The organism is Kitasatospora sp. NPDC048407, assembly GCF_043200475.1.
Classification (GTDB): Bacteria; Actinomycetota; Actinomycetes; order Streptomycetales; family Streptomycetaceae; genus Kitasatospora.
In genome coordinates this window covers 1-57,350 of the sequence record NZ_JBICXW010000008.1, presented here as the reverse complement: position 1 = coordinate 57,350, position 57,350 = coordinate 1, and the positions used below count along the sequence as shown (strand labels likewise).

Here is a 57,350-nt window from a genome sequence, read left to right as displayed (position 1 = left end):
CTCGAACAGCCCTCGGCGTCGGCGGCCCTGACGTTCCTGACGGCCGTGAAGACGCAGCTGCCCTCGTCCCGCCGGCCCAGCACCCCGGGCAGGACCAGCGCCTCGTCCCCTCCGCTCAGGATCGGCAGCATGTTGGAGTAGCAGCAGTCGGCTATCAGGACCTTCAGCCGCGCCTTGGCCTTGCGCATGGCGCGGTAGAGGTACCAACTGGAGAGCCAGGTCCACGGCTTGTCCTTGTACGAGGACCCCACCGAGAAGTGGACCTGACCGCCCGGCACGTCGCTCCAGTACTGGCCGTGGCCGACGTAGACCACCAGCAGGACGTCCTCGGGCCCGGTCGCGTCCGCGGCCCCCTGCAACGCCCGCATGACGTCGTCCGCGGTCCGCGCCTGCTCGCCGACCAGGACGCGGTAGCTCTCCGGGCCCCACATCGCGTCGCCGGCCAGGGCGTGCCCGTACATCAGGGCGCTCGCGCGGATCGTGGGATGGCCCGGCAGGCCCGAGTCCTCGGCGTACTCGCCCGGTCCGATCACCAACGCCCGGGAGGCCATCTCAGCCGTCCCGCTCCTGCGCACCCGTCGCCTCGGTGCCGGGCAGGGCCTGCGCGTCGACCGCTGCCTCCGGCCTGTCGAGCCGCTCCTCGCGCCAGCGCTCGACGACCTGTTTCACCCGCTCCAGCACCGCCTCGAAGGCCAGCTCGGTCGTCTTGCTCACCACGGCGACCAGCAGGATCTCCACCAGGCCACCGCTGAGGACCTTGCCCTCGTCGACCGGCTCCTCGCGCCAGCCGAGGCCCGTCTGCGCGGCCAGCTCCTCCAGCAGCCGGGACGCGTCGTCCAGCCCCAACGGCCCCTTGAGCGACACCGAAATCCTGGTCCCCACGCCCGCCCCCAGCCAGCCGCCAACCCTTGCGCCCAGCGTACCCGGCCCAACGGTCGGACACCCGCGAGTCACTGATGAACAGTCAGTCGAACTCGGCGACCCACCCGACACCGGCGCCCGGCCGGGCCGGGCCGCCAACAGGGTGAGCAGCCAGGTCCGGATGTGACCGCTTCCCCTGCGCGGTCGTTGGACGGGGCATGGCCACCGCCGGAGGACCAAGTGCAGACGTCGACCTGTTCACGACGGTCAGGATCGGGGACGTCATCGGCCCCCGCGTCGACTGATCCGCAACCGAGTCCCCGAGCGGGCCTTCACCGCTGACACCCCTGGAGGACAGCTCATGACCGTACGACGCGTGACCGCCACTCTCCTCACCGCGGTCTTCGCGGTGGGTGTGCTCACCGCCCCCGCCCAGGCCGAACCCCGTTCCGCCGCGCACCGGGCGGGTGTCCAGCGCGCCGAGGGCAACGAGGAGGAGGAAGGGGGACGCTGGCTGGAGTGCCACCCGCACAGTTCCAGGGACTGGTGTCCGCTGCTGGGCCCGGACTGGCACATGAAGTTCTGGCAGTACTGCGACAGCATCTTCGGCAAGCAGGAGTACTGCGTGCAGACCCCGGCCCCCACTCCCACGGATGTCGCCGCCCTGCCCCCCGGCGGCTGACCACCCTTGCCCCGCTTGGCTGTTCGTGCCCCGCCGCACCCGCGGCGGGGCGGTTCCACGGGACTTCCGACCGGGAGGTCAGAGAACGCCGACGGTCTTCCAGGCGTTGTTGACGGCGTCCAGTTCGGTCCCGGTGCCGTAGAGCTCCTCGGCGACGGTCGCGGTCAGCTTGGCGAAGTCGGCGAACTTGGCGTCGCTGGAGAGCTTGCCGCCGGTGGCGGCGTCGTACCAGATCCGGCCGGCCTTCTCCCAGGCGTTGCCGCCGATGGCGGTCGCGGTGAGGTGGAAGGCGCGGTTGGGGATGCCCGAGTTGACGTGCACTCCGCCGTTGTCCCGGTAGGCCGGCATCTCCCGGTAGTCGTCCGTGTGGGCCGGCTGGGGGTCCTTGCCGATCCGATCGGGGTCGTCGTAGGCGGTGCCGGGTGCGGCCAGTGAGCGCAGGGCCTTGCCCTTGACGCCCGGGGCGAGCATCCCGAGGCCGAGGAGCCAGTCTGCCTGGTCGGCGCTCTGGCCGAGCGAGTACTGCTTGACGAGGGAGGCGAAGACGTCGGCGACGGACTCGGAGAGCGCCCCGGAATCGAAGGCGTACACGAGCTCCGGGTTCATGATCTGCCGGACCATGCCGGCCGCCACGACGTCGAGGATCTCCTGCGGGCGCAGCTGGTACACCGTGCCGTCGCCGTCGCCGAGGACGAACTGCTTCCCGTCCCAGAAGGCGTTGGGGAACTTCTCGCGATAGTGGACGGTCACCCGCAGCGGGCCGCCCTCGCCGTCCAGGGAGTTCCTGCCGTACACGTCCCGGAAGAAGTCGAAGGTGGTGCCGAGCGCGTCGTAGACGCTGTTGACCAGTTCGTCCGTGCTCGGGTCGTCGCCCTCGGAGCGCACCAGGGTGCCGGGCAGGGTGTCCTTGGTGCCGGCGTCGTAGACCTCGCGGCGGGGCGTGGGAGCGTCTTCGGTGTCCATACGATCCAGTGTGGGTGCCGTCGGGTGCGGCGACGTGCTTTCGGAGGTTCCCGGTCGCGTGTCCGGGCTCCCGTGGTAGGGCGGGAAAGTGACGTGCAGTCGGTGCGCGACCGGCCCGCCGGGACGTTCGCGCTCCGCCTGCACCGTGTTCCCGGCCTGGTGGCGGGTGTCGCCGCCGTGGAGAGCGCCGAACTCGGCAACCTGGCCGGCCGCACCGACGGCCTCCTGTCCGACCCCGCTGCCCTGCGTGAGCAGCTGGCCGGACTGGAGGAGACCCTCTCAGGCCTCCACGCCGTAGTACTGGGCGAGGAAACCGATCACGTCGTCGGCGTGCGGGAGCAGCTCCGGCAGTTCCCGGGCGAGCGTTGTGCGGGTGGCCGCGGACAGTTCGGGCAGGCCGGTGGCGGCGCCCTTCACGTAGGGGTCGAGGCGGCGGACGAGTTCGTAGTTGCTCTCCACGTCCAGCTGCCGCATGGCCTTCTCCAGCGGGGGCGCGTCGGCCGGCGGGATGTCGGGCAGGACCCGGCTGACGAAGGTGACCCGGTGCAGGACCCGCCAGCACGGCGGCTTGCGGTCCGACTGACGGGCCTGGCGCAGCGCCGCCGCGTTGGGGTCGTTGCCGTTGTTCAGCCAGGTGGGGTCGACGACCTTGTGGAAGAAGCTGTCGAAGTGCTCGCTGTCCTCACCGAGGTAGAAGCTGAGGAAGCGGTAGGCGTCGACCTTCCCGGGTACCTTGACGGGGTTCCCGTCCTGGTCGAAGACCGGGTTGCGATCGGTGTCGTAGCTCTGGAGGTTGCTGCTGGGGGCGACTTCGACCTCCAGTCCGAAGGAACGGGTGGCCTCCTTGCCGCGGGCCCGGGTGGCGGTCATGCCGCCGCCGACGGAGGCGTCGAGCTGGGCGCCGATGCCGATGCCGGCGATCTGGAAGGAGGTGCCGATCGAGGTGCCGACCGAGCCGGAGAGTGAGTACGAGCCGGACGTGGTCTCGCTGACCACGTCGGTGGTCTCGGTGGTCTCGGCGAAGAAGCCGCCGGCGGCGGTCCACACGTAGGTGTTGACCAGGTCGCGGCGGGAGAAGCCCTGTCCGGTGGCGCTGTCGGTGGCGTCCCGGCCGCGGGCCGGGGCGGCGTCCGCGCCGATGGCGCCGCCGAGCACCCGGCCGGCTTTCTGGGCGAGCGGGTCGGGGGCGTGGGTCTCGGTGGAGACGCTGTCGTAGTAGCTGTGCAGGCGCTGCTGGTCGCGCTGGATGCGGCGCTTGAGCGCGTACGCCTCGCGGGGCTTGAAGTAGCTGTACTCGCCGCGGTCGCGGCCGCCGCGGTAGTCGGGGTCGGCGACCTTGCCGCGCTCGTCGAAGCCGACGGTGCCGTCCAGGGTGCCCTGCTTGGTGTAGCGGGGGTTGATCGGGAACGGGACGACGTTCCAGTCCTTGGGGATGTCCGGGTTGGGCTGGATCCGGTAGGCGACCAGGGCGCCGCTGTGTGCCAGGCGCAGCGCGAAGACGTCGGCGGTCTGCGACTGGACGACGGCGAAGCCGGTGTTGGCGGGGACGTAGCGGCGTCCGGCGGTGGGGTTGAGCAGTCGGCCCGGGTCCTCCCAGTGGCCGGTGAGCGAGACCTTGGTGGTCCGGGCGGTGTTCTCGCCCTGGGAGACGGAGGTGTCCTCGGCCCAGCTGTTGGAGAACTCCAGGTTGCCGCGCACGCTCGCCGAGACCCCGCCCTTGGCGATGGACTTGGCGATGCCGAAGCCGAGCGGGGCGGTGATCATCCAGACGTCGACATCGACCTCGTTGGAGAGCGCGAAGCCGAAGGCGGCGTCGACGCTGCGTTCCTTGGCGGAGGACAGCGAGCGGACGACCTGTTCGGCCTCGGTGAGCCTGACCGTGGAGGCGCCCTCGAAGGTGTCGCTGCCGGGGTCGGTCAGTCCTGCGGTGAGGTTCTCCGAGGGGATCGGCGGGGCGCCCTCGACGTAGCCGATGAGCTGGGGGTCGAACTGGATCTGGCTGACCCACTCGCTGACCAGTTCGCCGACCTTGTAGCCGGTGATCAGGTACCAGCGGCCGTCCTGGAGGTAGCTGTAGGCGCGCTTGAGGACGCCGAAGGCCTCGCCGCGCGAGCCATACTGCATGTCGGCGTACTCGGCGACCGCCGGGGCGGCGGAGATGCTCTGGTGGAAGGGGGTGCGCAGCCCGGCCAGGGCGGAGCGGACCTGGGCGGCGTCGTTGGAGACGGGTGCGCCGGAGAGCACGGTGCGCGGGCGGGTGGCCGCCGGGCCGAAGTCCAGGTGGTTGCCGCGCAGGCCCTCGTCGCGGACCTGGGCGCTGTCCGCCTCGGTGGAGTCCCGGTCGAAGGGCCAGTAGGCGACCAGGTCCTCCTTCTCGCCCTTGAGCCGGGTGAACAGGTTGTCCAGCAGCTGCTCGTGGGTGCGGGCGGTGCGCCAGATCCGCACTTCCTCCAGCACGCCGTCGAAGGCCTCGGCGGGCTTGCCACCCTTGAGCACGGCGCCCAGGGTCAGTTGCGGGTCGCCGCTGTCGGCGAAGGCGGCGGTGTCGGGCACGCCGGGGGCGCCGGCCGGGTCGCAGGCCACGGCGACGCCGTTGCGGTAGAGCCGGAAGACGCTGCCGCGCGGGTCGGGGTTGCGCACCCAGCGGGCGCCGCGCAGCCGGGCCGGGTGCGAGCCGGTGGCGTCGGCCGCCGTGCTGCCCGTGTTCTCCTCGAAGCGCCAGTGCGCGACCAGGCCGCGGTCGCGGGCGGTGACGGCGGTGCCGAGCCGGGCGGCATCCCGGGCGGTACCCCAGATCCGGACCTCGGCGAGCACCCCGGTCAGCTGCTGTGCGGTGGCACCTTCACGGGCCCGGCCGAGCTCCAGCGACGCGTCGTTGCCACGCGGCCCGGGGCCCTCGTAGCGGGCGGCGCCGGCCTCCCGGCCGTCCAGGTGGAAGCGGATGTCCTGCCACTCGCGGACGGCGAGCGACTCCACCAGCTCGACGCTCCGGGTGGTCGGCCTGCCGTCGGCACCGGCCACGGTGATCTGCTGGGTGCCTTTCTGCTCCTGCATCGAGCGGCCGCCCTTGCGGACCACGGCGATGCGGTGGAACTGCCCGGCCTTCACGCCCTCGGTGGAGGTGAAGCGCACGGCCCGGCCGTCGGGCTCCTCGAAGGCGAACTCCAGCCGCCCGTCCGGCAGGACGACCAGCCGGTACGGCACGCTGCCACCGACGCCGTCTGCGGTGCGGCCCTTGGAGAGCAGGCCCTGGGTCTCGCCGAGGCGGTCGACGCGGGCGAACACCTCCAGGGTCAGGTCGTCGGCGATGTCCAGCGCGTCGTCGTCCGGCACCTCCAGGTGGGCTTCGCCGGCCAACTCGACCGCCCAGGACTGCTGGTAGGCCAGCGCGATGTGGCCCCACTCGCGCAGCGGGAAGGTCTCCCGGCTGACCACCCGCCGGTCGCCGACGGCCGCGACGACCCGGTAGCCGCCGTCCGCGACCGGCGAGCGTGCCGGGACGGGGGTGGGCATGCCCCGCAGTTCGGCGTGCCGGTTGTTGCCGGAGCGGTCGGCGAGCACGGCCTGCGCACCGGGTGCCGGTGCCGAGTACGTCCAGTAGCCGAGCAGCCCCGGCTCGGTGCCGTTCAACCGCCGCCCCTGGTCGGCCCGCAGCTCGTCGCCCCCGCGGGACTTCGACCAGAGCCGGACCTCGTCCAGCCGGACGGAGGCGAACTCGCGGGGATTGAACAGCACCGTGCCCAGTGAGAACCGGCCCTGCCCGCGGTAGGAAGCGTTGGCGGTGCGCCGGGCGATCTCCTGGCCGTCCCGGTAGATCACCTGCTGGCGGGTCTCGCGCTGGAAGACGCAGGCCCAGTGGTGCCACTTGGTGTCGCCGAACAACTGGGTGGTGTCCAGGTCGTCGCCGTAGAAGGCGAAGGTGAAGCGGCCGTTCGAACGGAAGCCGATGTGCAGGCTCTCGCCGGCCCGCCCCTGGTCTCCGCTGTGGCCGAGCACGTAGTGCGACCGGCTGTCGACCGCGGTGCGCTGGGCCCAGAACTCCACCGTGAAGTCGCCGTCCCCGAAGCCGAAGGCACCGGGCACCACGGCGGCGTCGTCCGCGCCGTCGAAGACCAGCCCGGAGACCGCCTGGGTGCCGAGCAGGCCGAGGCCGTACGGGGTGTCCCCGGCGTTGGCGTGCAGCAGCCGCACCGGGCCCTCGGCCCGCTCCGGGTTGATCCAGGTCTCCAGGGTGAGGTCGCCCGGGGTTCCGGCCCGGGTCAACTGCCCGGCGGGCAGGGCGAGGTAGCGGCCCTTGCCGTCGAAGGCGTAGGCGCGGCCCGGCATGTCGGCGCGCCAGCGCCCGCCGTGGCCGCGCACCAGGCCGTCCGCGCGGCCGAGGGGCAGTTCCGCCAGGCCGCCCGGGTCGACGGTGATCAGCCGGGAGCCCTCGGCGAGGACGGCACCGGGCTGGGAGGACGTGGACCAGCGGTGGTCGTAGCGCACCCGCTGCACGCTCATCCCGGGCTTCAGCAGGGTCAACTCGGCGCCCTTGCCCAGGCGCAGCGACTTCGACCCGGCGGGGTGGCTGCCCTCGAAGCGGAAGCCGTGGCCGCCGACGGTCACGAAACCGGGGCCGGCCAGCGGGGCGAGAGTGCCCTCGCTGAACTGCACCACGTCGCCGTCGATCCGCAGCACCGTGCCGATGGTCACGGGCTGCTCGGCCGCGCCGTTCACCACGGCGGCGAAGTCCTCGGCCCGGCGCGGCAGATGGGACCACTTCTCGGTCTGCCCGTCGTGCCGGATCGTCAGGGTGACCTGCGTCGGTCCGTCCCCGGCCTCGACGGTGATCTCGGTCGGGCCGAGGTCGGTGGCCGCGTCCCGGGCCGTGAACGAGACCGTCCGTCCGCCGGAGGGCAGCTGCCGGGAGGAGCGCAGCACCTGGGTGTCGTAGTAGGCGGCGAAGAACTGGCCGTTGGAGCCCCGGAAGTAGAGCACGACGTTGCCGGTGGCGCTGTCCAGCAGGAACGGGCGGTCGGCGGCGCGGGCGAAGCCCAGCAGGGCGCCGGAACCGCTCAGCCCGGTGCGGTCGACGGCGAGCTGCGGCACCGGCAGGGCGATGTCGTCGGAGCCGCGCACGCCGCCGGTGAGCCGGCCCAGTTCGTCCTGTGTGGCGGCGAGGCCGGCCTGCTGGGCGGCCAGGTCGCGGCGCAATTGGCCGAGCCGGTCCTGCTTGGTGGCGAGGAGCTGGAGGCGATCGGTGAGTTCGGCGATCTGCTGGTTCAGCCGGTCGGTGGCGGGGCTGGACTTCAGCGAGTTGTCGATCCGCTCCAGGATCAGGATGCTCTCGCCGGAGGAGTTGACCGCCCCGTAGTCGTACTGGACGATGCGGTCGCCCTGACTGTCCCGGGCCGCGATCGGTTTGCCGCTGTGGCGGGCCACCAGGCTGTTGCCGTTCCAGGTGTCGAGGGCGAAGTGGGTGGCGCCGTTGTCGGCCTCCCGGGGGTACTGGATCAGGGGGATGTCGTTGCCGGTCCTGCGGTCGTCGACGTTCATGTCGAGTCCGGAGTTGGCGTTCCGGACGAAATAGCAGGTGAAGCCGTTGAACGTGGTACCGGTCGGCTCGAAGGTCCAGACCGTCGACGCGGCCTGCTTGTCGGCGGTGCGCACCAGCGGGGCGACGCGCTCCTTGCTGTCGCCGTTCACCGCGAGGTACTGGTCCTTGCCGTCCTTCTGCAGCTTGAACCGCAGCCGGTAGCGCCAGTAGGCGGGATCGTTCTCCAACGTGGCGCGCGCCTCGGCCCGTTGGCGCTCGACCTCCGGGGTCTCGGCGGTCTCCAGCTGGAGCCGGGTGATCTCGGCCTCGGTGGCGGCGATGTCCCGTCCCAGCCGGGCCACCTGGGCGTCCAGCTCGCCGGCCGCCTCCACGTTCCCGCTGGACTCCGGCGCGGCCAGCACCGGCAGGGTCAACTCCTCGGGGACCTGGGCCAGTCGGCCGTCCCGGCCCACCCCCAGGTCCAGGGTGGCGACGTACGCCTCGTCGGTGGCCGCGCCGGTCGCCGGGTCGGGCCCGCCGGTGGTGCAGGCCAGCAGCACCCTGGCCTGGCGCTTGACCGGCCTGGCCGACTGGTCGTAGCCGGCCGGCGCGGCCTCCTGCTGGTGGTGCAGCAGCGCGGACAGGCCGGAGACCACCCGGCGCCCGGTGAAGCCGAAACTGCTCCGGCTCACCGCGGAGTCCTCGCCGACCGGGGCCTCGGAGGTGACCCAGGCGGGGCCGCCCCTCAGCGCGGCGTGCCGGGCGTGGTCGGTCTGGTCGCGCAGCGTGGTGCCGGAGCCCTCGTCGAAGCGGTAGTAGACGGCCAGGCCCGGCTCGTTGCCGACCAGGCGGCGGCCGCGGTCGGCGGCGATCTCGGCGCCGCCGCGGGAGCGGTGCCAGATCCGGACCTCGTCCAGCTCGGCGCGCCCGTACGAGCGGATGCCACGTCCGAGGGTGAGGCCGCCGAGGCCGGCGTAGGGCATCTCGGTGGTGCGGCGGCCGAGTTCGACGCCGTCGCGGTAGACGATCTGCTCGCGGGTGTCGCGGACGAAGACGCAGGCCCAGTGGTGCCAGTCGGTGTCCGTGGTGCGCTGCGGGATGTTCAGGTCGTCGCCGTAGAAGGCGAAGGTGAAGGTGTCGTCGCCGCGGAAGCCGATGTGCAGCGTGCGCAGCCGGACGCCGCTGGTCGCGCCGTGGCCGATCAGGAAGTCCTGACGGCCGCCGGTGGCGGTGCGCCGGGCCCAGAACTCCACCGTGAAGTCGCGGTCGGCCAGGTCGAGGGCGCTACTCGGCAGCTCGGCCACGTCGTCCACGCCGTCGAAGCGCAGCGCCGTCCCGGCCCGCCCGCCCTCGTCCGTCGCCGGAACCAGCGGCCGGCCCGTGAACGGGCAGGCGCCGGGCGCGCCCTCGTGGACGGCGTCCCGGTAGCGCGGGTCGGGGCTGGTCCAGGCCTGGGTGCCCTGGGTGTTGAACAGGCCGTCCCGGCCGCGTTCGACGCTGAAGCCGTCGATCCGGCCGCCGGCGTCGTTGTGCGCGAAGATCTGCCAGCGCTCCCGGCCGTGCACCGCGGTGGGCACCAGCAGGGCGGTGAAGCGGCCGCCGGAGAGGTTGCGGACGAAGGACAGCTCCTGGGTCGGCTCGACGAACGGCCGCCCTTCCATGTCCTGGGTGCCGAGGCTGTCCTTGGCGGAGTCCGGGCGGCCCTTGTGCCGGCTGCGCCGGTAGCGGACCTCCAGCACCGGCTTCAACTCGCCGCCGGCCAGCACGAAGCGGTCGCACAGCAGCGTCGCGTCGACCACCGCGAGCCTGGCCTCGCCGTCCCTGGCCAGGTAGTCGGTACGGGCCGGGTCGCCCGAGGAACCGGTGCCGTCGGCGAGCCGGAACACCGCGTCGGGATGGTCGGCGCGCACCGACTGGCGCAGCACGTACAGGTGGGTACCGTCGGAGATCGCATGGAAGGGGGCGGCGGCGCCGAGCCGGGCCGTGCTCGACAGGAACCGGTCCAGCTCCTGCTCCTCCAGCCGCTCCGCCGCGTCCGCCTCGACCCGCCCGCCGCGCTTGACGACGGGCATCCGCACCGTGCCCGCCACCGCGTAGCCGACCCGCGCCACCTCCGCCGGGAAGCGCAGCGGCAGCGGGTCCTCCGACCAGTACGCGGCGTCCGCCTCGCCCTTCGCCTCGTCGTGCTGCGACAGGTCCAGGACGCTGTAGACGATCCGCCGCTGATCGTCCATCGCGAACGCGACCGTACTTCCCTGGTGCCGAACTGTCGTGGTGTGCACGTAGGCGCGGTCGCTGTAGACCTTGAGCAGATGCTGGTCTTCGGTCACGAAGGGTGCTCCCGGGAAGCTGTTTCGCGGTGATGGACTCATGCGCACCCGAGGTCACTGCCAACCCCCGATGTGCACACAGTGCAATCAACCTGTCGCAGAGGATCACCATCGTCAAGGGCGCATTCCCTCCGCCGCGCGCCGGGTGGCCGGCCTCATCCGGAACCGGCACGGCCGCCCCTGGCCCGGCTGGCGGTGCGGCGGCTCTCAGCGGTCCACGCCACCCATCGCCGGGTCGATGCTCGCCACCGCGACGACGACGTCCGCGAGCATGCCGCCCTCGCGCGTGCTGGCGCGTCCTGCACCGCGTCACCTTTGTCAGCCGCAAACTCCCCGAAGTGATGCCCGCCGACGCGCCCCGCTTCGGCCTGGAGAAGGCCATGCGCGCCGTGGACGTCTCCAGCAGCTTCGAACTCGTCCGCCGCCTGGAGCCCTACGTCGACCCGGCCGCCCAGGACACTGGCGAACTCGTCCGCCAAGTCCGCGAAGCCATCACCCTCCTACCTGCCCGAACTCACCGACCACACCGACCAGATCACCCGCTTCATGGCCGCCTACTGCGGCCTCGCATGCCCCTCCCCGCACTGCCGCCGGCCACCCCGGCCGGCGGCAACCGGAAGGACAGTCAGGCACGCGGCCCGCCGCACCGCCACCGGGTCTGCCCGCGCAGGTGCCGCGTCGGAAGCGACTGCCGGTCCGGCCCGGCACCGCGCTGCACCGGCGCCGGAACCCGGCGGCCGACCGCGCACCCCGCCGTGCCCCGGCCCTGCACCCCGCCCCGGAGAATCCGGGCTTGAAGCGGACGTACTCCTCGCCCACGACTTCTTCGAAAGGGTCGCCCTGCCCGGAGCGAATCCCACGCCTCCGGCCTGCCGCGTCACCGGCGGCCCGGCCACTCGGGGCGTCCGGACCTGGCTACCTGGCCCGCCAGGCATCACGCGCGGTCTCGACGGCGTCGACGGCGCGCAGCCATCGTCCTTCGATCCCCTCCAGTACGGTCAGCCGGATCCAGGTCCATCGGAACCACCAGGACAGTTGCCGGAACGGGATGAAGGTCAGAGCGTCCCTGATCGCCGTGTCCGCCACCCCTCCGAGTCCTTCCGCTCGCAGCGCCGCGTAGATGCCGGGAGTCAGGCGGCCCGAAGTTCGGGCGAGGTCGCCTGCGGCCACGCAGGCCAGCTGCCGAACCTCGAACCGGTCGGCTCCCAGAGCACGCTCGACCCTCGCCGCGACAGCCTCGAACCCGTCGCTCGCGAAGACCAGCTTGATCACCTCGGTACCGGCGTCGGGGTCGCCCCGATCGAGCGCGGCATCGAGCGCGGCGTCGACCGCGGCAAACCTGGGATCGATCCCGTCCTGCATGGCCGGCGTGCCCTCCCTGCTTCGCTCATCAAGCCCTGCCCACTCCTCGCCGGGCGTCTTCGCCGGGTCCGGACCCGCTCCTTCCTGCATGGTGTCGCCTCGGACGGGCCGGTCAGGAGTGGGCGCCCCCGCCCGGCTCGCCTTCGGCTTCGGTCGCGAGGGATCCGCCGTTCCGGATCCGGTGCGCCATCAGGCTGCGGAGGGCGCGGAGGTGGGGCGTCTCGCCGGGCAACGCGGAGATCGTTTCCCCGGTGCGGAGGACGACGCCGACCTCGTGGTCGGCCGTGGTGACGTGGTGGATGTCCCGCCACGGGTGCGCCGTGCCGTCGACGGTCAACGCGGCGGCGCTCAGGGTGAATCGGCCGTAGGTGACCGACTCTCCCCGGTCGAGTCGCTCCTGGGCCCGCGGGACTTCGTAGGCCGCGAGCAGCTCGGCGAACCGGTCCGCCTCCCGCTGCCCGAGGAATCCGAGCAGTTTGGTGCCGGCGGGGGAACGCAGCTCCAGGCAGCGGTGGTAGGAGGTTCGTGAACTGCTCCCTTGGCCACTGCTGCTCCTCAGGGCCCGCATGAACTCGAAAGGGACGACGTCCTGCCAGGAATGGGGTTCGCATCCCCGCTCGGAGGCGATGACCATGCCGGATTCGTACCCGTACACGATGGGCGCCCTGGCGGTGTCGCGTCTGTCGCGTCGGACCGTGAGCACCACGACGGCCACCGCCGCGACAAGGAGGACGACTCCCATCAGGCTCGGGGCCGACCCGAAGCCCGTGGCCGCCACCAGGGCGACCCCGAAAACGATGAGCAGGACCGCGCCCATGCACCCGCCGACGAAGGCGGCACTGCCCGGCATCTTCTTCCTGGCGACGAACGAACCGAACCCCTCCGCTTCGGCCACGCTCCGCGCCTCCGGCGTATCCTGCTCCGGCTCAGGTGCGTAACCGTCGCGACCAAGCCGAGCGAGGTCCCGTTCACCGTCCACCAGCCCCCACGCCGCCCCAGCGGCCGTCAGCGCGGAGAGCACGATACCGACCCACAGGAGCCTGTAGTCCTGGTCCGCCCTCCCCAGGTCTCCCGGGTGGGCCGGGTCTACCCGCAGCGTCACGGGAAGAGACCCCCCGAAGTTGCCGTCGCCGAGGTACTCCCGCCCGTTCACGACGTAGGAGTAGTGGCACTTCTGCCCGTGCTCACCGGAGTCCTCGCACTCCACCGTCAGGGCCTGGACCCGAAGCGTCGCGGTGTCGTCGAGGTCACGGCCATGGAACCAGACGCTGACGGTCAGCGCGAAGGCCACCGCCGCGACGCACAGCACCAGGACCCAGGCGAAGGCGAGGACGGCGGTCGCCCGCCTCTTCACCTCGTCGGCCGGCACCTCGCGGATGCGCCGGGGCCACGCCACGGCCACCGCGACGAGGCCGAGGCCCGTGATCAGCCAACCCGCTTTCCACTGCGGCGAGAACCACGTCCCCGACGCGGTGGCGAGAGCCCCGGCCACCACCACGCACACCGCGGCCACCGCCGCACCGCGCACCGGACCCGGCTCGGCCGACTTCCCCGTACTTTCCTGATCGGTCACAGGATCTCCAAGGTGAGAGCACATCGCCAGGCATTCGCGGGTGCCGCGAGTCGGGGTACCGATCTCGGGCGTTCAGCGCGACCAGGCGCAACAGGTCGGATTCCCGGCGGCTCTCGACTTCTCCTCGGCCGCTTCGCCGCTCACCCCAATGCCCCTCCGTCGTAAGGCAGTTGTGGCAGCCTGGCGCTCGGACAACAACGCGACTCGCCGTCACGGACACTACTGGAAGCCATGCCAGTGGTGGAAGTGGTTCCAGTACCGGGCGAGTGTGAAGTCGCCCCCGTGGCAGCGAAAGAGTCCTCCCGAACGACGCGACGGGCGGCCGCGACGCGGCAGGCGATCGTCGAAGCTGCCGAAGCCCTCCTCGGCGCGGGCGGACCGGCGCCCGTGGCCGGGCCCTGGTCGCCCGAGAGCTCTACCTGCCCAAGTCCCGGGCCGCGGACCGGGACCGCTGCCGCGCGGCGAAGATCCCCCGATGAACGGGACTTCCACACCAAGGGCGACCTGGCCAAGGCCATGGTGCTGCGTGCGCTTGCCTCCGAGCTGCCCATCGCCTGGGTCACCGCGGACTCGGCCTACGAGCAGGAGGGCCGCTTCCGGCGTCGGCCATGTCCTGGCAGTGCCCAAGTCCCAGTTCAGCGCAGGCTGTCCACGGATCGACCGGCTGTTCGCCCAGGCCCCGCCGAGGCTTGGGAACGGATCTCGTGCGGCAACGGCGCCAAGGGCCCGCGCGTCTACCACTGGGCGGCCGTCCGGCTGCCCGCCGTGGCCGAGTACGACTACCAGGGCGAGACCCAGGTCCGCCGGCGGTGGGCACTGCCTGACCAAGCCCGACGAGATCGCTTACTACCTTGCTTACTCACAACTCGATACGACCGTCGAGCAGTTGGTGCGAATCGCCGGGACGCGCCGGTCGGCCTTCGGTTGACCTCCGTGGCGGCGCGCACCTCCAGCGCGGGCACCCGGGCGGCACAGAGCAGACCCTGCCATCGTTCGGCGGCGTCAGCGGACGAAGATCCGGTGCGGGGTGTTCGTGGTGGTGGGCTGGTCGCGGTCCACGCGGACGCCCGAATAGGTCTTTGCCCCGCTGCGTACGCCGAAGCTGGTGGCCACGGCGAACAAGCCGGTCACGCCTGCCAAGCCGGCACCCGCGCCGCTGCCGCCGATGAGACAAGCGATGACAACAAGGCCGATCCCCGCCACGAGCAGGAGCCAGCCGAGCGTGCTGCGGGTCCGCTGCTTCTGCGCGGCGGTCGGCTCGGATTCCAGCACGACCTTGATCGGGACGCGGCAGTCTCCGCACACTACGTCGAGAACCACGGACCCCGTTTCCGGGCGTCGGCTCGCGCCGAGCGGGAACAGGTGCCACTGCGACCGATAGGTCGTGCTGCGCAGCCCCTCGGTGCGGGTCATGCTCGTTCGGTGGCCCAGGCGAAACTGTGAGATCTCAGTGGGTACGCTCATGGATCTCGCTCCGTTCTCCCCGTGCACGGTCCCCCACAAGTCCGCGCGAGTCGCGATGCTAACAGGCGCGCATGTACACGACGAGGCCATCAGGCAACGCCCAGGCGGCGACCTCAGCCGCCGGCTGACGGACCAGCAGATAACGCACTTCGGCTGGTGATCCGGCGCCACACCGGGTCGACATGCTGGACTCGCTCGGGATGCTGTGGTCGATGCCGTACGCGCGGTTCGAGGCCGGCCTGGACTGGGCCCGGGTCCGGGCAAAGGGGCCCGGCAGGAGCCTGGCGCCCGTTGCGCCGCCGCCGGTCGCCCGACCCCTGACGGCACATCCGGCTGCTCCATGCCGAGAACTGTCCCACCCGTTGACGCCCTCCAGGAGTTGGGACACCGCGGTGCGCTGTCGGCAGGGATCAACGAGATTGAGGGATGACACGGGAGCGGTTCACGCTCCCGCCGGGATGGCCGCCAGGGTCGCCCTCGCGACGTCCCGGGCCGACGCCTCGCAGTCGGGGTAGGTGCCGCGCTTCAGGTACACCCGGATCACCAGGTTGCCGGCGCGTACGTTGAGTTGGCATTTGGGGCCGGTGGTGGTGGCGTCGAGCCAGTCGGCCTGGTCGCCGAAGCCCAGGCCGGTCTCGGGCCGGTTGCCCGTCCCGGCGAAGTCCTGTTCGGCAGCCCGGGTGCCGTTCTGGGCGCGGGTCGAACGGTACATCTCCCAGGAGACGATGCCGCTCTCGTCCGGGATCGGATCGCCCTGGCGGAGGGGGGCCGTGGGGAACCAGTGACACTCGGTCTTGGAGTGGTTCCCGATGTTCGTGTCCGATCCCTTGTCCGCCCGCAGCTGATCCTTCATCGGAATAACGGACGCCATCTGCGCGCAGGTCGGCATCGTGTAGTAGGCGTCGGGCAGTTCACTGCCGCCGCCCGGCTGACCCAGCAACAGGTAGCCGCCGACGCCGAGTCCGGCCGCGATCAGCCCGCCCACGACCCACCACCTGATATGGCGTGGGGCGCGAGGACGGGGCGGTGGGACGGGGAGGTCGGGCACCGTGCGCAGCGCGGTCGGCGGGGCGTCCGCAGTGGGCGGCACCGGGTGCTCGGCCCCGCCGCTCAGCAGCTGCTCGGCGCGGGCCCGCTGCGCCGCCGCCATGAGCTGTAGTGGGGGGCGGGGAAGGGGCGGTGGGACGGGGAGGTCAGGCACAGTGCGCAGCGCGGTCGGCGGGGCGGCCGCGGTGGGCGGCACCGGGTGCTCGGCCCCGCCGCTCAGCAGCTGCTCGGCGCGGGCCCGCTGCGCCGCCACCATGAGCTGCACGCCGGGTGGCCACGGCTCGGTCGCCGGGGGCACCGGCCCGAGCAGGGCCAGTAGTTCGGCCGGCGTGGGGCGGTCGGCCGGCTGCTTGGCCAGGCAGCGCGCGACGATCCCGTGCAGGGCCGGCGGCAGGGCGGTCAGGTCGGGTTCGGTGTGCACGACGTTGTAGAGCGTCTGCAGGACGGACGGGCCGGCGAACGGGCTGTGGCCGGTCGCCGCCAGCACCAGCACCGAGCCGAGCGAGAAGACGTCGCTCGCCGCGGTCAGCTCCCGGCCGTCCGCCTGCTCCGGCGACATGAACTGCGGAGAACCGATCACCCAGCCGGTGCCGGTGAGCTCGGTGGTCTCCCGCCCCTCCGCCGCGCGCGCGATGCCGAAGTCGATGACCCGGGCCCCGTCCTCGGCGAGCAGCACGTTCTCGGGCTTGAGGTCGCGGTGGACCAGGCCCGCCCGGTGGATCTCCGTCAGGGCCGTTGCCAGGCCGACCGCCAGCCGGTGCAGTGCCGGTCCCGGCAGTGCGCCGGCCTTCCCGACGGCTGCGGCGAGCGACGGGCCGGCCACGAACACGGAGGCCAGCCAAGGCTGTTCGGCGTCCGGGTCGGCGTCCAGCACGGCCGCCGTGTACGCCCCGGAGACCCGGCGGGATGCGGCCACCTCGCGCCGGAAGCGGGCCCGGAAGTCGGGCTCGGCCGCGTGCCGGGCGTGCACCAGCTTCACCGCTGCCGGGCGCCCGTCCGGTGTGACTCCGAGCAGCACCCGGCCCATGCCGCCCCGGCCCAGTTCGGCGAGCAGCACGTACGGTCCGGCCTGCCGGGGCAGTTGGTTCTCTCCGCTCACAGGGCCGCCACCGCCGCCAGGCCCTGGCGGGCCATGTCCTTGGCGAGGTTCTGGCAGGCCGCCCCCCTCGGGTAGTGGACGCCCTTGACCATGATGAACATCTCCACGTTGACGTCCCGGGCGTACAGCTCGCAGTTGGCGTCATCGGGGGTGGCGTACCACATGCCCTCCTCGCCGACACCGAGGTTCGGGTCGCGCGGGGTCTTGGCGCCGAGGTACATGCCCTCGTAATGCTGCTTCGCGAGTTGGGCACCGGTGAGGCCCCCCGGTCGGGAGAGGAAGAGGTCCCAGTAGACCCCGACCTCGTCGCCCGAGCGGCTGTTCCAGACGCAGGAGTTCGCCGGATGCTGCTGCCCGTCCGGGCCGGGCTCCTGGCCCACGCCGTCACTGTTGCCGCTGGGCACGCCGAAGTCGGCCGGAGCCTTGATGCTGCGGTCGGCCTGCGCGCAGGTGGGGAGGGTCTTGGTGTATTTGTCGGCGACCTCGGCGAGCGGGGTGCTGCCGGGTGTCGGCACGGGGTCGGGGGCCACCGCCTGGTACACCTTGTCCGGGCCGGCTGTCAGCACCAGGGCCGCCACGGCGGCGAGCACCACACAGGACGCGATGACGGGGACGAGCCAGCGGGGGCGGCGGCGTGGGGCTGGGGGCTTCGCGACGGGGGCCGTCATGGTGGGGGCGGTGGCCACGGAGGCGGTCACCGTCGGAGCAGGGGCGACCGGGGGCGCGGTGGCCACGGATGCGGTCACCGCCGGAGCAGGGGCGACCGGGGGCGCGGCCTGCGCCAGCCGGGCCGCGGTGCTTCTCTTCTCTTCGATCTGCGCGTACACGCTCGCCGGCCACGGGCGTGCGGTCGGGGCCAGCGGGCCGACCAGCTCCAGGAGCTGACCGGACGTCGGCCGGTCGGCCGGCTCGTTCGCCAGGCACGGGTCGACGATCCGGCGCAGCCCGGCCGGGACCGCGGCGAGGTCGGGCACGCCGTGCGCGACGGCGTGCATGACGGCGAGCGGCGAGTCACCGGCGTACGGGCTACGGCCGGTGGCGGCCGTGACGAGTGTGACGCCGAGCGAGAAGACGTCGCTCGCCGGCCCCGGCTGCTCGCCGCGCACCTGCTCGGGCGACATGAACGCGGGCGAGCCGATCACGGCTCCCGTGCGGGTGAGCACCGTCTCGTGGTCGGCGGCGCGGGCGATCCCGAAGTCCACCACCCGGACGCCGTCGGCCGTCAGCAGGACGTTCGACGGCTTGAGGTCCCGGTGCACGAGCCCGACCCGGTGCACCTCCGCCAGCGCCTGCGCGAGCCCGGCAGCGAGCAGGCGCACCGTCTGCTCGGGCAGCGCCCCGCCCGCCTCCAGCGCCTCGGCGAGGGTCGGCCCGGCGAGGAAGAGCGAGGCGAGCCAGGGGGTGGGCGCATCGGGGTCGGCGGCGATGACCGGTGCGGCGTACGCCCCGGAGACCCGGCGGGATGCGTCCACCTCCCGCCGGAAGCGGGAGCGGAACCCGGGGTCCTCCGCGAGGTCGGCGTGCACCCGCTTGATGGCGACGAGCCGCCCGTCCGGCGCCACCCCGAGCAGTACCTGCCCCATGCCGCCCTGTCCGAGCACCCCGGCCGTGCGGAACGGTCCGATGTGCGTCGGGTCGTGAGATGCCAGTGATTGCACGCCAGGTCCCCCTTGCCCGCGAGTCTAATGCCTTGCCGAATTGGCCGCCTGCTAGATGGGTCCCGAGCAGGCGGCCAACTCCTTTCACGCAAAGCAAAGTTGACCCCCAAGCGATTGCTCGCGCGGTTCGCACGGCCTGACGGAGGCCCAGGTGTCACCTCGGCCAGAGATGTCCAACTCCGTCCACATGCGTCCACCGGCAGCCAAAACAGCTGGTCCCGAGCAACGGCAAGCAACTGGGCCCGTGGTGCCCGCAGTTGGCCGTGGACGTGAAGCCCGGCAAGTGCACGCACTGCATCGACCCCGCCCCCGACGAAGGGCGGCGCCGCACCCGCCGGCGGAGCGGGTTCGCCACCCGAGCCGAGGCAGCGCGAAAGATGGCGGCGGTCCTCGACGGCGAACTGCGCGGAGCGTACGAGAACCGGCGCACCACCGGCGCGAGCTTCCTGCGGGAGCGGCTGGTCCTGCAGAACGTGCGGCTGGCGCCGAAGACGTACGGCGGCTTTGACCCGCCGCTTCGTGGGGGCGCATCAGGGATCCGTCGGGGGCGGCCGCGACCTGAGGTGGAGTTCTGCGGGCGGGAAGATGGGACTCGGGACGGAGCTGCTCCGGCTCCGAGGAGGACGTCTCCTCCCGCACCGGCCTGACACTTTCTCAACTGCCTTTGTGGTCAATGGTGTTGGTTTCATCGGCCGGTTTCCTGGAGGGTGGCATGGTGGACGGGGCAGCGAGTCCGAGGCTTGGGAAGATCGGGGCGGAGAGCCGGCGGTGGCGTTCGGCGGTCGTGGTGCTCGCCTGCGCGGGCCTGCTGGCGGCCTTCGCGCCGGCCGCCGGTGCGACGGGCACCTCGGCGGCGCCCGACCTGGTGGCGGTGAGCGGGGCGCGGGCCGGGGACGGGGCAGGCATGGACGCGGTGGTCCGGGCCATGGTGCGGGAGGGCGGCGCCTCGGCGACGCTGGCCCGGGTCCGGGAGAACGGCTCCACGGTGTGGAAGGGTGCGGCCGGCGTGGCGGACATGGCCACCGGCGCGCCCGCCGATCCGGACGGTCGTTTCCGGATCGGCAGCGTCACCAAGACCTTCGTCGCGACGGTGGTCCTCCAGCTGGTCGCGGAACACCGACTCGGCCTCGACGACTCCGTGGAGAGCCACCTGCCGGGCGCGGTGCCGAACGGCGCCGGCATCACGGTGCGCCAACTGCTCAACCACACCAGCGGCATCCACGACTACACCGACGACCCGGCGTTCGACATCACCAACCCGGAGACGCTGCGGCGGTGGCTGACGGACGGACGCTGGACGTCCTACCGTCCGCAGCAGCTCGTGGACATCGCCAACAAGTACCCGCCGTACTTCGCCCCCGGGCAGGGCTGGCACTACTCCAACACCGACTACATCCTCATCGGCATGCTCATCGAGCGCCTCACCGGCCGCAGTTGGGCGCAGGAGGTGACCAGCCGCATCATCCGGCCGCTGGGTCTGACGGACACCTCGATGCCCATCGACTCGCCCTTCGTACCCGCCCCGCACGCGCACGGCTACCTCAAGCTCCCCACCGGCCCGGCCGACGTGACGCTACTCAACCCGTCGGTGGCGGGCGCCGCCGGGGCGGGCATCTCCACCACCGCGGATCTCACCCGCTTCATCGCCGCCCTGCTCGGGGGACGACTGCTCGGCCCGGCCGAACTCGCCGAGATGAAGCGCACCGACGGCGCGAGTGCGGCCGTCGGCTACGGCCTCGGGCTCCAGCGGATGACCATGCCCTGCGGCGAGTTCTGGGGACACGACGGCGGCATCCCCGGCTACAACACCCTGCTGGTCGGCGAGGCCAACGGCCAGCGGCAGTTCGCCACCTCGATCAACCGGTACGCCATGTCCGACCACGCCGCGATGATCCGAACCTCCAACGCCCTGTACTCCACGGGCATCTGCGGCAACCGCCCTTCGACCTCCTCGCCGTCCACCCAAATGCTGCGGCCCGCCGGACCGCTCACCTGACCCCGGAACCCTCGCCAGGGCCTGCCTCCTTGAAAAAACCGGCTCGTGTTTGACACCGGTGCGCTCACCGGCCGTACGGCTCGTCTCGGAGGCCGCGCCTTCGTCCACGGCGGGTCGGCTGCGCCGGGGCGGTGTGCTCGTCGTCGTGCACCCGCGTGAGCACGTTCGGATGTATGCCGACGCGCGGACATTGCGGTCGGCCGCAGGGTGCGGATGATTGACCAGGTGGCGGTTCAGGTCGACGTCGAGCGTGGCTACGCCACCGGCGCGGCCGAGTTGCCGACCCGGCCTGTCACCGTCACCGAGTGCCCCGACGAACCCGGGGTGGGCAGGAGGAGCTTGACATGCCCGTAGCCAACGCCGGGGCGGACGTATTGATCGTCGGTGGCGGGCCGGTCGGGCTCACCGCTCGGGTGCTTCTGGAGCGCTGGGGTGCGCGGGCACTGCTGGTCGAGAAGCACCGCAAGCTGTCACCGTTTCCCCGGTCCCGGCTGGTCAACGTGCGCTCGATGGAGATCTTTCGCCAGCTCGGGCTTGCCGACAAGATCACGGCCGACGCATTCGCACCGGAATACGGCCGCGTCCGCTTCCGTGACACCCTGCGCGACCGCGACTTCGCCACCGCGGCGATGGTCGGGGTCAACGCGCCGGTTCCGGAGAGCCCCGCAATCGGCGTGGTCACCTCGCAGGATCGGTTGGAACCCACGCTTCTTGCCGCCGCGGACGCGCACATGCGGTTCGGGGTCGAGCTCGTCGACCTGGTCGAGGAGGCCGAGAGCGTCGTGGCCTTGCTCCTCGACCACCAGCACGGTGAGAAGGTTCGCGTCCGTGCCCGCTATGTCATCGCCGCTGACGGCGCGAGCTCCACGGTCCGGCAACGGCTGGGAATCGACACCACCGGCCCCGGAGCGATCGGGGACTTCACCACCGTCGTGTTCGACGCCGACCTCAGCCGCTGGTGCGCCCGCCAGCCCGCCGGGGTCTACTTCACCGCGCACGGAACGTTCCTCCCGCTCTACCCCGAGGGAGGCTGGGCCTGGTTCGTTCCCACGCCCGAAGACGCTGCTCGGGCCGACTGGGCCGGCCTTGTCTCGCGCGCCCTCGGCGCCGACTCCGGCGTACAAGCCGACGTGTTGCGGGTTCAGCACTGGGTGATGAACGGGTTCGTCGCCGAACGCTTCCGTCACGGCCGGATCCTGCTGGCCGGCGATGCCGCGCATGCGGTACCCATCATCGGCGGTCTGGGCATGAACGCCGGCGTCGCCGATGTGCACAACCTGTGCTGGAAACTGGCGGGCGTTCTCCAAGGGTGGGCCGAACCAAGCCTGCTGGAAACCTATGAGACGGAGCGACAGCCCGTCGCCCAGCAGACTCTCCACCAAGCCGTGGCCAACACCCAACTGCTGCTCCAAGTACAGAACCGGCGCCGCGAGCAGCTGCGGACCGGCGAAGCAGCACCGGCACAGGTCGAACTTCCGTGGTCGGAGCAGTACTTCGCCCAGCTCGGTCTCGTACTCGGCGTCACCTACCACTCTGCCGCCGTCCTCACCGACGGCAGCACCCCGCCCGAGCCGTCCGACCAGGGCACGGACTATGTCCCCACCGCAGAGCCGGGCCGTCGCATGCCGCACCTCTGGCTCACCCGCGACCGCTCCACCCTCGACACCCTCGGCGAGTGGTTCACCTTGCTCACCCCGGACCCCACTCACTGGGAGCAACAGACCGCCGCACCATGGCCGCTGCACATCGAGGCCCTTCCCATTGAGCACACCGCTCTCTGCAACCTCCGGCCGCACGGAGCCCTACTCGTCCGCCCCGACGGCCACATCGGCGCCCGCTGGCGGGACCGCCCACCAAGCGACGCCACCCTCCACCGCGCCCTCACCGCAATCACCCGCTCGACAGCCCCCTGGCAGCCCGGCGCCCGATGACGCGAACCACCGCCGACCTCAGAGGGCGGTATGTGACGTCGGAACGTGTGGTGCTGGCGTATCCGCGCTGATCGGGAAGCCCGGTCGTGCTGGACTGTCTCCCGTGAGCGATCGCCAGCCCTGCAAGAGCGACTAATCCGACGAGCGGCGGGCCCTGATCGAGCCCGTCAGCACCTCCTGGAAGGCCCAGCACCCCTCCGTCAGCGGCCACCAGGGCGCCTACGAGATTCGGGAGATCGTCAACGCCCTGCTCCACCAGTCCCGCACCGGCTGCCAATGGGACTACCTCCCCCACGACCTGCCCCCGACCGGCGCGGTGAAGTACTACTTCTACAAACGACGCGACGACGGCATCGACCAGGCCATCCACGACCTCCTGCACCGGCAGGTCCGCGAGCGCAGGGGCCGATCAGCCGACCCGAGCCTGATCGTCCTCGACACCCAGAGCCTGCACGCCGGCACTGGCGTCCCCGCCGACACCACCGGCCGCGACGCCCACAAGAAAGTCCCAGGCCGCAAGCGGGGCCCGGCAGTTGACGTGCTCGGCCTGGTGATCGCCGTGGTGGTGCCGGCCCCGTCCGGCCACGACAACGCCGTCGGCACCGCCCTGCTGGACAAGGTCGCCGCCGACACCGACACGTGAAGAAGACCCTCGTGGACCAGGGATTCAACCCGCCGTCAGGGGTGCCCGCCGTGGAACCGGACCTGACGGCCGGTCCCGTAGCGGTCGGCGAGTTCGACCGCCAAGCGGTGGGCGAGCGCGTCGCCGCCGCACACCACCATGTGCCCGCCGGACTGCGACGGCGCGCCGGAGGGGGTGCGGGGACCGGGCAGCGGGACGGGGCGGTCGCGGTCCGTGGCACCGGGTGGGGTGCTCACCCGGGCAGTCTCCTCACTCGGCCGCCCCAGATCTCCTCGCAAGCGCGCTTCGTTGATGACCCGTCACATTGAGCGGGTGGGCAGAGGACCGCTCCGTGCCGGCTCGCGCCCGACGAAGCCGGGCCGGACCGCAGGTGCCCGCACCCGTGCAGATGACAGCCGAGAGCACACTCTCCCCGGGCGCCGGTTCCAGCGTGCCGGTGTCCATCCGCACACTGTCCTCGTTCCGATGGGCAGGCGTTGCTGCGCGATCAGCAGATTCTCGGTAGCTGCTCGCCGATGGGCAGGTCCATCACCCGGGTGGCGCCGAACGCGGTTCGAGCGACGACCATGCCGGGGTGGTCGGGGACGCACTCACCGATCACTGCCGCGCCGGCGCCGAGCGGGTGCGCGCGCATCGCGTCGAGCACGGCGTCGGCGGTCCGGCGGGGCACGAAGGCGACCAGCTTGCCTTCGTTGGCGACGTACAGCGGGTCGAGGCCCAGCACCGCACAGGCGTTCGCCACCTGCGGCGGAATCGGCACCGACCGCTCGTTGACCACCACACCGACCCCGGCGGCCATCGCGATTTCGTTGAGAGCGGCGGCGAGACCGCCGCGGGTGGGATCGCGCAGGACGTGCAGGTCGGGGGTGACGGCGAGCATCGCCTCGACCAGGCCGCCGAGCGAGGCGCAGTCGCTCTCGATCTCGACTCCGAACTCCAGGCCCTCGCGCACGCTCATGATGGCCACGCCGTGCAGGCCGATCTCCCCGCTGACGATCACCACGTCACCGGGAGCGGCCCGCTGCGGCCTGATGTCCACGCCGGCCGGGACCAGCCCGATGCCGGCCGTGTTGAGGTAGATGCCGTCGCCGTGACCGGCCTCGACCACCTTGGTGTCGCCGGTGGCGATCTCCACCCCGGCCGCCCGCGCGGCAGCGCCGACGGCCCGCGCGACCCGGTCGACGGCGGCCATCTCCACTCCCTCTTCAAGGATGAAGCCGCAGGACAGGTAGGCGGGCCGCGCGCCGCTCATCGCGAGGTCGTTGACCGTGCCGTTGACGGCGAGGTCCCCGATGCTGCCGCCGGGGAAGAACAGCGGCCGCACCACGTACGAGTCGGTGGAGAAGGCGAGCCGCGCGCCGCCGAGTTCCAGTACGGCGGAATCGCCGAGGCCGGCGAGGGCAGGGCCGCCGAACGCGGGGGCGAACAAGTTGGCCACCAGCTCGGCGGACATCGCCCCGCCGCCGCCGTGCCCCATCACCACCCGGGGGTGGTCGCGCAGCGGCAGCGGGCAGGACCACCCGGAGAAGTCGGGCGCCGAGGGCGGCCCGTCGGGCGCGGTCGCCGGCGGCGCGGTGAGAATCTCGATGTCAGCCAACGAAGCTCGCCTCCTGGGGAGCGGTCGGCGCGCCCAGTCGCCGGTAGAGGTAGTAGGCCGCGCACGCCCCTTCGCTGGACACCATGGTGGCGCCGAGCGGGGTGCGCGGGGTGCAGAGCGTGCCGAAGGCCTCGCACTCGTTCGGCTTGAGCTGCCCTTGCAGCACCTCGCCGGCCCGGCACTGCGCGGGCTCGCAGGTGGTGATACCGGAGACGTCGAAGCGGTGCTCGGCGTCGTGGTCGCGGTAGCGCGGGGAGAGCCGCCAGCCGCTCTGCGGGATCACTCCGATGCCGCGCCAGGCCCGGTCGGTCACCTCGAAGACGTCTTCCAGCATGGCCCGGGCCGCCAGGTTGCCCTCGGGGCGGACGGCCCGCGGGTAGGCGTTGTCGACGGTGTGCTCGCCGCGCTCCAACTGCCGTACGGTGCGCCGGATCCCCTCCAGGATGTCGAGGGGTTCGAAGCCGGTGACCACGATCGGCACCCGATGGCGCTCGGCCAGCGCCGGGTACTCGTCGATGCCCATCACGCTGCACACGTGCCCGGCGGCCAGGAAACCCTGCACCCGGCAGTCGGGCGAGGTCATGATGGCCTCGATGGCCGGAGGCACCCGGACGTGCGAGACCAGCATGCTGAAGTTGCGCACGCCCAGCTTCCGGGCCTGGTGGACGGCCATGGCGTTGGGCGGGGCCGTGGTCTCGAAGCCGATGCCGAAGAAGACCACCTCGCGGTCCGGGTTCTCCCGGGCGATCCGCAGCGCGTCGAGCGGCGAGTAGACCACCCGGACGTCGCCGCCCTCGCCGCGGACCCGGAACAGGTCGCGGTCGGTGCCGGGCACCCGCAGCATGTCGCCGAAGGAGCAGAAGATCACCTCGGGCCGGGCTGCGATGGCCAGCGCTCGGTCGATCACCTCGAGCGGGGTGACGCACACCGGGCACCCCGGCCCGTGGATCAACTCCACCCCCTCCGGTAGCAGTTGGTCGATGCCGTGCCGGATGATGGTGTGCGTCTGCCCGCCGCAGACCTCCATCAGCGCCCATGGCCGGGTGACCGCCGCGCGGATGTCGGCCAGCAGCCCGCCCGCCAACTCCGGGTTCTGGAACTCCTCCAGGTACCTCACTGCCGCTCCTCCGTCGCGCCCGTTCCTGCCGCCGCCTCCCATGGGTCGCCGAACTCCTCCTGCAGCAGGCCGAGTTCGGCGAAGAGGTCGAGGGTCTTCCGGGCCGACTCCTCGTCCAGCCGCTGCAACGCGAAACCGACGTGCACGATGGCGTACTCACCGACCTCGAGGTCGGGCAGGTACTCCAGGCACACGTCCTTGACCACCCCGCCGAAGTCGACGACCGCCATCCGCGTCCCGTCCCTTTCCGAGATCTCCATCACCCTGCCGGGCACCGCCAGGCACATTCCTTCTCTCCTCTCAACCCGCGCCCGGGCCGCCGGCCCGGGCGGCCACCATCAGCTGGCCGAGCGCCAGCCCGCCGTCGTTGGGGGGCACCCGGCGGTGCCGCAGCACGATGAAGCCGTCCTCCCGCAGCCCGCGCGCGCAGGCCGACGAGAGCAGCGCGTTGGCGAACACGCCACCGGTCAGGGCGACCGTGTCCGTGCCCTGCTCATCGCGGGCGGCCCGGCACTGAGCGCGCACCAGCTCGGCCACCGCGGCGTGGAACCGGGCGGCGACCAGGCCGCCGGACGCCCCTCGGGCGAGGTCTGCGACCACCGCGGCCAGCACCGGCTCGGGCTCGCCGAGCAGCACGCTGCCGTCGCGCCGGAGCCCGAAGGCGTACCCCTCGGCGGGCCCGTGGGCCAGCGCTGCGGCCTCGAGCTCAATGGCCGCCTGCGCCTCGTACTCGGCCAGCTGGCAGACACCGGCCAGCGCGGACACCGCGTCGAACAGCCGCCCCATGCTGGAGGTCGGCACACAGTTCAACGACCGATCCAACTGGGTTTCGAGTACCGCCAGTTCGTCGCGCGGGCAGGCCCGGACCGGTGCCAGGTCGGCCGACCACGGAATGCCCGCCGCCCACAGGTGGGCGAGCGCCATCCGGTACGGCCGGACCACCGCCGCGTCGCCGCCGGGCAGCGGCACGTACGCCAGGTGTCCGAGCCGCCGGAAGCCGTCGTAGTCGGCGAGCAGCACCTCGCCGCCCCAGACGGCGCCGTCGTCGCCGTACCCGGTGCCGTCGAACGCAACCCCGATGACGGGCCGGCTGCCGTCCAGCCCGTGTTCGGCCATGACGGAGGCGATGTGCGCGTGGTGGTGCTGTACCGGCCGCACGCGTGCGTCGCCGAAGGACCGCCGGGCGTGCCGGGCCGACCGGTAGTTGGGGTGCCGGTCCACCGCCAACACCTCGGGCTGGACCCCGGTGACGGCCTCCAGGTGCGCCGTCCCGCGGTCGAAGGCTTCCAGTGTGGCGAGGTCGTCCATGTCCCCGATGTGGCCGGACAGCCAGGCGTAGCCGTCGCGCGCCAGCGCGAAGGTGTTCTTGAGGTCCCCTCCGACGGCCAGCACCGGCCGGACCGGCACGGGAAGCGGCAGCGGCAGCGGCACGTGGCCGCGGGAGCGCCGGACCGGCAGCTGCTCCCCGTCGACCACCCGCACCACCGAGTCCTCGCACGGGACGTGGATGGTCCGGTCGTGCGTCAGCCAGCCGTCGACCAGCGGAGCCAGCCGGTCGAAGGCGTCCTGGTCGTCGGTGACGATCGGCTCGCCGGAGAGGTTGGCGCTGGTCATCACGAGCAGCCCCGGCCCGGGCGGCGCGAGCAGCAGGTGATGCAGCGGGGTGTACGGCAGCATCACGCCGAGGTCGGGGCTGCGGGGCGCAACGGCCTCCGGCGCCGCCACCGACCCCGGCGCCGAGACTCTCGGACCCACGCGGCGGAGCAGCACGATCGGCCGGGCCGCACTTGTGAGCAGCTCCTCCTCCACCGGCCCCACCTGCACCAGCCCGGCGAGCTCGGCAAGGTCCCGGGCCATCAGCGCGAACGGCTTGGAGCCGCGCCGCTTGCGCCGGCGCAGCCGGGCGACGCTCGGCACGTTCCGCGCGTCGCACGCCAGGTGGTACCCGCCGATGCCCTTGACGGCCAGGATCGCGCCGCCCCGGAGCATCCGGCGGGCCCCGTCGAGGGCGTCCTCGCGGCGGGTCGTCCGGTCACCCGGTACGACGAGGGAGAGTTCGGGACCGCAGGCGTGGCAGCAGACCGGCTGGGCGTGGAAGCGCCGGTCGGCGGGGTCGGTGTACTCCCGTGCGCAGTCCGGACACATCGGGAAGTCCGCCATAGTGGTGTTGGCGCGGTCGTACGGCAGACCGGTGACGATGGTGTGGCGCGGCCCGCAGTTGGTGCAGCTGATGAACGGGTGCCGGTGGCGGCGGTCGTGGGGGTCGGCCAGTTCGGCGAGGCAGTCCGCACAGGTGGCGGTGTCCGGCGGGACCAGGGAGCGCCGCAGGCCGTCGCCGCGGGACGGGGTGATGGCGAAGCCGGTCGCGCCGGTTGGCGGCAACGGCGCATGTTCGACTGCGTCGACGCGTGCCAGCGGCGGCGCGTCACCGGCGACGCGCCGGCAGAACGACTCGAGCGCCTCGGTATGCCCTTCGATCTCGGCGAGCACCCCTTCGCCGGTGTTGGTGACGGTTCCGGCAAGGCCGAGTTCGGCGGCGAGCGCGAAGACGAACGGCCGGAACCCGACGCCTTGGACGACCCCGCGGACAGCCACCCGCCGCCGCTCCAAACCGGCTGCGGGCGAAGCTTCCTGACCGGCCTTCACAGGTTCTCCGCGGCAGCACCGTCGTGCGAGTGCGCATCCCCGCGGGAGTGCAGGTGCCCGGGCCCGTTCGCCGATGCTCCCGCCATCACCGGCCGGTGCACCTCCGCACCGTCCAGCACGGCGCACGCCCGGTCCAGCAACCCGCCCACGCCCTGCCCGGTCCGGGCCGAGGTGAACACCACCTCCACCCCCGGGTTGACCCGGGCGACGTTGGCCAGGAACGCCGTCTCGTCGAACTCCGCCGCCGCAGCGAGGTCGGCTTTCGTCACCAGCACCAGGTTGGCCAGCCCGAACGCGGTGGGGTATTTGAGCGGCTTGTCCTCGCCCTCGGTGACCGAGGCGAGCGCCACCCGCAGCGTTTCGCCGAGGTCGTACGAGGCCGGGCAGACCAGGTTGCCGACGTTCTCCACGAACAGCAGCCGGGTGCCGGCTGGCAGCCAGCCGGCCAGCTGCCCGGTGAGCATCTCGGACTCGAGGTGGCACAGCCCATCGGTGAGCACCTGCTTCACCGGCACGCCCGAACGGGCCAGCCGCAGTGCGTCGTTCTCCGTCGCGAGGTCGGCGGTGAGGGCGGCGACGGCAATCCCGCGGTCCCGGGCCAGGCAGAGTTCGGCCTCGAGCAGCGCGGTCTTCCCGCTGCCGGGGCTGGAGAGCAGGTTCACCGCGACGGTGCCCTGGGCGGCGAGCCGGGCGCGCAGGGCGCGGGCACCGTCGTCGTTCCGGGCCAGGACCGCCTGCCGGAGTTCCACCGTACGACACATGGGAGTTCAGCCTTCCTGTCGGGCTCCGGCGCCCGCCGGGCGCTCGGCCCGTTCAACGCCGATGATCTGCAGCTCGCGGCCGGCCAGCAGGTCGACGCCGGAGCCGTCGCAGTTCGGGCAGCCGAGGTCGGGCGGCATACCGACGGACCATTCGGTTTCGCACCCGAGGCACCTCGCGCGGGCCGGCACCGTCTCGGTCTCCAGGACCGCGCCTTCCAGCAGCGTTCCGGCGCAGGCCAGTTCGAAGCAGAACTCGAGAGCCGAGGGCACCACGCCGGCCAGTTCGCCGACCTGCAGCCGCACCAGGACGACGGCCTCCATCCCGTGCTCGCGCGCCGCGGCGTCCACCTGTTCGACGACTGCCGCCGCGATCGACATCTCGTGCATGGGCCCCGTTCCCGCTGCTGGGAGGCAACAAGGCTTCATTGAAGAGCGCGGCGGCGGCAGCGGCTCGGAGCCGCACCGCCGCCGCGCCGGGGGCCTACGCCGTTCGCAGCAATCCGCGGCTCACATCCGGCTGATCCTCACGTACCGCTTCACGTCGTCCAGGTTCTGCCAGATCACCGCCGCCACGGCCGTCACGACGGCCGCACAGAGCAGCTTCTTCACCATGCCGTTGTCTCCCTCTCCACTTGCGGGTTCGCCTTCGCGCCCGTCGGCTCCTCCGCGCCGACGATCCGCAGAACCACCCGGACCGCCTCCTCGACGGCGGCGGCAACCGGTGTGCTCAGGCCGATTCCCTCGTCCAGCGACTCCGGCTCGCAGCCCACCACGAGCACCCGCCCGGGCAGAGTGCCTCCGGTACCTGCGGCCAGGGTGCCGAGCAACGCGAGTACGGCGTCGGGTCCCATCCGGTGCCCGTCCAGGACGGGCACCTCGACCGGGCCGGCGTCCGGTTCGATCAGGTAGACAGTGCCCGGCCCGCCGCCTCGCGCGGTGGCGTCGACCAGCACCAGCAGCCGGTAGCCGTCCAGAGCCTGGTAGGCGAGGTGGACGCCGCGCACGCCCACGTCGAGCAGTTCGACGTCGTCCGGCAGCGGGTGCTCCCCCAGCCGCCGGACGGTCTCCACCCCGAACCCGTCGTCGCCGAGGAGGATGTTGCCGACCCCGGCGACCAGGACGCGGCCCGTGCTCATGGCTCCTCCAACAGGGCGATCTCGTCGGGCTGGAAGTAGCGGAAGCGGCCCTGGGCCCGCCACAGGTCCGCGCCGGGGTCGTCCTCCACCGTCACGGCGAGGTGGACCGAGCCGTCCACGTCGTGCAGCACGGCCTCGACGAGGGCGGTCCGCCCGTCCAGGAACAGGTCCTGCGCGTCGGTGCGCCGCCGCCCGGGCCTGAGCACGACCCGGCTGCCCGCACCGACCTGCCGGCCGTTGACGACGACCCGGTCGTGTTCCGGGTCGGCCTCGGGGTCGTCGCCCGGATCCCACCACGGCTGGCCGGGCACGTTCCCGGTGATCTCGCGCAGGCCTCGGACCGCGCCGTGCAGGCGTTCCAGCACCTCCGGCGGCATCGAGTCGGCGAGGTCGATCACTGCGCCGGCCCGCTCGTCGGTACCGCGGGCCTCGCGCTTCTCACGGTCGGTCAGGGCGGCGGTCCGCAGTGCGAGAATCTCGTCGATCTCGGTCGCGTCGTAGAGCGCGCCGGGGCTCTCGGGGGCGATGCTCGGGTGGTCCTCCAGGATGATCGGCGAGGAGAGCAGCACCCGGCAGCGCCCGGGCGGCCCGGCGAGAACCGGCCAGGTGTGCTCGTTGCGGCACTGCGCGACCGCCTCCCTGGCCCACTCGGGCGGGTCGGTGACCGACAGGAAGGAGCCCCGGTCGAGCCCCAGCAACAGGTGCGCCGAGACGAGCGAGTGCTGCAGCGCCGCCTCCCGCCCGTCTGCCGGCGCCGCCGTCCGGACGGTGGTGTTCTCCACCACGACGGTCAGCCGCTGGGCCGCGTACGGCCCCGGGACCTCGCGGGCCGTCAGCCTCAGCACGCCCTCGACCGACTCCCGTCGCCGGACCAGCCGTCCGATCGGCACGTCTTCCTCATAGAGGATTTCGATGTCCTCGCCGGCCAGGAGGTGGAACGGGTGCACCACCCCCTCGGCCGGCTCCGTGACCGGGAGCAGTAGCCCGATGCGCTCCTCGACGCCTTCGTCCCACGGCACCATCACCCGGTCGGCGAGCTCCAACTCCTCGACCGGCTCGAACCCGCCGCCGGGCAGGGCGCGTTCGACGGTGCGGCGCTGAGCCCGCAGGAAGCGCAGTTCCACAGCGAGTCGGTCGCCGGGGCGCGGCTCCATCAGGCACTCGGTGCGCTGGTGGGAGTGCTCGCCGCTGTCCTCGCCCCAGCCGGGCGGGACGAGCACGCCGAACTGCCAGCGGAGCCGGTTCTTGGCGGCCGAGGCGCGGTAGGGGTACAGCACGTACCCCTCGAAGAGCACGGCGTCGGCGATCTGCCGGGCCTGCGCGAATCTGCTGTCGAACTCCTCGGTCAAGGCGGTCACCGGGCGGCGTCCTCGAGCTCGGTGGCGGTCAGCAGTTCCCGCAGGGTGGCCTCCCAGGAGGGCAGGGCGCGGCGGGAACGGTAGGCGAGCAGCGCGTCCATCACGTCCTCGGGCAGCCGCAGCCAGCCGCAGCCGGGAAAGTGCCGGTCGATCGCCTCCCGCCACACCGCGACGGGCATCCGCACCGAAGCCTCCCGGTCCCACGGGACCGGGGTGACCTGGAACCCGCCGGGCCCGGCGAACGCGGTGCCCGAGAACAGGAGCAGCAACGGGACCTCCCCGCCGTCCAGCGCCCTGAGGTAGCGGGCGGACGCGACGTCCATGTCGTAGGTGCACGGCACGGGCAGGTCCACCTCGGTCTCGCCGGTGAACCCGGGGACCATCAGCGGCACCTGGGCGAGCTGGACCGGGTTGAGCGTCGTGCCCCAGCGGGAGCGCTCGCCGAACAGGTCGGCGAGCCGCTCGCCCTCCGCCTCGCCGTAGCCGCGGCGGGCGGGTTCGATGCGAAGCTGGCAGCGGAGCGCGAGGGCGTGCACCCGGGCGGCGGCGGGCGCGGTGATCCGCAGCCGGAAGACGAGCGTGGGCCCGGCGGCGTGCGGATCGGTCGTCACGCCGGTACAGGCGAAGCCGAGTTCGGTCATCGGGAGACCTCCGCCACCAGCGGCCTGGCGCGCTCGTCGAGCCGGGCGAAGAAGGCGTCGAGTTCGGCCCGGGCCTCGGCGCCGCCGTCGAACCCCCGCCAGCAGCGCCGCAGCCGGCCGACCAGTTCGTAGCAGGTGTCGATGGGCACCAGGTGGCACTGGACGCCGTCGTCGGTGTGCCGCAGCAGCAGGGCCTCGACGTCCGGCTCCAGGACGGCGGCGAGCCGGCTGCCGTCGAGGGCGGACTGCCAGGCGGCCTCGTCCGGCTCGCTCTCGGTGGCACCGGCCGGGCCGGGGTAGAACACCACCAGTCGGTCCTGCCTGGCGTTGCGGAAGAGGAAGGCGGTCCCGACCGGGATGCCGAGCGCCGCCCAGGCGTCCTCGCCGATCCGGTGGTCCGGGTCGATCAGGTGGCGGTCGGGGACACTGCGGTAACGGCCGCCGGCCGCGCCCGGCTGCTGGAAGAGCAGCCCGCACGCGGTGCAGACGCAGGTCAGGGCCTGTTCCTCGGTGTCCACCAGGTGCCGGTGGTGCTGCGGAACGCGCTGGCCGCAGAAGGTGCAGCGCTCGGGCTGCGGAGGGGCCGGTTCGCGCAGCCGGCGCAGCAAGGCAGTGCCGAGCCTGTCGAGTCGACGGACGCTCACCGTGCCTCCGCCGGGCTGGGCGGGCGGGCGGAGATCTGCAGCAACTGCGGGGCCTGTTCCAGCTCGAGCGCCGTCACCTCGGGTGCGTGGCAGCCGAGAACGGCCTCGATCTCCTGCTCGGAGCAGCCGCAGCCTCCTCGGGTGCGGCGGAGCCGGGCGGTGCCGGTGGCGGGTTCGTAGCCGGACAGTTCGATCGGCTCGGCGAGGGTGGCGAGCGCCCGGCGGATACGGGCGGTGGCGTCCTCGGGGTGCAGGTCGTGCAGGACGAGCAGTCCGGCCACCACCGGGTCGTCCAGCAGCCGCTCCAGCGCGGGCGGCGGCACCGCCCGGACCAGTCGGGTGAGGCCGTCGCCGTACATCTCCATCAGCTCGCGCACCAGGTGCTCGCCGGTCTCCTGCGCACCGTGCGCGGCGAGCCGCTCCAGCGCTTCCTGGACCCGTTGCCCGGTCTGCTCCGCCGTCATGCGAGCCCGCTCAGGCCGGTGGGCACGTGCATCTGCTGCACGGTCTTCCCGCCGCCCACGTACATGTGGACGCCGCAGGGCAGGCAGGGGTCGAAGCTGCGGACGGCCCGCATGATGTCGATGCCCTTGAAGTCGTCCGGGGAGTTCTCCTCGAAGATCGGCGTGTTCTGCACCGCGTCCTCGTACGGGCCGGGCGTGCCGTAGCTGTCGCGGACGCTGGCGTTCCACGGGGTCGGCGGGTACGGGTGGTAGTTGGCGATCTTGCCGTCCCGGATCACCATGTGGTGCGAGAGCACACCGCGGACCGCCTCGGTGAAGCCGCAGCCGATCGACTCGTCCGGTACCTCGAAGCGCTCCCAGGTCTGGCTGCGGCCGGCGCGGACCTCCTCCAGCGCCTTCTCGGCGAAGTGCAGGGCCGCGGCGGCCGCGTAGGCCTGGAAGTAGGTGCGGGCGCGGTTGCGCTCGATGGCGTTGCTCCACTGCGGGATCTTCCACTCGAAGGTGGTCTCCGGCTTGGTCATCGAGCGCGGCAGGTTGATCACCACGCTGTGGCCGGTGGCCTTGACGTAGCCGATGTCGACCAGCCCGGACAGCGCGGTGGACCAGAGCCGGGCGATCGGGCCGCCGCCGGTGTCGAGCGCCAGGTGATTCTTGCCGTCGAACCAGCGTGGGGACATCACCCAGCTGTACTTGTCGTCGAAGTTGCGCTTCTGCGGCTGCGGGATGGTGTGCTGGTTCCACGGGTGGCGCGGGTCGACCGGGTTGCCGAGCGGGTCGTGGGTGACGAACAGTTCCTTGCCCTGCCAGTCCTCGTAGTAGGAGCTGCCGAGCAGGATCCGGATGCCGAGGTTGATCTCGGTGAGGTCGTTGGTGACCAGTTTGCCGTCGACCACGATGCCGGGGGTGACGAACATCCTCCGGCCCCAGTCGGTCATGTTGCGGTAGGTGAAGTCGCAGTGGTCCGGGTCGTTGAGGCTGCCCCAGCAGCCGAGCAGGACGCGCCGCCGACCGACCTCCTCGTACCCGGGCAACGCCTGGTAGAAGAAGTCGAAGAGGTCGTCGTGGAGCGGCACGACCTTCTTCATGAACTCGACGTAGCGCATCAGCCGGGTCAGGTAGTCGGTGAACAGCTGGACGGTGGCCACCGTGCCGACACCGCCCGGGTAGAGCGTGGAGGGGTGCACGTGGCGCCCTTCCATCAGGCAGAACATCTCCCGGGTGTAGCGGCTGACCTGCAGCGCCTCGCGGTAGAACTCACCCTCGATCGGGTTGAGCGAGCGCATGATGTCGGCGATGGTCTTGTAGCCGTGCTCGCCGGCGTGCGGCGCTTCCGTGCGCTCGGCCAACTCCAGCACGCCGGGGTTGGTCTCGCGAACCATCTTCTCGCAGTAGTCGACCCCGACCAGGTTCTCCTGGAAGATGTTGTGGTCGAACATGTACTCGGCGGCCTCGCCGAGGTTGATGATCCACTCACCGAGGTGCGGGGGCTTCACGCCGTACGCCATGTTCTGGGTGTAGACCGAACAGGTGGCGTGGTTGTCGCCGCAGATGCCGCAGATCCGGCTGGTGATGAAGTGCGCGTCGCGCGGGTCCTTGCCGCGCATGAAGACGCTGTAGCCGCGGAAGACCGATGAGGTGCTGTAGCACTCCGCCACCCGCTTCTGCTTGAAGTCGATCTTCGTGTGGATGCCCAGGCTGCCCACGATCCGGGTGATCGGGTCCCAGGACATCTCCACCAGGCCGCTGCCGTCCCCGGCCGCCTTGGTCATCGGTGCCATCGTGTCTGTCGTGCCCTTCTGAAGGGGTGGGAGGAGCGGCGGGCGGGCCGCCACGCGGGGTGCGCAGCGGCCCGCCGGGTCACCACGGGGCGCGGTAGCCGGTCGTGAGCTTGCGGCCGGTGCGGCGCCACTTGGGTTCCTTGTCGAGGGTCTTGAGGGTGATCGCACGCAGCCGCCGGATCACCGAGCCGTACGCGGAACTGGCCGCCGTGGAGACGGTCGAGCCGGGAGGCGCGTCCATGAACGGCATGAACTTGTCGGGGAATCCGGGCATCGTGCAGGCGATGCAGATGCCGCCGACGTTCGGGCAGCCGCCGACCCCGTTGATCCAACCGCGCTTGGGGACGTTGCACTTCACGACCGGGCCCCAGCAGCCGAGCCGCACCAGGCACTCCGGCGTGCCGTAGTCGGTGGCGAACTGCCCCTGTTCGTAGTAGCCGCCGCGGTCGCAGCCCTCGTGCACGGTGGCACCGAACAGCCAGGCGGGGCGCAGCTTGTCGTCCAACGGGATCATCGGCGCCGAGCCGGCCAGCTGGTAGAGCAGGTACGTCAGGGTCTCGGCGAAGTTGTCGGGCTGGATCGGACAGCCGGGCACGCAGACGATCGGCAGCCCCGCCTTGGACTTCCAGTCCCACCCGAGGTAGTCCGGCACACCCATCGCACCGGTCGGATTGCCCTCCATGGCATGGATACCGCCGTACGTGGCACAGGTGCCGATCGCGACGACGCCGGTGGCCTTCGGGGCGAGCCGGTCCAGCCACTCACTGGTGGTGATCGGCTGACCGGTCGCCGGGTCGTCGCCGAAGCCGCACCAGTAGCCCTCCTCCTTGATCTCCTCGTTGGGAATGGATCCCTCGACCACCAGGACGAACGGGTCGAGTTCGCCGCGGTCCGCCTTGAAGAACCACTCAACGAAGTTGTCGGCGCCCTGCACCGGTCCGCACTCGAAGTCGATGAGCGGCCAGTGGACGGCGACCTTCGGCAGGCCCGGCAGGGCCCCCGTGACGATCTCCTCGATGCTCGGCTGCATGGCGGCCGTCAGAGAGACCGAGTCGCCGTCGCAGCTGAGCCCCGCGTTGATCCAGAGAATGTGCACCACGTCGGTGTCGGTGGCAGTCGTTGTTGCAGCACCCATGAGGATGCCTCCTCGGAGCCGGGAGAGCCGGACACAATGGCTCAGAACCGTCTTAACAGCGGTTGGCCCGGCACGCCGGTCCACACGGCCGTGCGGGCCATCCGATGGGCCGCAGACCAGGTCCGCCGTTCGGCCCAACACACCGCCGCTCGGGGGCGAAGAACTGGCGGCGCATCACCGCCAGCTCCTCGGCACGGTACGCGGCCGGCGACCGACTGCGTCCGTCGACCTTCCGAGCGGCCTTCTCCGCCACGAGGGTTCCCTTCATGGTGCTCATCGCCGCGTTCGGGGCCGCGCTGCTCGTCGCGGTCCTGCTGTCGGGCCTGGCCGCTCGCACCGTCCTCTCCACCTCGTCGCTGTTCCTCGCCGCGGGCGCTTTCAACGGCGGCCTCGAACGCAGCCACTCGCCTGACGACTGACCACAACGGGGGGCGCCAATGTTGGCGGCCGGTTCGGATTCCCCGCACGCAACCGGTTGACGGGGAGTCACCAGGCTGCGGATGCCACGACGTGCGGTCGTCGACGGAGTCAGAATGAACAAATACCCCGTCGCGACCAGGCTGCAGAGGCCAGGCCTGCGGAAACGTGCTCGGCGAGGCGATGTGAACGAGCGTTCACGACCACATTGCGAACCTCACGAACCTGTTCGAGGTCATGCTCGGCACCGGCATGCGCCGCGGCGAAACCCTCGCCCTCCACTGGTCGCGGCGGGTGGCGTCGGTGTAGCCGGACCCCCTCCGCTTCCCGGTGGCCGGGCCTGCGGGTCGGCCCCGCCTGCTGATCTCCGCCCAGCCCGACACCACCCCACTGCCCATCACCGCCATCGAGCGCCCTGGGCGAACGAAACCAGAGGCGGGAATCGGAGCGCGACAGAAAGCCGTGGAACGGGCACGTGCGAGCGGCCCCGAACCAGTTGCTCCGATCGGCACAGCGCTCGCCAGGCGGCCAAGAGGATTCGCCCCATGGGAATCCGGTCCATTCTTCCCCTGCCGCGGTTTCGCCTCTCACACGATTGAGGGATTAAGGCCAGTAAATTCCTCTTGCCCGTCCCCGCCGAATAAACTGCGGCAGAGGATCAAGGGGATTTCCGCAGGTTCCTTGCACACGGCTCAAGCTCACGCGAACCTCGCTGAGCACCGGTTTCGGCGTGACTCACTCGGTGGCCCTGTCGCGCCGCTGCGCCTCTCGGAGAGGGCCACCCCTGGCTGCTGCGGCCCGGCAAGGGCATGCGGTGCAACGTGTCGTCCGACCGATCGTCGAAGGGAGGTGAAGCGTGATCAAACAGCTCTGGGGGCCGGTGTTCGACCTGGTGGGCGACGGCGGCTTCAACGCCGCCACGTTCAGTTGGTTCACTCTCAAGGTCGGCAACCTCATCGAGATGGGCCTGGTCGTGCTGATCTTCGTTGCCGGCATGTTCGTCAAGCTGCCCGGCGGCAAAACGGAGCCACCGGAGGACGCGCGATGACCGGCCGGACCGCCGTCTCCGGAGATGCAGCCGCCGGGAATACCCGGTGAGCGGCGGCGGTGCCGCCCCGGGCGGCCGGGGACCGGACCCGGCCACGAACACCACGGGTGCCGAAGGGTTCTCGTGGAAGCGTCCAAGCCCGTGGCTGCGGGGCTACCTGGTACGGAACCTCCCGCTGCGCAAGTTGCTGCCCGACCGGGAGCCGGCATTCGTCTCCTCGGTGCTCTACACCATGGGGGTGTTGACGCTCGCGGCACTCATCATCACGGTCGTCAGCGGCATGATCATCGCACTGGGTGGGGTGTCGTTCTGGCACACGAACACCTTCGGCGCTTTTATGAACAGCATTCATTTCTGGGGTGTGCAAGCCATGTTCTTGTTCATGGCCGTCCACTTCATGACGAGCTTCTTCACCATGGGCTGGCGCGGCGGGCGCGGTTGGACGTGGATCACCGGTGTCCTCGCCTTCATTGTGAGCATCCTGACTGCTTTCACCGGCTTCTTGATGATGACGAACTGGGACAGCCAGTGGATCGGCCAGCAGGCCAAGGACGCGTTCAACGCGCTCGGCATCGGTTCGATCTGGAACGTGATGAACGCGGGTCAGCAGTTCACCGTGCACATGGTCGTCACCGTCGCCGTGCTGCTGTTCATCGTCCTGGTGCACATCGGCCTGATCCGACGCAGGGGCGTCGCGCCGCCACCTGGGGCGGAAGCGCTGGAGGTCCCCGACGAGCCGGCCCGAACCGCGGTCCGGGGCTGAGGAGGCAAGGATGGCAGCACCCGCGCAGGAGCCGGGCACCACTCGCACCAAGCGCCACGCGCTCGCCACCTGGCAAGGCCCCGAACGCCGCTTCGATCTCATCGCCGAAGGCACTGTCGCGGTGGTCGTCGTCGCCCTGCTGTGCGTTCTTGCCGCAAGCCTGTGGGGTTCCCCGAACGGCGGCCTGACCTATCCCAAAGGCCCGGCCTCCCCACCCGGGCAGGCGTTCAGCGCCAAGTACTGGGACACCAACGACCCCTCCGACCTGACCCAGACGGCAGTGCAGGAGCTGCTCGGTGGGAGCAAGACGGCCGGGTACGGCCCGCCGTTCAACACCACCTCCGGGGCATCGCAGGAGATCGCCGGGATCCGCCCGGCGGAGATCGCGAAATCGGTCTTCGGCCTGACCCTGCCGATCAACACCGCCGACGACTTCGTCCTGGCCCCGGTCTCCCGGCTCGCCGCGCCCTTCGACCCCGCCGTCGCGGCGGCCGTCAGTCAGTACAAGGCCGCCGGCGGCGACCTCTCACCGGGCGCACCGGCGACCCGGCTCGCATCGCCTCAGCAGACGGTCTGGCTCAACAACTACGCCAGGGCGCTGGCCGACCCGAGCGCGACGTTCACCCCCACCTCCGCCACGGTGGGCCCGGGCGACTACGGACCTGTCCCGGTGATCATCCAGGCGGAACAGTTGATCGCTCAGAACGGCAGCCTCGACGGCTATTTCCAGAGCAGTGATCAGCAGCTGAGCACCAACACCACGAAAGGGACCATGTTCTTCGGTGACGGCGGCCTCTGGGCCGACATCGCGACGGCGCAGGGCGTCGCGGGTGACCAGTGGGGCGTCATGAACGAACTGTGGAACTACCCCGGGCAGGTCTGGCTCTGGCTGTATGCCGGCATGTACCAGATTCCTGCGCTCAACCCTTCCGGAAACGCCAATCTCGACCTCGATGTCGGGCTGCTCATGATCTTGTTCGGCTTCCTGCTGCCGACGTTCGCGCCATGGATTCCGGGCATCAATCGCATTCCACGGTGGATCCCCCTCTACAAGATCATCTACCGGGATTACTACCGCAGCACCGGCGGTGGCCATCCACCCGCCGAGACGCCCGACGAGCCAGATCCCGCACCGTCGAGCCCCACGACATGATTGAGCCCGGACGGAGCCCCTGAAACGACCACGCCACCAGACCCCCCGTTACCTTTTTGGTGGCCCCGCAATAGGGCTCCCGGCCTCCGGCCCGGCATGACTGTTCCCCCCTGTAGTTCGCATGATCCGGGGGGTGGTGTCACCGGACCGGAGGCATCGGTAGACCGCTGATAGAGGCAGGACCACCAGCTCGCTGGGAGGCTCTTCGTAACGTGGATGCCGGCGACTGGTGCCACGCCAACGAGGCCGGGACAGCACGACCTCGTAAGGGATCAGCGTGATCGACACCGGCGATGTGGACGTCTTCCTCGGCCTGGACGTCGGCAAGGGCGAGCACCACGGAACCGCGGTGACCCGGGCGGGCAAGCGGGTCTTCGACAAGCGGCTGCCGAACAGCGAGCCCAAGATGCGGGCCGTGCTGGACAAGCTCACCGCCAAGCACGGCACTGTCCTGGTCGTGGTCGACCAGCCCGCCTCCATCGGCGCCCTGCCCCTGGCGGTCGCCCGGAACGCCGGCTGCCGCGTCGCCTACCTGCCCGGACTGACGATGCGTCGCATCGCCGACCTCTACCCCGGCGAAGCCAAGACCGACGCCCGTGACGCCTTCGTCATCGCGGACGCCGCCCGCACCATGCCGCACACCCTGCGCGGCATCGAGCTCACCGACGAGACCATCGCCGAGCTGGAGATGATCGTCGGCTTCGACGACGACCTCGCCGGCGAGGCCACCCGCATCGCCAACCGCCTGCGCGGCCTGCTCACCCAGATTCACCCGCACCTGGAACGCGTGCTGGGGCCCAGGCTCGACCACCCGGCAGTCCTGGCCCTGCTGGAACGGTTCGGCTCACCGGCCGCTCTACGCAAGGCCGGACGCCGCCGCCTGCTCGATGCCGCCCGGCCGCTGGCCCCACGCATGTTCGAGCGCCTGGTCGAGGACATCCTCAGCGCGCTGGACGAGCAGACCGTCGTCGTCCCAGGCACCAAGGCGGCCGCGCTGATCGTGCCGAGCCTGGCCGGCTCGTTGAGGGCCGTCCTCGACCAGCGCAAGCTCCTGGAGAAGCGGATCCAGGAACTGCTCGACGAGCACCCGCTGTCGCAGATCCTGACCTCCATGCCCGGCATCGGCACCAGAACCGGTGCCCGGGTCCTGATCGACGTCGGCGACGCGAGCGCGTTCCCGACCGCAGCCCACCTCGCCTCCTACGCCGGCCTGGCCCCCGCGACCCGCAGTTCCGGATCCTCGATACGCGGCGAACAGCCCTCCCGCCGCGGCAACAAGCAGCTGAAACGGGCGTTCTTCCTGGCCGCGTTCGCTTGCCTCGCCGACCCGGCCTCACGGGCCTACTACGACAAGAAGATCAGCCAGGGCAAGCGGCACACCCAGGCCCTCCTCTGCCTGGCCAGACGCCGGGTCGACGTCCTGTTCGCCATGCTCCGCGACGGCACCCTCTACCAGTCCCGGCCAGCCGGAACGTCCTGAATCACCGAGACTCCGGATCTCCACAAGCCGGACAGTCGTACTCGTCCACAGAGTCCGCCGCGACCAGATGACCGCAGAAGTCACAAGGCCGCAGGCCCTCATCGGCATACACCGGAACAGTCGGCTCGTCTCCCACACACGCCAGGGTGTCAGATCACCTCCCGACAGCCACCGGCCTCTTGACCAAACACATAGAGGCACCCCCCGGGAGCCGGGCGACGGCTCGACGCCGACCCGGGGCGAGTCTGATGCACGTCCGGAGCCTGTTGGCGTTCCGAGGGTGCCGCTGGTGAAGTGCCCCAAGCGTGGTCGGGTTTACCGCAGGTGCGGGCGCAAGGACGGCAACAGCGGGAGGCAGTTGGGTTCGCGGTGTCCGCGGCTGGCCGCCGATACGGCGCATGGCCGGTGGACGTATGCGGTGGATCTGACCCGGGAGGACGGCAAATGTAGGACTCGGCGGCGGGGGTGGGTTCGCCGGCCGGGCGGAGGCCGCGAGGGAGATGGCGCGGGTGCTGGGTGCCGGCTACCGGGGCGTGCACGAGGACCGGCTCACCGACCTGTTGGAGGTGATGCTCGGCACGGGGATGCGCCGTGGCGAGGCCCCCGCCCTGCGCTGGTCCGACGTGCGCCTCATGGACCGCACGCTCCACGTCAACTGGACACTCGCCGTCATCGGCAACGGGAAGCCGGCGCGGCGAAGCGGCCTTCCCCGGCCGCCCCACGGCGCTCGGGCTTTTCCTCAACGGGGGCCCCACCCCTGGAAGCCGCCCGATCGGGGGCGGGGCTCCGCACACGTACGGTTCGCGGTCAGCCGAGGCCGCGGGTGTCCTGCTTCAGCGCGGTGTCCACGGTGAGCGCGGTCGCCACGACGAGGCTGATCAGCGGGTCGGGGAGCGGGCGGTGGATCTGGAGCACGTAGTTGTCGGCCGTGGTGAACATCGTCTTCGCCAGGCCTTCCCAGGTCTTGGTGATCCGGGCGACCTCGGTGTCCGTCTCGTCGACGATGGAGAAGTTCCAGGCCCGCCAGTTCTCCGCCTTGATGGCGCCGACCCTCCGGCCGCCGACCTCCATCGCGAAGTTGATCTTCCCGAGGACGTTCTGCTGAATGATCTGGCCGACCTCCTGGCCGTCCGGCCGCTGCACGATCACCCGCTACCTGATGATCTTCGCCGGACGGGTCAGCAGCAGCACCGGGGTGCCGTGCGCGTCACGGATCTCCAGCTTGTGGGTCAGGCACTGGTCGACGGAGGAGAGCAGCCGGAGCACCTTGCGCAGGCCGCTCTGGCCGACCTGAACCACCGAGCCCAGCGTGGCGCCCCGCTGATCGAAGACCGCGTACTCGTTGGTCAGCTCGATCAGCTTGACCTTCTGGTTCACCACCAGAACGGGCTCGGAGAAGAGAGTGCCGCCGCCACCGAGGACCGGCCCGACGCCCGCCTGCTGCTGCACCTGGCGCTGCACCTTGGCGGAGTCGCCGACCGGAGCGGCCGGCTGCCCGGGGAAACCCGGGGTGTTCGTATTCTGGGACATGGCGGGCAGGCTAGGGCCAATCCCCGGTGGGTAGCTAGATCATTTCGGACGGCCGCCGGGCTCGTCCGGGGCATCGAGTGGTGAATTCGACCTGCGGGTTTGGGCGTTGTGAACGCCGGCCGACACTCGACACGGTGGGCGTGGCCGACATCACATCCACTGATCGCGCGCGGACGATGGCCTGCCTCGCAGCAGGCCGGCCCGGCTGTCGAGACCCTGCTCGGCGACGGTCCGTCACGGGCAGCCGGCCACCCGTCGCACCACCCCGCTGTTCCGCCGGGTGAAAGTCACCGGGTTCGCTGCGGCGACCGTCGCGATCGACCGCGAGCCGCTGAGCTCGGAGGCAGACGCAAGCCATCGAATCAGGCCGTGACCTCGCCGTTCGCTCGGACGCGTCGGGTCCGGTCAGGCGGCCGCGTTGTAGCGCTCAAGATGACGACTGAACTGCTGGAGATCCTCTTCCGCCCAATCCGCGAGGCGCTCCAGAAAGGCCAGGCGGCGGTACTCGTTGGCCTGCTCCCCGACCTTGCGGCCGGCAGTCGAGGGGCGCAGGATCTGGCCGCGATGGTCGTCGGGATCGGTCTCACGAACCACCAGCCCCAGCTTCTCGAGCGCGCCGACCTGCCGGCCGGCGGTCGATTTGTCGAGCATGAAGTAGGTGGCTAGGTCCGTCGCCCGGCAGTCGCCGCGCTCGGTCATGACGTCGAGCATGCTGCGGGCGACCAGCGACATTCCGGGGTAAAGGCCCCCGGCGCGGCTGCGGGAACGCCGGGCGAAGGCCGTCAGCTCCCGCTGGATCGACTGCAGGGTCTCCTCGAAGGTTGGGGCATTCGCTGGTTGTATAGTACATCTCATTGGTTGCATTTACCAACAACACGCCATCGCCACCAGGACGGACCGCCCGAGCATGAAGACATCAGACGGGGCCGAATCGGCCCAGCCCACCGCCACCCACCACGCCGCACCGAACCGCTGGCACAGCATCGGGCACCTGGCCGTGCACCTGCTCACGCCGCTACTGATGTGCCTGGGCATGGCGCTCGCCTACCAGGGCGCCTTCCACCAGCCGGAGCCCCACCACCTGAAGGTCGCCGTGGTGGGCACCACCGCGCCGGACCAGGTGCTGGCGCAGACCCTCAAGGACCGGGCGGGCGACGCGCTCGACGTCACCACCCTGCCCGACCGGCAGAGCGCCGAGCAGCAGCTGCGCGACCGGGACCTCGTCGGCGCGTACGTCCCCGACGCCAACCGTCCGGAACTGCTCGTCGCCAAGGGCAACTCCGACACCTCCGCGATGGCCGCGGAGGCGGTGTTCCAGCCCGTCGCCGCGCACCAGGGCGTGCCGCTGGCCGTCACCGACGTGGCCCCGCTCGCGGCCGGCGACCCGACGGGGCAGGGGATCTTCTTTCTCCTGGTCGCCCTCAGCATCGGCTCCTACGCCAGCGTGGCGGTGATCGGCACGGCAGGCGCGGCCCTCGGCATCCGAGTGCGTGCACTGGTCGGGCTGGCGACCTCGCTCGTCGTCAGCGCGATCGGGATCGTCACCGCGGGACCCGTGTTCCACATCGTCGACCACCAGCAGGTCGCGATCTGGGCGCTCGGCTGGCTCTACTCGGCGGGCATCGTCGCCATCGGCACCGGCCTGCACGCCTTCCTCAAGCGGTGGACCACGCTGACCATGATGGTGCTGTTCGTGATGCTCAACTTCACCACCTCCGGCGGCATCTACCGTCCCGAGCTGCAGAACGGCTTCTTCGGCGCGCTGCACGGATTCTGGAACGGCGCCGGATTCATCGAAGGCGCGCGCAGCATCCTGTACTTCGACGGTGGCGCGGGCCTCGGCGGGCGGGTGCTCTCGCTCGCGCTGTGGCTCGTGGTCGGACTGGCGCTGCTCGTCGCCGCCGGTATCTACGAGCAGCGGCAGCGGACTGCCGCGGTGACCGGTCCGACGGCGGAGCCCAGGTCCGACGAACTCGCCGAGGACGAGCTGGAGGAACTGGAGGAGACCGTCGCGGTCTGACGCGAGCGCGCCGCTGAATGCCCAAGGGACGGCGCATCCCTCCGCAAGACGGGCAACGAGTCCTTCTCGCTGACGGATCGACAGCAACCGAGTGGATTCCTCGACACCGGAGAATTCACGGCGCGCGGCCCGCAGCGCCGGCGGCACGGTCTCCTCACGCCGACGCGTGTCGGCGTTCCGGGCGTTCGCGGGCTCACAGGTGCAGCTCGCCGAAGCCCTCGAACCGGAACTCCGGCGCGACCAGCGACTGTTCGGCCCAGATGACCTTGCCCCGGGCCGCGTACCTGGTCCCCCACCGCTCGGCCGTCTGCGCCACCAGGAACAAGCCCCGGCCGCCCTCGTCCGTGGTGGCGGCGTAGCGCAGGTGCGGGGCGGTGCTGCTGCCGTCCGAGACCTCGTGGACGAGGCTGCTGTCGCGCAGCATGCGGACCCGGACCGGCTCGGTGCCGTAGCGGATGGCGTTGGTGATCAGCTCGCTGAGGATCAGCTCGGCGGTGAAGGACAGGTCCTCCAGTCCCCAGGCGGCCAGTCGGTCGGCGCACTCCTTCCGGATGCGTGACACCGAGGCGAAGTCGAACGGCACGTCCCAGCTGGCCACCTGGTCGGCTTCGAGCAGCCGGGTGCGCGCGACCAGGAGCGCGATGTCGTCGGTGGGGCGCGGCGGCACCAGCGCGTCGGACACGGCCCGGCAGATGTCGTCCGGGGAGTGCCGGACGTCGGCGCCGGCCAGGGAGCGGCGCAGTGCCTCCAGTCCGGTTCCCAGGTCGCGGTCGCGGTTCTCGACCAGCCCGTCGGTGTAGAGCACCAGGGCGGTTCCGGGGGCCAGCCGCAGGTCGGCGGTTTCGAAGGGCAGTCCGCCCACGCCGAGCGGCGGCCCGGCCGGCAGGTCGACGAACTCGGCGCTGCCGTCGGGCTCCACCAGCACCGGCGGTGGATGTCCGGCCCGCGCCATGGTGCATTCGCCGGACGTCGGATCGTAGATCGCGTACAGACAGGTGGCGCCCGTGACGGCCGCCCGCTCGCCCTGGCCCCCGATGTCCCGCTCTCCCCCGGAGTTCTCCGCCGGGTCGAGGCGGGTGACCAGTTCGTCGAGGCGGGCGAGCAGTTCGTCCGGGGGCAGGTCGAGGGCGGAGAGGTTGAGGACGGCCGTGCGCAGGCGGCCCATGGTGGCGGCAGCGTGCAGGCCGTGGCCGACGACGTCCCCGACGACGAGCGCGACGCGGAAGCCGGGCAGCGGAACGACGTCGAACCAGTCCCCTCCCACCCCGTGCAGCGCCGGCAGGTAGCGGTAGGCCGCCTCCAGGGCGCTCTGCTCGGGCAGTGCTCCGGGCAGCAGGCTGCGCTGCAACGCCTCGGCCATCGTGCGCTCGCGGGTGTACCGGCGGGCGTTGTCGAGGCAGACTGCCGCGCGGGCGGCCAGCTCGTCGGCGAAGGAGAGGTCGTCCTCCTCGAACGGTGGCGACCCCGCCCGCCAGAAGTGGACCGTGCCCAGGGTCGTGCCGCGGGCCCGAAGGGGTGCGCAGATCAGCGAGTGGACCCCGTACGAGAGCACCCGGTCGGCCGCCTCCGGGCTCCGCGCCCGCCAGGCGTCGGACCCGCGCAGGTCGGCGACGAGCGCGGCGCGCCCGGTGTCCAGCGCGATCTCCTCCGGGGTGCCGGGGCGCGGGTCGAGCCGCGAGCCGATCGGGAAGAACGGCCAGTCCTCGTCGACGCCGCCGACCGCGACGCGGCGGATCCACAGGCCCTGCGCGGTGCCCGGGTCCGGGGGCTCCTCACCGTTCAGCACGGCGTCGGCCAGCTCGACCGTGGCGAAGTCCGCGAAACCGGGAACGGCCACGTCGGCCAGCTCCTGCGCGGTCCGCGCCACGTCCAGGGTGGTGCCGACCCGCAGCCCGGCGTCGTAGAGCAGTTGCAGTCTGGCCCGCGCGGTCTCGGCCTGCCCGGCCAGTGCGCGCAGTTCGGTGGTGTCACGGACGGTCGCGACGCTGCCCGGCTCTCCGCCGAACGGTGCGGTGGGGCGGTTGTTGACGGCGAGCAGCCTGTCCCCGGCCCGGTGCACCTCGTCGGTGGCGGCCCGCCCGGACGCCAGCAGCTCGGCCAGCGCGGGGGCGAGCCCGAGCTCGGAAACGGCCCGTCCCTCCGCGTCGGGCGGCAGTTCGAGCAGCCGGCGGGCCTCGTCGTTGGCCAGCAGCACCTGTCCGTCCCCGCCGACGATCAGCACACCCTCGCGGACGGCGTGCAGCACCGCGTCGTGGTGCTCGTACATCCGCGTCATCTCGGCCGGGCCCAGGCCGTGCGTCTGGCGTCGCAGCCGCCGCCGGGCCAGCGCCGCCCCGCCCGTGCCGACCGCGAGCGCGGCCGCCGCACCGCCGATCAGGATCGGCAGCTGCCGGCCCACCGCGCTGCCCACGTGGGCGACGGTGATTCCGACCTGGACCACGCCGGCGACCGAGCCGTCCGGCCGGTGGACCGGCGCGCCGGACTCGACGACCCGCCCGACGGGCGTCCGGAAGCTGTCGGTGGTCGGCCCGGCGAGGGTGTGCTCGAACGGACCGATGACGTGCTTCCCGATCAGGTCGGGGCTCTGGGCCGAGTAGCGGATCCCGGCCGGGTTGGCGAACACCACGTAGTCGACGCCGCCCTCCTGCACGACCTTGTCCGCCAACGGCTGCAGCACCGCGGTCGGATCGGGACCGTCCATCGCGCTCACCACGCCGGGGGCCCGCGACAGGGCGACGGCCACGGCCCGGGTGCGGCCCGCGGCCTCACCGGTGGCGGACCGCCGGGCCTGCAGCAAGAGCGCCGTCAGCGCCACGCCGACCAGCAGCAGCACGACCACCAGCAGCACCACGAACACCTGCCCGGCAACGGTGCGCACCCGCAGCCGCGAGCGCACCCCGCTTCGGGCGGATCGCTGTCCGTCCGACCCGCCCGGTCCTGCACCTCGAGCGGCATTGCCGTCCGCTGCATTCATCCAGGCCATCCCCGCACATCCGGGTCCCAGCTCCTTCCACGCTGCCACCCCGCCCGATGTCGCGCACAGCAGGAGAATCACCAGAGGTCCGACGGAGCACGGCATGGCCACCACCGAATACGTCAACGCGGACTACCCGGTCCCGACGAACCGGTTCGTCCTCGACATCGACGGCGACGGCAAGACCGACGGCGTCTTCGCCTCGGTGTCCGGCCTGGAAGCCGGCGTCGAGAACATCCAGTACAAGGACGGCTCGCAACATTCTCCAGATGCCCGGCCAGCGGCAGGGCCTCAGCATCACCCTGCGCCGCGGCACCGTCCCGAAGAACAGCCCCCTGTTCGCCTGGCTCTACTCGGTCAGCGAGAACGAGGTCGACAAAGAGGACTGCACGATCACCCTCACCGACGAGTCCGGCACCACCGAGGCCGTCACCTGGACCGTCACCGACGCCTTCCCGGTGAAGCTGTCCGGCCAGAACCTGGACGGCACGAACGGCGAGGGGACCGTCGACGAGGTCGTCCTGTCCGCCGATCGGCTCGCCGTCATGTTCCACTGACGACTCGGCCGCTGTCCCCATGAGGGCGACGGCAGGGCGTGCCGACAGGACGGGGCCGCCCCGCACAGGTCGGGGTCGCCGCGAGGTCGGCCGCCAACCACCATGTCCCCGCAGGCGTGCCACCAACGTGCCCCGGGAGACCGCGCCAAAGGGAGCCGACGGGGGGCCGTGTCAGCTCTTCTCGTCGTCGGCCCAGGTGATGTCCATCTGGTCGATGAAGTAGCGGCCGTCGAAGCAGAGGAACACCTTGGAGCTGGTGTCGTTGTCCGCGATCCAGGTCTTGTTCCACTGCACGACGGTGCCGGCGCCGTCACGCTTGGGGAAGTAGAGGCCCTCGCGGCGCTCGGGCCGGTTGTAGAAGCCGTGGCCGTTGGCCAGCCGGTACGGCGTCCGGACGAGGGCGCCGTCGTAGTCGTCGAAGAGGGCCGCGGGGAAGTTGGTGCGGGCGACGAGTTTCGGCGGGACGTAGTGGACGTCGACCTCCTCGGAGTCCACGTAGCGGGCGGGTTCGCCCGGCAGCCGGTGAAAGGCCCTGCGCGCGGCGCCGGCCCGCTCGTAGCTGTCGGTGAAGGTCACGAGGCTGTCCTCCCGGCCCTCCTCGTACCAGTCCCCTTGCGAGTACTGGTCGAAGTCGAAGGTATCGATGCGCGTGCCCGGGGCGAGGAGCTCGCCGGGCACCTCCCGGAAGATCGTCTCCCCGAAGATCTGCTCGACGATCCGCCCGTACCTCTCGTAGCGGCGGGCCGGCACCCGGACCCGGCCGGTCCCCACCGGCAGGTCGGTGGCCTTCGGCGCCGGAGCGGGCTCGGGCTCCGGCGGCGGGAAGGGCGCCGGAGCCCAGGCGGTGCAGGACAGGTCCTGGGCACCGGCACCCTTCTCCAGCACCAGCGGCCCGCCCGGCCGGTCCGCGGCGGGGTCGGCCAGGCCCAACAGGCAGTCGGAGGCGTCGTTGATCGCCATCAGCCGGCCGGTGCCGCTCTGCACGTAGGCCCGCCACATCTGCCGCCAGTACGAGGAATCACTGCCGTCGTCGGAGAACTTGGGCCGCAGAGTGACCGCTGCGCCCCGGCCAGATGCCTCGGCGGTCAGGTAGAGGCCGGTGGCGGCGTGCCGGATCCGATGCTGGACCACCCGGAACCGCTCGGCCACCCACCGCTCGCCGTCACCGCCCGTCTCCGGCCCGAGCACCACGGGGGTACCCCCCGGGCTTCCCGCCGCGGCACCCGCCACCAGGCCGGGAATGCGATGCAGGCGGAGCGCGAACGCCTCCGCAGGCCAATCGGCCACCATGGTGAACACCCTCTCCACACAAGGGATATGACGTAGCGTCACACTATGATTGCCGATTCGAACGCGGTGGTGCCAGACGCGCCGGAACCCTCGCCCCCGGTTCCGCGGGTCGGCCGCCGAGCGGGTGGGCCCGCACCGGCAGCCGATGGTGTTCGTCGCCGCGACCTCGACCGGGGAAGGTGAGCCACGCGAACCCGCCGCGGCCCCCGAACTCCGCACCGGCAGACGGGCCGCGGGCGACTCCACCGGGATCGCCCGCAGCCTCAGTGCCGTCGCCATCGACATCCGCAGAGCCCGGGGGGCGTCGACCCGCGCCCGATGTTCCGCAGGTGGCAGATGACGGCCGGCCGGCCCGCAGACGCCGGTGCATCCGGTCCGCTTGCGGATTGACGGGCCGTACCGGCTGCGGGGCCCTCCCTGGCGCGGGCGTCAGCTCAAGGGGGAGAGCGGGACGTCGAGGTAGGACTCGGCCCCCTGGGGAGAGGTGATCTCGATGCTGGTCGGGGTGGAGTTGGCGTCGGCGAAGAACTCGTCGTGGGTGCCGATGACCAGCTGGAGCACCCGGCCCCCGGCGAGAGCGTAGTGGGCAGGCTGCAGGGGGAAGGTCACGGTGGTGGCCTGCCCGGCCTGCTGGTTGGTGAGGGTGTACGGGGCGTGGGTGATGACGGCGGCCTTGCCGGTGGCCGGGTCGCAGTCCAGCAGGTAGGCCACGATGGTGGCGTCCATCGCCCGCGGCTTCACCGTCACCCGCAGCTCCAGGTCGCCCTGGACGCGCATGGGCTGCTCGAACGGCGCGGTGGTCCAGATCGCGGCGAGCTCGCGGTCGATCTCGGCGGTCTTGCAGAGGTGGGGCAGGCCCATCCGCTCGGCCAGGCCGGTCTGGACCAGCTTCGGGGCGACGACGGCCTCGGTGCCCCGGCCGGTGGCCCTCACGGAGCGGGACCAACCGGACTGCCCGTCGCCGTCGGACAGTTGGCCGTCGCTCTGGCCGGCGTCGTCCGCGAGGTGGAAGCGCTTGCGCGGCAGCGCGTAGTCCGCCCAGCTGTCGTGGCGGAGGTCGGACAGGAGGTTGTGCATGTACTCGGAGCGGATGCCGAACTGGGGCGTGGCGCCGTCGCCGGCGGCGCCGCCGAGGTGGTGGTCCATCCAGCGGTAGGCCATCTCGGTGGGCTTGGAGACCAGGCCGAACAGGCCGGGGAGTTCACCGTTGCCGTGGTCGCCGACCTGGACGAGCAGCGACTTGGGGCCCGTCAGGTTGCTGAAGAGGTCGATGACGGCGGGCACCGAGAAGATGGTCTCGTGCCAGGCGGTGGTCAGCAGGATCGGCGTGTTCGCGCCGTTGTACGCGTCCAGGTGGTGCCTCGGCGAGCGCACCCGGGCGAACTCCCTGATCTCGTCGTCGACGGTGTTGCCGCGGATCTTCTCGATGATGCCGCGGAACTCCTTCGAGCAGCGGTCCTCGCCGAAGAACTGCACGAGCGCCTCGAAGGCCTTCAGGTGGCGGGTCCCGTTCTCGTACAGCGAGGCGAACAGGTCACCCCAGGCGCTGGTGCCGGCCACGGCCTTGATGCGCGAGTCCTTCGCGGCCGCCAGCAGGCTCGTGCCAGCACCGTAGGAGGAACCGAAGAACCCGACCCGGTCGGGGTCGACGCCGTCCTGTCCGACCAGCCAGTCGACGACCGCGCCGGCATCGGCCACGTCCTGCGGTCCGGCGACGTGGATCTCGCCCCCGGAGCCGGCCAGGCCGCGCTGGCTGTAGGCCAGCACGGCGTAGCCGCCCAGAGTCCAGCGCCGGAGCATGCCGAGGTAGGCCCGGTGCCCGATGCTGATCAGCGGGGCGGGCAGAACGACCGCCGGACAGGCCTGCCCGGGCGCGAGGTCGCGCGGCATGCTCAGCGCCGCGTCGAGGACCGTCCCGTCGGCCATGGTGATCGAGACCTCCTCGTACCGACCGATCTCGGCGTACACCTCGTAGGTGTCGGCCAGGCCCCACTGGTCCAAGCGGCCGATCCGGCGCGGCGAGGGGTCCAGCATCGCCTCACGGATCGCGTCCAGCTTGGCGAGGTCGTCGCTGTTGAGCGTGAACGGGTTCTCCGAGATGCCGTCAATGGACATGGCTGTGCCCGCCTTCCGTGGCAGTGAGACTGACGAGGTGTCGGACGCCATGCTCACCTCGCCGAGATCATCCCGGGGCAACTCCTCACACCAATCACTCCTTCGAGTGATTGGTGTTGCCGGAGCCTCGGGCCCGACCGCAAGCGAACCCCATGGCCGGCGGTGCGTTTCAGGCCCCTGGCCGGGTCGTCCGGTGCGAGACAACAGGCCCTCACACTCACCGACGAGGACCTGTTCATTCGTGCCAGGTCCACACCTTGAGGCCGCCGCTCGATCGGCCAGGGACGCCCCGACACCACACCCGCCTCCATCGGAGACTCCACCGTCGCGCCAGCCACTGTCGGCGAAGCGGTGGCACCGGCGCCCAGTACCACCGGCTCGGCATCGCTTGTCCCGTCTGCCGACCCCGGCCACGGCAGCTGGGCGTTCGCCGTCGACGCCCCTCCCGTCACGGCCGCCGCCGCCGCACCCTGCGCCGCGCCGGCTTCCCCGACGAGACCGAAGCCCGCATCGCGCTGCGGCAGTTCAACCAGTCCCTCGCCCTGGGATTCATCACCGACCCCCGGCAGACGACCGCCGACTACCTGCACCAGTGGCTCGACGAGAAGGCCCTGTACCTCATCTTGCGCTTCCACCGGATACGGAAGCCGAGGAAGTCGAACCCGTCGCCCCATGCACCACTTGGGTCTTGGCCGGTGACAGCCGCAACCCGAGCGAGGCCAGCGCGACGGCGACATCTTCGCGCAGCGGTGGCGGGGCCGCGCCCAACCAGCAGACCCCGCCGCATCCGGCTCCCGGTGCGACCACGGCCAAGCCGCCCGCCTCGACCGTGCCGGCCGGGTGCGGCGGCGCGAACTGGGGCGCCATCGTCAACGTGGCCGACGGTCAGAAGCTCGGCCTGGCCACCGACAGCCCGTCGGCGGGCGCTGCGGCCGTCATGGGCGGGACGACCGCCTACGGCTGGGTCCGCTCGGCGCCGGACCCCGGCGGCTGGTACCAGTTCCATCCGTGCAACCTGAGCGGTCCGGTCCTCGTCCAGGGCGAGAGCGACGGGGGCTGGCCCGCCCAGAACCGGAAGGTGCAACTCTCGTCGGGCTTCAGCTTCATGACGACCTGGTCGGTGGTCACGGCGAGCACCTCGGGCGCCTACTACCTCCAGGCGGGAGACACCTGCCTGACCAACAACGGCCCGGGCAAGCAGGTCACCATGACCGCCTGCACCCCGGCCAACAAGTTCCAGGAATGGCGGATCCCCTAGCCTGCGCGTTTCCTTCGGGGTCGCGTCCGGACCGGTCGTCGGCGGCTGGCCTGATGGTCCGGCTGACCCGGCACCCGGCCCGGTGGGGCCGCGATGCCCCCGGCCGTGCGAATCACCTCGATCCGGTGATGCCCGCTCACCTCGCCGGTGGTAGGGCTCAGTGACCATACCTCCCGGACAGGAGTCGGACATGAGTGAAGCACTCGACTGGAACGCGAAGACCATCGCGGAGTTCCGGGCGAACGAGGGACGGGTCGGCGGGGTCTTCGAGGGCGCTCCGCTGGTCCTGGTGCACCACCGCGGCCGCAAGAGCGGGCGGGAGTACGTCAACCCGATGATGTACCTCCCGCACGATACCGAGCCGGACGTCGTCTACGTCTTCGCGACCAACGGCGGAGCCCCCACCGATCCGGACTGGTACCGCAACCTGGCTGCCGCCGGCACCGGCAGCGTCGAACGCGGAACCGAGACGTACCGGGCGACCGTCCGCGAGTTGACCGGCGCCGAACGTGACCGGGTCTACGCCGAACAGGCCCGGCGCTACCCGGGCTTCGCCGACTACGCACAGCGGACGGAAGGCATTCGCACCATTCCCGTGCTCGAACTCCGGCGGGCGTGACTCATGTCCAAGGCGGTCAGGTACGACGGGTTCGGCGGGATCGACGTGCTGCGGGTCGAAGAGGTGGGGCGCCCGGTGCCTGCGGCCGGTCAGGTCCTGGTCCGGGTGAAGGCCGCCGGCATCAACCCGAGCGAAGCGGCCATCCGCAGGGGGGCGGTGGCAGACATCTTCCCGTCCACCTTCCCGTCCGGGCAGGGCAGCGACCTCGCCGGCGTCATCAAGGAGATCGGCCCCAGGGCCGGCGGGTTCCGGCCTGGTGACGAGGTGATCGGGTTCAGCAACGAGCGGGCCTCCCAGGCCGAGCTGGTCCTGGTCTAGACCGGCAACCTCACGCGCAAGCCGGAGCGGGTCCCCTGGGAGGTCGCCGGCGGCCTGTACGTCGCCGGTGTGACCGCGTGGGGTGCGGTTCACGCAGTCCGCCCCGGGGCGGGCGAGACCGTCGTGGTCTCCGGAGCGGCCGGCGGAGTCGGCTCGCTCGCCGTCCAGCTCGCCCGCCGCACCGGGGCCACCGTCATCGGCCTGGCGAGCGAGCGGAACCACCACTGGCTGCGCAGCCGCGGCGTGATCCCGCTCGCCTACGGTGACGGCGTCGCGGACCGGATCACACCGGCGCCGAGCGCGCGATCATGATGGCCGCCGTCCGCTGTCTCGACGAATTCGTCAAGCAGGACGGCGCGCGGTACTTCACCGAACGCCGCCCGATGGTCGACTGGACTGGGACCCGCCCGAGCGCACCCTGATCCGCGCAACCACCCGGCCCACGCCAGCCAGGGAGCCGATCATCCGATGAGCGACGACAGCACCCAGGACCGGGCCGGGTGGCCGATGCTCCGGCGGCTGGGCCGCCGGCTCTGGCAGCCGCCGCGCCCCCACGGTGAGCAGCCGCGCGAACGTGTCGTCGGCCCCCTGGAGCTCTTCTACGACCTGGTCGTGGTCACCCTGGTCACCCAGGCCGCCCATCACCTCGCGGGGAAGCTCACCTGGAGCGGCATCGGCGAGTACGCCGCGGTGTTCGGGCTGATCTGGATCGCCTGGGTCAACGGGAGCCTCCACCACGAACTCCACGGCCGCGAAGACGCCCGTGCCCGCAGCACCTTCCTGCTGCAGATCCTCATCCTCGTCCCCCTGGGCGCCGCCGTCCCCGAGGCCGACGGTGCGCGGGGAGCCGCCTTCGCCGTCACGGCCGGCGTCCTGTTCGCTGTACTCGCCCTGCTGTGGCTGTTGGCCTCCCGCGGCGACCAGCCCGAATTCCACCGGCCCAGCCGGCTGTTCGTCACCGGAACGGTCCTGTGTGCCGCCGCCCTCGGGACGAGCGCGCTGCTCTCCGCCACCGCCCGCGTCTGGGCGTGGGGACTGCTCGACCTCACCTACCTGGCCGGCTTCGCCGCCGTGACCGTGTGGGCGACGCCGCGCGAAACGGCAGCGCGCACCGTCACGGACGCACTGATCGAACGATTCGGGCTGCTCATCATCATCGTGCTCGGCGAGACCGTGACCGGCGTGGTCAGCGGGCTCGCGGCCGAGCCGGTCGACGCGCTCACGCTGACCGTCGCGCTGATCTCCGTCGTCGTCGGCTTCGGCGCCTGGTGGACGTACTTCGACTTCGTCGGCCGCCGGCAGCCGCGCCGGACCCCGGCGGCCACGGTGGAGTGGATGCTGGCGCACCTGCCGCTCACGGCCGCGGTCGCCGCCATGGGCGCGGCGATGGTCAGCCTGGTCGAGCACGCCCACGCCGCCCGCACCCCTGCCGCCACGGCCTGGGTGCTGTGCGGCGGCGCGGCCGTCGTGCTGGTCTGCACCATGCTTGTCACCGCGACCCTCCAGGTCTGGCACGCCAAGCGGGAGCTCTACCTCGCGCTGTCCCGGACCTGCGCGGCGGCCGCCCTCGCCTGCCTCGCACTCGCCGCGGCGCAGCCGTCGCCGCCCGTGCTGGGCCTCGTCCTCGTCCTGCTCTTCGCGATCCCGTGGGGGCTCGCCGTCACCTACCGCCTGCGCCGCCAGGAGAGAGCCGCCCGGGAATAGACCCCTCCAGGCGGTGAAGTACCGCGGCGGCCGCGCGCCGGCCGCCTCAAGTCCCGGGCGCCCCTGGGCCCTGTCGCTGGAGGACAGGGTTCTGCCGGTCGCGGTCCACTACCGGACCAACCTCACGATGCGCCGGCTCGCGCCGCTGTTCGGCCGCTCGACCACGGCTGCCCACCGGATCATCGTCGAGCGGCCACCGGGGCAAGGGCTGCGACGCCCTCGCCGCCTTCGCCCGCGCCCTGCTGTCCGTCTCGGCACGGGTCACCACGCGCGGGGTCCGAGGTAGTGCCGCGGGCCGGCCGCGCCGGGCGGGAATCCGGAGGTCGCGGATCGGGTGTGCGGCGTGGGCTGGCAGGGGTGCCCGGCCAGGGCGGCCGTCGACTCGGCGGCCGCCACCTTACTCGCGGACCTGGCCGGCCCCACGGGGTGTCGTGGGCGTGATCAGGCGACGGATGCCGACCCGGCGGTGCGGCGGGCGGACAGGCGGGTGAGCAGGGAGGTGCGGTGGCCGGGGTCGAGGGCGAGGTCGAGCGCGGTCCAGGCCATGGCCAGGCCGCCGTCGAGCAGGGCCCGGTCGGTCTGCGCGCTGGTGCCGAAGCGGGTGAACTCGGGGTTGTGCATGATGGTGTCGCCGCAGTCGTAGCCGATCATCGGGTGGATGCTCGACACGAGGTGGGAGACGTTGCCCATGTCGGTCGAGCCGCCGAGGAGTGTCGGTTCCTCCTGGAGGACGGTGCGGCCGACCGGCTGACCCGCAACATCGCCAAACCCCCGCTCCTGCCCCGCCCCGCCTCCGCACCCCGACACCTGTGGACCGAAGCCCAGACCGTCCGCTTCCTGCGCTTCACCCGCGCCATCGACCCCTTCTACGCCGACCTCGCCGAACTCATGATCGACACCGGCCTGCGCAAAGGCGAAGCACTCGCCCTCCACTGGAACGACGTACACCACACCGAGGGCGTCCTCTTCGTCCGCCACACCCTCTCCACCGTCGACAACAACCAACTCCTCCTCACCACCCCGAAGACCCCGCACAGCAGAACCTGGGTCGCCCTCTCCCACCGCGCCGCCACCCGCCCTCGACGACCTCGCCGACACCGGCCCCTTCGCCATCACCGACCCCACGGGCTACGTCTTCCACCGCCACGGCCGCCCCCTGCACCCCAAGACCGTCCTCGACCACTTCCACCTGCTCTGCGACAAAGCCGGCGTCCCCCGCACCGCCCTCCACGACCTGCGCCACCTCGCCGCGAGCTTCAGCCTCGCCGCAGGCGTCCCCCTGCCGAACATGTCCAAGACCCTGCGCCACCGGACCCTGTCCACCAGCGCCAACATCTACGCCGAACTCACCCCCGCGCCGCCCGCGCAGGCGTCAACGGCATCGCCTGGATCCTCGACAACGCCGACCGCGAAGAACTCGGCACCCGCGTCTGCCGCGCCAGCCGCCCCGCACGCCAGCACCCGCGCCCCCACCGGCCCCGGCCCGCCCATCGCACCCCGCGCACCGACGACCCCACCGAGGACTGGCCCATGTGGCCGGGCGACCACCATGCGACCACCAGCTGACACCACAACAGAAAGAGCCGGCACCTGGTTTCCCAAGTACCGGCTCTCAGTGGACGTTAAGTCCGTTTCTGGTAGCGGCCTCGTCCAGGTTGGGTGAGGAAGCCTTGGCGAGTGAGGCGTCCGAGGCGGCTGCGGGT

General features: G+C 71.6%; 47 protein-coding genes and 2 pseudogenes (1 of these 49 running past the window's edge). 19 read left to right on the top strand and 30 right to left on the bottom strand.

Going from position 1 to position 57,350, the window contains the following annotated elements; translation table 11 throughout:
• Both ACGFWJ_RS17290 and ACGFWJ_RS17285 read right to left on the bottom strand, forming a co-directional pair.
• A protein-coding gene (locus tag ACGFWJ_RS17290) for a hypothetical protein (RefSeq protein WP_392950136.1) crosses the window boundary here: on the bottom strand, positions 1–551 show its 5' portion. It extends 475 nt beyond the left edge of the window; 551 of the gene's 1,026 nt are visible here — the first part of the coding sequence; it begins with the start codon at positions 549–551; its stop codon lies beyond the left edge, outside the window.
• Position 552: 1 nt separating this feature from the next.
• A complete protein-coding gene (locus tag ACGFWJ_RS17285; protein ID WP_387636498.1) occupies positions 553–882 on the bottom strand; it encodes a hypothetical protein in 330 nt (109 codons plus the stop codon).
• 355 nt (positions 883–1,237) lie between these two features.
• Between ACGFWJ_RS17285 and ACGFWJ_RS17280 the strand changes: the two genes are divergently transcribed.
• Positions 1,238–1,543, top strand: coding sequence for a hypothetical protein (locus tag ACGFWJ_RS17280; RefSeq protein ID WP_392950129.1), 306 nt, complete (start codon positions 1,238–1,240; stop codon positions 1,541–1,543).
• A 78-nt stretch (positions 1,544–1,621) separates the two neighbouring features.
• Here ACGFWJ_RS17280 and ACGFWJ_RS17275 read toward each other — a convergent pair whose 3' ends face one another.
• From ACGFWJ_RS17275 to ACGFWJ_RS17245, 7 genes are all read right to left on the bottom strand, one after another.
• Entirely contained in the window at positions 1,622–2,506 is an 885-nt protein-coding gene (locus ACGFWJ_RS17275) for a M4 family metallopeptidase (protein ID WP_392950126.1), read from the bottom strand.
• A gap of 279 nt (positions 2,507–2,785) precedes the next feature.
• Positions 2,786–10,351: a LamG-like jellyroll fold domain-containing protein gene (locus tag ACGFWJ_RS17270; protein ID WP_392950124.1), complete on the bottom strand. Its 7,566-nt coding sequence runs from the start codon at positions 10,349–10,351 to the stop codon at positions 2,786–2,788.
• A 915-nt stretch (positions 10,352–11,266) separates the two neighbouring features.
• The gene (locus ACGFWJ_RS17265; RefSeq protein WP_392950121.1) at positions 11,267–11,803 is read right to left on the bottom strand and encodes a hypothetical protein; all 537 of its coding nucleotides are present in this window, start codon (positions 11,801–11,803) and stop codon (positions 11,267–11,269) included.
• Positions 11,804–11,825: 22 nt separating this feature from the next.
• Complete coding sequence (locus ACGFWJ_RS17260; RefSeq protein ID WP_392950118.1) at positions 11,826–13,286, bottom strand: hypothetical protein; 1,461 nt, start codon at positions 13,284–13,286, stop codon at positions 11,826–11,828.
• A gap of 1,002 nt (positions 13,287–14,288) precedes the next feature.
• Positions 14,289–14,699, bottom strand: a complete 411-nt coding sequence (locus ACGFWJ_RS17255) for a hypothetical protein (RefSeq protein WP_392950115.1) — start codon at positions 14,697–14,699, stop codon at positions 14,289–14,291.
• Between the two features lie 493 nt (positions 14,700–15,192).
• Positions 15,193–16,896: a serine/threonine-protein kinase gene (locus ACGFWJ_RS17250; protein WP_392950112.1), complete on the bottom strand. Its 1,704-nt coding sequence runs from the start codon at positions 16,894–16,896 to the stop codon at positions 15,193–15,195.
• Positions 16,893–18,554: a serine/threonine-protein kinase gene (locus ACGFWJ_RS17245; protein ID WP_392950109.1), complete on the bottom strand. Its 1,662-nt coding sequence runs from the start codon at positions 18,552–18,554 to the stop codon at positions 16,893–16,895. Before ACGFWJ_RS17245 ends, ACGFWJ_RS17250 begins: the two co-directional genes overlap by 4 nt.
• A 712-nt stretch (positions 18,555–19,266) precedes the next feature.
• On the opposite strand from ACGFWJ_RS17245, the gene ACGFWJ_RS17240 reads away from it, so the two are divergent.
• From ACGFWJ_RS17240 to ACGFWJ_RS17225, 4 genes and pseudogenes are all read left to right on the top strand, one after another.
• Positions 19,267–20,550: a serine hydrolase domain-containing protein gene (locus tag ACGFWJ_RS17240; RefSeq protein ID WP_392950107.1), complete on the top strand. Its 1,284-nt coding sequence runs from the start codon at positions 19,267–19,269 to the stop codon at positions 20,548–20,550.
• A gap of 305 nt (positions 20,551–20,855) precedes the next feature.
• A complete protein-coding gene (locus ACGFWJ_RS17235; protein ID WP_392950105.1) occupies positions 20,856–22,481 on the top strand; it encodes an FAD-dependent monooxygenase in 1,626 nt (541 codons plus the stop codon).
• A 154-nt stretch (positions 22,482–22,635) separates the two neighbouring features.
• Positions 22,636–22,791, top strand: a pseudogene (locus ACGFWJ_RS17230) (transposase); the annotation flags it as partial.
• Positions 22,792–22,797: 6 nt separating this feature from the next.
• A complete protein-coding gene (locus ACGFWJ_RS17225; protein ID WP_392950102.1) occupies positions 22,798–23,124 on the top strand; it encodes a transposase in 327 nt (108 codons plus the stop codon).
• A 35-nt stretch (positions 23,125–23,159) separates the two neighbouring features.
• Here ACGFWJ_RS17225 and ACGFWJ_RS17220 read toward each other — a convergent pair whose 3' ends face one another.
• From ACGFWJ_RS17220 to ACGFWJ_RS17150, 15 genes are all read right to left on the bottom strand, one after another.
• Positions 23,160–23,360 (bottom strand): hypothetical protein, encoded by a 201-nt coding sequence (locus ACGFWJ_RS17220; RefSeq protein WP_392950099.1) that lies wholly within the window; start codon positions 23,358–23,360, stop codon positions 23,160–23,162.
• Positions 23,361–23,611: 251 nt separating this feature from the next.
• Positions 23,612–24,706, bottom strand: coding sequence for a hydrogenase expression/formation protein HypE (gene hypE / locus ACGFWJ_RS17215; RefSeq protein WP_392950558.1), 1,095 nt, complete (start codon positions 24,704–24,706; stop codon positions 23,612–23,614).
• A gap of 7 nt (positions 24,707–24,713) precedes the next feature.
• Complete coding sequence (hypD, locus tag ACGFWJ_RS17210) at positions 24,714–25,838, bottom strand: hydrogenase formation protein HypD (RefSeq protein WP_392950097.1); 1,125 nt, start codon at positions 25,836–25,838, stop codon at positions 24,714–24,716.
• Positions 25,835–26,125, bottom strand: a complete 291-nt coding sequence (locus ACGFWJ_RS17205; RefSeq protein WP_189272948.1) for a HypC/HybG/HupF family hydrogenase formation chaperone — start codon at positions 26,123–26,125, stop codon at positions 25,835–25,837. Before ACGFWJ_RS17205 ends, hypD begins: the two co-directional genes overlap by 4 nt.
• 13 nt (positions 26,126–26,138) lie before the next feature.
• Positions 26,139–28,433 carry a carbamoyltransferase HypF gene (gene hypF / locus ACGFWJ_RS17200; protein ID WP_392950094.1) on the bottom strand — a complete coding sequence of 765 codons (2,295 nt, stop codon included), beginning with the start codon at positions 28,431–28,433 and terminating at the stop codon, positions 26,139–26,141.
• A 47-nt stretch (positions 28,434–28,480) separates the two neighbouring features.
• Entirely contained in the window at positions 28,481–29,245 is a 765-nt protein-coding gene (hypB, locus tag ACGFWJ_RS17195) for a hydrogenase nickel incorporation protein HypB (RefSeq protein WP_392950091.1), read from the bottom strand.
• Between the two features lie 6 nt (positions 29,246–29,251).
• Entirely contained in the window at positions 29,252–29,632 is a 381-nt protein-coding gene (hypA, locus tag ACGFWJ_RS17190) for a hydrogenase maturation nickel metallochaperone HypA (protein WP_392950088.1), read from the bottom strand.
• Between the two features lie 120 nt (positions 29,633–29,752).
• A complete protein-coding gene (locus ACGFWJ_RS17185; protein ID WP_380330774.1) occupies positions 29,753–29,857 on the bottom strand; it encodes a DUF6893 family small protein in 105 nt (34 codons plus the stop codon).
• Complete coding sequence (locus ACGFWJ_RS17180) at positions 29,851–30,381, bottom strand: hydrogenase maturation protease (protein ID WP_392950085.1); 531 nt, start codon at positions 30,379–30,381, stop codon at positions 29,851–29,853. The genes ACGFWJ_RS17185 and ACGFWJ_RS17180 overlap by 7 nt, the downstream gene beginning before the upstream one ends.
• The gene (locus ACGFWJ_RS17175; protein ID WP_392950082.1) at positions 30,378–31,739 is read right to left on the bottom strand and encodes a hypothetical protein; all 1,362 of its coding nucleotides are present in this window, start codon (positions 31,737–31,739) and stop codon (positions 30,378–30,380) included. The genes ACGFWJ_RS17180 and ACGFWJ_RS17175 overlap by 4 nt, the downstream gene beginning before the upstream one ends.
• Positions 31,736–32,380 (bottom strand): DUF6084 family protein, encoded by a 645-nt coding sequence (locus ACGFWJ_RS17170; RefSeq protein WP_392950079.1) that lies wholly within the window; start codon positions 32,378–32,380, stop codon positions 31,736–31,738. Before ACGFWJ_RS17170 ends, ACGFWJ_RS17175 begins: the two co-directional genes overlap by 4 nt.
• The gene (locus tag ACGFWJ_RS17165) at positions 32,377–33,024 is read right to left on the bottom strand and encodes a DUF5947 family protein (RefSeq protein WP_392950076.1); all 648 of its coding nucleotides are present in this window, start codon (positions 33,022–33,024) and stop codon (positions 32,377–32,379) included. The genes ACGFWJ_RS17170 and ACGFWJ_RS17165 overlap by 4 nt, the downstream gene beginning before the upstream one ends.
• Positions 33,021–33,488: a thioredoxin gene (locus ACGFWJ_RS17160; protein ID WP_392950073.1), complete on the bottom strand. Its 468-nt coding sequence runs from the start codon at positions 33,486–33,488 to the stop codon at positions 33,021–33,023. The genes ACGFWJ_RS17165 and ACGFWJ_RS17160 overlap by 4 nt, the downstream gene beginning before the upstream one ends.
• The gene (locus tag ACGFWJ_RS17155) at positions 33,485–35,266 is read right to left on the bottom strand and encodes a nickel-dependent hydrogenase large subunit (protein ID WP_392950070.1); all 1,782 of its coding nucleotides are present in this window, start codon (positions 35,264–35,266) and stop codon (positions 33,485–33,487) included. Before ACGFWJ_RS17155 ends, ACGFWJ_RS17160 begins: the two co-directional genes overlap by 4 nt.
• A 79-nt stretch (positions 35,267–35,345) precedes the next feature.
• Positions 35,346–36,401, bottom strand: coding sequence for a hydrogenase expression protein HypE (locus ACGFWJ_RS17150; protein ID WP_392950068.1), 1,056 nt, complete (start codon positions 36,399–36,401; stop codon positions 35,346–35,348).
• A gap of 266 nt (positions 36,402–36,667) precedes the next feature.
• On the opposite strand from ACGFWJ_RS17150, the gene ACGFWJ_RS17145 reads away from it, so the two are divergent.
• From ACGFWJ_RS17145 to ACGFWJ_RS17125, 5 genes are all read left to right on the top strand, one after another.
• Positions 36,668–36,820, top strand: a complete 153-nt coding sequence (locus ACGFWJ_RS17145; protein WP_392950065.1) for a hypothetical protein — start codon at positions 36,668–36,670, stop codon at positions 36,818–36,820.
• Positions 36,821–37,674: 854 nt separating this feature from the next.
• On the top strand, positions 37,675–37,866 hold the full coding sequence (locus ACGFWJ_RS17140; protein WP_392950064.1) for a hypothetical protein: 192 nt from the start codon (positions 37,675–37,677) through the stop codon (positions 37,864–37,866).
• Between the two features lie 46 nt (positions 37,867–37,912).
• Positions 37,913–38,629, top strand: a complete 717-nt coding sequence (locus ACGFWJ_RS17135) for a cytochrome b N-terminal domain-containing protein (protein ID WP_392950062.1) — start codon at positions 37,913–37,915, stop codon at positions 38,627–38,629.
• A 10-nt stretch (positions 38,630–38,639) separates the two neighbouring features.
• Positions 38,640–39,782 (top strand): hypothetical protein, encoded by a 1,143-nt coding sequence (locus tag ACGFWJ_RS17130; protein ID WP_392950059.1) that lies wholly within the window; start codon positions 38,640–38,642, stop codon positions 39,780–39,782.
• A 277-nt stretch (positions 39,783–40,059) separates the two neighbouring features.
• Entirely contained in the window at positions 40,060–41,262 is a 1,203-nt protein-coding gene (locus ACGFWJ_RS17125; RefSeq protein WP_392950057.1) for an IS110 family transposase, read from the top strand.
• Between the two features lie 807 nt (positions 41,263–42,069).
• On the opposite strand, the pseudogene ACGFWJ_RS17120 reads toward ACGFWJ_RS17125, so the two are convergent.
• Both ACGFWJ_RS17120 and ACGFWJ_RS17115 read right to left on the bottom strand, forming a co-directional pair.
• Positions 42,070–42,771, bottom strand: a pseudogene (locus ACGFWJ_RS17120) (LURP-one-related/scramblase family protein); the annotation flags it as partial.
• Positions 42,772–43,197: 426 nt separating this feature from the next.
• On the bottom strand, positions 43,198–43,524 hold the full coding sequence (locus ACGFWJ_RS17115; RefSeq protein WP_392950055.1) for a MarR family winged helix-turn-helix transcriptional regulator: 327 nt from the start codon (positions 43,522–43,524) through the stop codon (positions 43,198–43,200).
• A gap of 175 nt (positions 43,525–43,699) precedes the next feature.
• On the opposite strand from ACGFWJ_RS17115, the gene ACGFWJ_RS17110 reads away from it, so the two are divergent.
• Positions 43,700–44,812, top strand: a complete 1,113-nt coding sequence (locus ACGFWJ_RS17110; RefSeq protein WP_392950054.1) for a hypothetical protein — start codon at positions 43,700–43,702, stop codon at positions 44,810–44,812.
• A gap of 193 nt (positions 44,813–45,005) precedes the next feature.
• On the opposite strand, the gene ACGFWJ_RS17105 is transcribed toward ACGFWJ_RS17110, so the two are convergent.
• Positions 45,006–47,786, bottom strand: a complete 2,781-nt coding sequence (locus tag ACGFWJ_RS17105) for a SpoIIE family protein phosphatase (protein WP_392950051.1) — start codon at positions 47,784–47,786, stop codon at positions 45,006–45,008.
• 269 nt (positions 47,787–48,055) lie between these two features.
• Between ACGFWJ_RS17105 and ACGFWJ_RS17100 the strand changes: the two genes are divergently transcribed.
• Complete coding sequence (locus ACGFWJ_RS17100; protein WP_392950048.1) at positions 48,056–48,343, top strand: phage tail protein; 288 nt, start codon at positions 48,056–48,058, stop codon at positions 48,341–48,343.
• A 171-nt stretch (positions 48,344–48,514) separates the two neighbouring features.
• Here the strand turns inward: ACGFWJ_RS17100 and ACGFWJ_RS17095 are convergent, their stop codons facing one another.
• Together ACGFWJ_RS17095 and ACGFWJ_RS17090 are read right to left on the bottom strand one after the other, a co-directional pair.
• A complete protein-coding gene (locus tag ACGFWJ_RS17095) occupies positions 48,515–49,633 on the bottom strand; it encodes an RICIN domain-containing protein (RefSeq protein WP_392950045.1) in 1,119 nt (372 codons plus the stop codon).
• Between the two features lie 429 nt (positions 49,634–50,062).
• Positions 50,063–51,748, bottom strand: a complete 1,686-nt coding sequence (locus tag ACGFWJ_RS17090; RefSeq protein ID WP_392950043.1) for a CocE/NonD family hydrolase — start codon at positions 51,746–51,748, stop codon at positions 50,063–50,065.
• A 688-nt stretch (positions 51,749–52,436) separates the two neighbouring features.
• Here ACGFWJ_RS17090 and ACGFWJ_RS17085 point away from each other — a divergent pair.
• From ACGFWJ_RS17085 to ACGFWJ_RS17060, 6 genes are all read left to right on the top strand, one after another.
• Positions 52,437–53,006, top strand: coding sequence for a hypothetical protein (locus ACGFWJ_RS17085; protein ID WP_392950041.1), 570 nt, complete (start codon positions 52,437–52,439; stop codon positions 53,004–53,006).
• 190 nt (positions 53,007–53,196) lie between these two features.
• On the top strand, positions 53,197–53,625 hold the full coding sequence (locus tag ACGFWJ_RS17080) for a nitroreductase family deazaflavin-dependent oxidoreductase (RefSeq protein ID WP_392950038.1): 429 nt from the start codon (positions 53,197–53,199) through the stop codon (positions 53,623–53,625).
• A gap of 3 nt (positions 53,626–53,628) precedes the next feature.
• Positions 53,629–53,943 (top strand): alcohol dehydrogenase catalytic domain-containing protein, encoded by a 315-nt coding sequence (locus ACGFWJ_RS17075; protein WP_392950036.1) that lies wholly within the window; start codon positions 53,629–53,631, stop codon positions 53,941–53,943.
• 69 nt (positions 53,944–54,012) lie between these two features.
• Positions 54,013–54,255, top strand: coding sequence for a hypothetical protein (locus tag ACGFWJ_RS17070; RefSeq protein WP_392950034.1), 243 nt, complete (start codon positions 54,013–54,015; stop codon positions 54,253–54,255).
• A 156-nt stretch (positions 54,256–54,411) separates the two neighbouring features.
• Complete coding sequence (locus ACGFWJ_RS17065) at positions 54,412–55,647, top strand: low temperature requirement protein A (protein ID WP_392950032.1); 1,236 nt, start codon at positions 54,412–54,414, stop codon at positions 55,645–55,647.
• A gap of 13 nt (positions 55,648–55,660) precedes the next feature.
• Positions 55,661–55,933: a transposase family protein gene (locus ACGFWJ_RS17060; RefSeq protein WP_392950030.1), complete on the top strand. Its 273-nt coding sequence runs from the start codon at positions 55,661–55,663 to the stop codon at positions 55,931–55,933.
• Positions 55,934–56,088: 155 nt separating this feature from the next.
• Here the strand turns inward: ACGFWJ_RS17060 and ACGFWJ_RS17055 are convergent, their stop codons facing one another.
• Positions 56,089–56,625: a hypothetical protein gene (locus tag ACGFWJ_RS17055; protein ID WP_392950028.1), complete on the bottom strand. Its 537-nt coding sequence runs from the start codon at positions 56,623–56,625 to the stop codon at positions 56,089–56,091.
• A gap of 133 nt (positions 56,626–56,758) precedes the next feature.
• On the opposite strand from ACGFWJ_RS17055, the gene ACGFWJ_RS17050 reads away from it, so the two are divergent.
• On the top strand, positions 56,759–57,310 hold the full coding sequence (locus tag ACGFWJ_RS17050; protein ID WP_392950555.1) for a tyrosine-type recombinase/integrase: 552 nt from the start codon (positions 56,759–56,761) through the stop codon (positions 57,308–57,310).
• Positions 57,311–57,350: the final 40 nt, after the last annotated feature.

What these genes read in the sequence shown, in the direction of transcription:
- hypA (WP_392950088.1), bottom strand. Translation starts at nt 29,632, where the DNA reads ATGCACGAGATGTCGATCGCGGCGGCAGTCGTCGAACAGGTGGACGCC.
- ACGFWJ_RS17255 (WP_392950115.1), bottom strand. Translation starts at nt 14,699, where the DNA reads ATGACCCGCACCGAGGGGCTGCGCAGCACGACCTATCGGTCGCAGTGG.
- ACGFWJ_RS17075 (WP_392950036.1), top strand. Translation starts at nt 53,629, where the DNA reads ATGTCCAAGGCGGTCAGGTACGACGGGTTCGGCGGGATCGACGTGCTG.
- ACGFWJ_RS17090 (WP_392950043.1), bottom strand. Translation starts at nt 51,748, where the DNA reads ATGTCCATTGACGGCATCTCGGAGAACCCGTTCACGCTCAACAGCGAC.
- ACGFWJ_RS17265 (WP_392950121.1), bottom strand. Translation starts at nt 11,803, where the DNA reads ATGCAGGAAGGAGCGGGTCCGGACCCGGCGAAGACGCCCGGCGAGGAG.
- ACGFWJ_RS17095 (WP_392950045.1), bottom strand. Translation starts at nt 49,633, where the DNA reads ATGGTGGCCGATTGGCCTGCGGAGGCGTTCGCGCTCCGCCTGCATCGC.
- ACGFWJ_RS17170 (WP_392950079.1), bottom strand. Translation starts at nt 32,380, where the DNA reads ATGACCGAACTCGGCTTCGCCTGTACCGGCGTGACGACCGATCCGCAC.
- ACGFWJ_RS17155 (WP_392950070.1), bottom strand. Translation starts at nt 35,266, where the DNA reads ATGGCACCGATGACCAAGGCGGCCGGGGACGGCAGCGGCCTGGTGGAG.
- ACGFWJ_RS17145 (WP_392950065.1), top strand. Translation starts at nt 36,668, where the DNA reads ATGGTGCTCATCGCCGCGTTCGGGGCCGCGCTGCTCGTCGCGGTCCTG.
- ACGFWJ_RS17180 (WP_392950085.1), bottom strand. Translation starts at nt 30,381, where the DNA reads ATGAGCACGGGCCGCGTCCTGGTCGCCGGGGTCGGCAACATCCTCCTC.
- ACGFWJ_RS17130 (WP_392950059.1), top strand. Translation starts at nt 38,640, where the DNA reads ATGGCAGCACCCGCGCAGGAGCCGGGCACCACTCGCACCAAGCGCCAC.
- ACGFWJ_RS17105 (WP_392950051.1), bottom strand. Translation starts at nt 47,786, where the DNA reads ATGAATGCAGCGGACGGCAATGCCGCTCGAGGTGCAGGACCGGGCGGG.
- ACGFWJ_RS17160 (WP_392950073.1), bottom strand. Translation starts at nt 33,488, where the DNA reads ATGACGGCGGAGCAGACCGGGCAACGGGTCCAGGAAGCGCTGGAGCGG.
- ACGFWJ_RS17185 (WP_380330774.1), bottom strand. Translation starts at nt 29,857, where the DNA reads ATGGTGAAGAAGCTGCTCTGTGCGGCCGTCGTGACGGCCGTGGCGGCG.
- ACGFWJ_RS17065 (WP_392950032.1), top strand. Translation starts at nt 54,412, where the DNA reads ATGAGCGACGACAGCACCCAGGACCGGGCCGGGTGGCCGATGCTCCGG.
- ACGFWJ_RS17275 (WP_392950126.1), bottom strand. Translation starts at nt 2,506, where the DNA reads ATGGACACCGAAGACGCTCCCACGCCCCGCCGCGAGGTCTACGACGCC.
- ACGFWJ_RS17150 (WP_392950068.1), bottom strand. Translation starts at nt 36,401, where the DNA reads ATGGGTGCTGCAACAACGACTGCCACCGACACCGACGTGGTGCACATT.
- ACGFWJ_RS17110 (WP_392950054.1), top strand. Translation starts at nt 43,700, where the DNA reads ATGAAGACATCAGACGGGGCCGAATCGGCCCAGCCCACCGCCACCCAC.
- ACGFWJ_RS17115 (WP_392950055.1), bottom strand. Translation starts at nt 43,524, where the DNA reads ATGTCGCTGGTCGCCCGCAGCATGCTCGACGTCATGACCGAGCGCGGC.
- ACGFWJ_RS17080 (WP_392950038.1), top strand. Translation starts at nt 53,197, where the DNA reads ATGAGTGAAGCACTCGACTGGAACGCGAAGACCATCGCGGAGTTCCGG.
- ACGFWJ_RS17205 (WP_189272948.1), bottom strand. Translation starts at nt 26,125, where the DNA reads ATGTGCCTGGCGGTGCCCGGCAGGGTGATGGAGATCTCGGAAAGGGAC.
- ACGFWJ_RS17100 (WP_392950048.1), top strand. Translation starts at nt 48,056, where the DNA reads ATGCCCGGCCAGCGGCAGGGCCTCAGCATCACCCTGCGCCGCGGCACC.
- ACGFWJ_RS17240 (WP_392950107.1), top strand. Translation starts at nt 19,267, where the DNA reads ATGGTGGACGGGGCAGCGAGTCCGAGGCTTGGGAAGATCGGGGCGGAG.
- hypB (WP_392950091.1), bottom strand. Translation starts at nt 29,245, where the DNA reads ATGTGTCGTACGGTGGAACTCCGGCAGGCGGTCCTGGCCCGGAACGAC.